The 56092-nt window shown below is 64.9% G+C and carries 58 protein-coding genes and 1 pseudogene (1 of these 59 cut by a window edge); 37 read left to right on the top strand and 22 right to left on the bottom strand.

Features of this window, described 5'->3' with window-relative positions; all coding sequences use genetic code 11:
• The 6 genes in view from B7G54_RS16005 to B7G54_RS15980 are tightly spaced (at most 52 nt apart) and all read left to right on the top strand, a layout consistent with a single transcriptional unit that may run on beyond the window.
• Nucleotides 1–217, top strand: partial view of an ABC transporter permease gene (locus B7G54_RS16005; RefSeq protein ID WP_106408980.1) — the 3' end only. Its footprint begins 1190 nt before the window's first position; the window shows 217 of its 1407 coding nt (coding positions 1191–1407); the start codon falls outside the window, past its left edge; the stop codon is at nt 215–217.
• 52 nt (nt 218–269) lie between these two features.
• Nucleotides 270–1049, top strand: a complete 780-nt coding sequence (locus B7G54_RS16000; RefSeq protein WP_085039928.1) for an outer membrane lipoprotein-sorting protein — start codon at nt 270–272, stop codon at nt 1047–1049.
• Between the two features lie 20 nt (nt 1050–1069).
• The gene (locus B7G54_RS15995; protein WP_425266492.1) at nt 1070–2365 is read left to right on the top strand and encodes a hypothetical protein; all 1296 of its coding nucleotides are present in this window, start codon (nt 1070–1072) and stop codon (nt 2363–2365) included.
• A gap of 16 nt (nt 2366–2381) precedes the next feature.
• On the top strand, nt 2382–2798 hold the full coding sequence (locus B7G54_RS15990; protein ID WP_085039926.1) for a DUF4345 domain-containing protein: 417 nt from the start codon (nt 2382–2384) through the stop codon (nt 2796–2798).
• Nucleotides 2791–3903, top strand: a complete 1113-nt coding sequence (locus B7G54_RS15985; protein ID WP_085039925.1) for an esterase/lipase family protein — start codon at nt 2791–2793, stop codon at nt 3901–3903. Before B7G54_RS15990 ends, B7G54_RS15985 begins: the two co-directional genes overlap by 8 nt.
• Before the next feature lie 3 nt (nt 3904–3906).
• On the top strand, nt 3907–4932 hold the full coding sequence (locus tag B7G54_RS15980) for a lipase secretion chaperone (protein WP_085039924.1): 1026 nt from the start codon (nt 3907–3909) through the stop codon (nt 4930–4932).
• Nucleotides 4933–5192: 260 nt separating this feature from the next.
• On the opposite strand, the gene B7G54_RS39045 is transcribed toward B7G54_RS15980, so the two are convergent.
• Entirely contained in the window at nt 5193–5468 is a 276-nt protein-coding gene (locus B7G54_RS39045) for a hypothetical protein (protein ID WP_165765578.1), read from the bottom strand.
• On the opposite strand from B7G54_RS39045, the gene B7G54_RS15975 reads away from it, so the two are divergent.
• The 4 genes from B7G54_RS15975 to B7G54_RS15960 all read left to right on the top strand — a co-directional run bounded on the left by B7G54_RS15975 (nt 5364) and on the right by B7G54_RS15960 (nt 10324).
• Nucleotides 5364–6140 carry a Crp/Fnr family transcriptional regulator gene (locus B7G54_RS15975; protein ID WP_085039923.1) on the top strand — a complete coding sequence of 259 codons (777 nt, stop codon included), beginning with the start codon at nt 5364–5366 and terminating at the stop codon, nt 6138–6140. The two genes, B7G54_RS39045 and B7G54_RS15975, sit on opposite strands and share 105 nt — an antisense overlap.
• Nucleotides 6141–6302: 162 nt before the next feature.
• Nucleotides 6303–8702 (top strand): putative bifunctional diguanylate cyclase/phosphodiesterase, encoded by a 2400-nt coding sequence (locus tag B7G54_RS15970; RefSeq protein WP_085039922.1) that lies wholly within the window; start codon nt 6303–6305, stop codon nt 8700–8702.
• Nucleotides 8703–8722: 20 nt separating this feature from the next.
• Nucleotides 8723–9460 carry an iron-containing redox enzyme family protein gene (locus B7G54_RS15965; RefSeq protein ID WP_085039921.1) on the top strand — a complete coding sequence of 246 codons (738 nt, stop codon included), beginning with the start codon at nt 8723–8725 and terminating at the stop codon, nt 9458–9460.
• Between the two features lie 117 nt (nt 9461–9577).
• Complete coding sequence (locus tag B7G54_RS15960; protein WP_085039920.1) at nt 9578–10324, top strand: winged helix-turn-helix domain-containing protein; 747 nt, start codon at nt 9578–9580, stop codon at nt 10322–10324.
• A gap of 673 nt (nt 10325–10997) precedes the next feature.
• Here B7G54_RS15960 and B7G54_RS15955 read toward each other — a convergent pair.
• Nucleotides 10998–12035 carry a LysR family transcriptional regulator gene (locus tag B7G54_RS15955; RefSeq protein WP_085040084.1) on the bottom strand — a complete coding sequence of 346 codons (1038 nt, stop codon included), beginning with the start codon at nt 12033–12035 and terminating at the stop codon, nt 10998–11000.
• A gap of 82 nt (nt 12036–12117) precedes the next feature.
• Nucleotides 12118–12861 (bottom strand): SDR family oxidoreductase, encoded by a 744-nt coding sequence (locus B7G54_RS15950; protein WP_085039919.1) that lies wholly within the window; start codon nt 12859–12861, stop codon nt 12118–12120.
• Between the two features lie 195 nt (nt 12862–13056).
• Here B7G54_RS15950 and pdxR point away from each other — a divergent pair, with 195 nt between their 5' ends.
• Both pdxR and B7G54_RS15940 read left to right on the top strand, forming a co-directional pair.
• Entirely contained in the window at nt 13057–14556 is a 1500-nt protein-coding gene (pdxR, locus tag B7G54_RS15945; protein WP_085039918.1) for a MocR-like pyridoxine biosynthesis transcription factor PdxR, read from the top strand.
• Between the two features lie 366 nt (nt 14557–14922).
• Nucleotides 14923–15423 carry an Ohr family peroxiredoxin gene (locus B7G54_RS15940; protein WP_085039917.1) on the top strand — a complete coding sequence of 167 codons (501 nt, stop codon included), beginning with the start codon at nt 14923–14925 and terminating at the stop codon, nt 15421–15423.
• Nucleotides 15424–15544: 121 nt separating this feature from the next.
• On the opposite strand, the gene B7G54_RS15935 is transcribed toward B7G54_RS15940, so the two are convergent.
• On the bottom strand, nt 15545–16753 hold the full coding sequence (locus B7G54_RS15935; protein ID WP_085039916.1) for an NAD(P)/FAD-dependent oxidoreductase: 1209 nt from the start codon (nt 16751–16753) through the stop codon (nt 15545–15547).
• A gap of 268 nt (nt 16754–17021) precedes the next feature.
• Here B7G54_RS15935 and B7G54_RS15930 point away from each other — a divergent pair, with 268 nt between their 5' ends.
• From B7G54_RS15930 to B7G54_RS39670, 7 genes are all read left to right on the top strand, one after another.
• Nucleotides 17022–18023 carry a bestrophin family protein gene (locus B7G54_RS15930; RefSeq protein ID WP_085039915.1) on the top strand — a complete coding sequence of 334 codons (1002 nt, stop codon included), beginning with the start codon at nt 17022–17024 and terminating at the stop codon, nt 18021–18023.
• Nucleotides 18024–18331: 308 nt separating this feature from the next.
• Nucleotides 18332–19111 (top strand): acetoacetate decarboxylase, encoded by a 780-nt coding sequence (locus tag B7G54_RS15925; RefSeq protein ID WP_085039914.1) that lies wholly within the window; start codon nt 18332–18334, stop codon nt 19109–19111.
• Nucleotides 19112–19126: 15 nt separating this feature from the next.
• Nucleotides 19127–19909 carry a 3-hydroxybutyrate dehydrogenase gene (locus B7G54_RS15920; RefSeq protein ID WP_085039913.1) on the top strand — a complete coding sequence of 261 codons (783 nt, stop codon included), beginning with the start codon at nt 19127–19129 and terminating at the stop codon, nt 19907–19909.
• A gap of 10 nt (nt 19910–19919) precedes the next feature.
• Nucleotides 19920–21191, top strand: a complete 1272-nt coding sequence (locus B7G54_RS15915; RefSeq protein WP_085039912.1) for a DUF3734 domain-containing protein — start codon at nt 19920–19922, stop codon at nt 21189–21191.
• Nucleotides 21192–21330: 139 nt separating this feature from the next.
• Nucleotides 21331–22017: a DedA family protein gene (locus B7G54_RS15910; RefSeq protein WP_085039911.1), complete on the top strand. Its 687-nt coding sequence runs from the start codon at nt 21331–21333 to the stop codon at nt 22015–22017.
• Entirely contained in the window at nt 22014–22307 is a 294-nt protein-coding gene (locus B7G54_RS39675) for a rhodanese-like domain-containing protein (RefSeq protein ID WP_085039910.1), read from the top strand. The genes B7G54_RS15910 and B7G54_RS39675 overlap by 4 nt, the downstream gene beginning before the upstream one ends.
• Nucleotides 22308–22632: 325 nt before the next feature.
• The gene (locus B7G54_RS39670; protein WP_244289344.1) at nt 22633–22956 is read left to right on the top strand and encodes an alpha/beta hydrolase; all 324 of its coding nucleotides are present in this window, start codon (nt 22633–22635) and stop codon (nt 22954–22956) included.
• A gap of 600 nt (nt 22957–23556) precedes the next feature.
• On the opposite strand, the gene B7G54_RS15895 is transcribed toward B7G54_RS39670, so the two are convergent.
• The 4 genes and pseudogenes from B7G54_RS15895 to B7G54_RS39665 all read right to left on the bottom strand — a co-directional run.
• Nucleotides 23557–25107 carry a DHA2 family efflux MFS transporter permease subunit gene (locus B7G54_RS15895; RefSeq protein WP_085039909.1) on the bottom strand — a complete coding sequence of 517 codons (1551 nt, stop codon included), beginning with the start codon at nt 25105–25107 and terminating at the stop codon, nt 23557–23559.
• Nucleotides 25108–25210: 103 nt separating this feature from the next.
• On the bottom strand, nt 25211–26509 hold the full coding sequence (locus B7G54_RS15890) for an HlyD/EmrA/EmrK family protein (RefSeq protein WP_085040083.1): 1299 nt from the start codon (nt 26507–26509) through the stop codon (nt 25211–25213).
• Nucleotides 26510–26543: 34 nt separating this feature from the next.
• A complete protein-coding gene (locus B7G54_RS15885) occupies nt 26544–28061 on the bottom strand; it encodes an efflux transporter outer membrane subunit (RefSeq protein ID WP_244289352.1) in 1518 nt (505 codons plus the stop codon).
• Nucleotides 28062–28346: 285 nt separating this feature from the next.
• Nucleotides 28347–28646, bottom strand: a pseudogene (locus tag B7G54_RS39665) (lecithin retinol acyltransferase family protein); the annotation flags it as partial.
• Between the two features lie 630 nt (nt 28647–29276).
• On the opposite strand from B7G54_RS39665, the gene B7G54_RS15880 reads away from it, so the two are divergent.
• From B7G54_RS15880 to B7G54_RS15855, 6 genes are all read left to right on the top strand, one after another.
• Entirely contained in the window at nt 29277–29777 is a 501-nt protein-coding gene (locus B7G54_RS15880) for an Ohr family peroxiredoxin (RefSeq protein ID WP_085039907.1), read from the top strand.
• A 193-nt stretch (nt 29778–29970) separates the two neighbouring features.
• Nucleotides 29971–30450, top strand: a complete 480-nt coding sequence (locus tag B7G54_RS15875) for a carboxymuconolactone decarboxylase family protein (RefSeq protein ID WP_085039906.1) — start codon at nt 29971–29973, stop codon at nt 30448–30450.
• A 4-nt stretch (nt 30451–30454) separates the two neighbouring features.
• Nucleotides 30455–30859: a cupin domain-containing protein gene (locus B7G54_RS15870; protein ID WP_085039905.1), complete on the top strand. Its 405-nt coding sequence runs from the start codon at nt 30455–30457 to the stop codon at nt 30857–30859.
• A gap of 214 nt (nt 30860–31073) precedes the next feature.
• Entirely contained in the window at nt 31074–32204 is a 1131-nt protein-coding gene (locus B7G54_RS15865; protein ID WP_085039904.1) for an effector protein Tle3 domain-containing protein, read from the top strand.
• Between the two features lie 5 nt (nt 32205–32209).
• Nucleotides 32210–33826, top strand: a complete 1617-nt coding sequence (locus tag B7G54_RS15860; protein ID WP_085039903.1) for a type VI lipase adapter Tla3 domain-containing protein — start codon at nt 32210–32212, stop codon at nt 33824–33826.
• Entirely contained in the window at nt 33826–34086 is a 261-nt protein-coding gene (locus tag B7G54_RS15855) for a PAAR domain-containing protein (protein WP_085039902.1), read from the top strand. The genes B7G54_RS15860 and B7G54_RS15855 overlap by 1 nt, the downstream gene beginning before the upstream one ends.
• A 230-nt stretch (nt 34087–34316) precedes the next feature.
• Here B7G54_RS15855 and B7G54_RS15850 read toward each other — a convergent pair whose 3' ends face one another.
• From B7G54_RS15850 to B7G54_RS15835, 4 genes are all read right to left on the bottom strand, one after another.
• Entirely contained in the window at nt 34317–34730 is a 414-nt protein-coding gene (locus B7G54_RS15850; RefSeq protein WP_085039901.1) for a hypothetical protein, read from the bottom strand.
• Nucleotides 34731–34904: 174 nt separating this feature from the next.
• Nucleotides 34905–35258 carry a hypothetical protein gene (locus B7G54_RS15845; RefSeq protein WP_085039900.1) on the bottom strand — a complete coding sequence of 118 codons (354 nt, stop codon included), beginning with the start codon at nt 35256–35258 and terminating at the stop codon, nt 34905–34907.
• Between the two features lie 23 nt (nt 35259–35281).
• A complete protein-coding gene (locus tag B7G54_RS15840; protein ID WP_133059170.1) occupies nt 35282–35695 on the bottom strand; it encodes a hypothetical protein in 414 nt (137 codons plus the stop codon).
• Nucleotides 35696–36170: 475 nt separating this feature from the next.
• Nucleotides 36171–37760: a tetratricopeptide repeat protein gene (locus tag B7G54_RS15835; RefSeq protein WP_244289343.1), complete on the bottom strand. Its 1590-nt coding sequence runs from the start codon at nt 37758–37760 to the stop codon at nt 36171–36173.
• Between the two features lie 393 nt (nt 37761–38153).
• On the opposite strand from B7G54_RS15835, the gene B7G54_RS15830 reads away from it, so the two are divergent.
• Nucleotides 38154–38537 carry a hypothetical protein gene (locus B7G54_RS15830; protein WP_244289342.1) on the top strand — a complete coding sequence of 128 codons (384 nt, stop codon included), beginning with the start codon at nt 38154–38156 and terminating at the stop codon, nt 38535–38537.
• Nucleotides 38538–38670: 133 nt separating this feature from the next.
• On the opposite strand, the gene B7G54_RS15825 is transcribed toward B7G54_RS15830, so the two are convergent.
• From B7G54_RS15825 to B7G54_RS15815, 3 genes are all read right to left on the bottom strand, one after another.
• Complete coding sequence (locus tag B7G54_RS15825; RefSeq protein WP_085039896.1) at nt 38671–39669, bottom strand: ABC transporter substrate-binding protein; 999 nt, start codon at nt 39667–39669, stop codon at nt 38671–38673.
• Nucleotides 39670–39715: 46 nt separating this feature from the next.
• Nucleotides 39716–40060: a DUF3088 domain-containing protein gene (locus tag B7G54_RS15820; protein ID WP_085039895.1), complete on the bottom strand. Its 345-nt coding sequence runs from the start codon at nt 40058–40060 to the stop codon at nt 39716–39718.
• 122 nt (nt 40061–40182) lie between these two features.
• Nucleotides 40183–40548: a hypothetical protein gene (locus B7G54_RS15815; protein WP_165765580.1), complete on the bottom strand. Its 366-nt coding sequence runs from the start codon at nt 40546–40548 to the stop codon at nt 40183–40185.
• On the opposite strand from B7G54_RS15815, the gene B7G54_RS15810 reads away from it, so the two are divergent.
• The 4 genes from B7G54_RS15810 to B7G54_RS15795 all read left to right on the top strand — a co-directional run bounded on the left by B7G54_RS15810 (nt 40547) and on the right by B7G54_RS15795 (nt 44968).
• Nucleotides 40547–41731: a porin gene (locus B7G54_RS15810; protein ID WP_085039893.1), complete on the top strand. Its 1185-nt coding sequence runs from the start codon at nt 40547–40549 to the stop codon at nt 41729–41731. The genes B7G54_RS15815 and B7G54_RS15810 overlap by 2 nt on opposite strands.
• Before the next feature lie 148 nt (nt 41732–41879).
• Entirely contained in the window at nt 41880–43154 is a 1275-nt protein-coding gene (soxC, locus tag B7G54_RS15805; protein ID WP_085039892.1) for a sulfite dehydrogenase, read from the top strand.
• Nucleotides 43147–43671, top strand: a complete 525-nt coding sequence (locus B7G54_RS15800) for a c-type cytochrome (RefSeq protein WP_085039891.1) — start codon at nt 43147–43149, stop codon at nt 43669–43671. Before soxC ends, B7G54_RS15800 begins: the two co-directional genes overlap by 8 nt.
• 109 nt (nt 43672–43780) lie before the next feature.
• Complete coding sequence (locus tag B7G54_RS15795; RefSeq protein ID WP_085039890.1) at nt 43781–44968, top strand: LLM class flavin-dependent oxidoreductase; 1188 nt, start codon at nt 43781–43783, stop codon at nt 44966–44968.
• Between the two features lie 2 nt (nt 44969–44970).
• Here B7G54_RS15795 and B7G54_RS15790 read toward each other — a convergent pair whose 3' ends face one another.
• Nucleotides 44971–46332 (bottom strand): LLM class flavin-dependent oxidoreductase, encoded by a 1362-nt coding sequence (locus B7G54_RS15790; RefSeq protein ID WP_085039889.1) that lies wholly within the window; start codon nt 46330–46332, stop codon nt 44971–44973.
• 40 nt (nt 46333–46372) lie between these two features.
• Nucleotides 46373–47590 carry an acyl-CoA dehydrogenase family protein gene (locus tag B7G54_RS15785; RefSeq protein WP_085039888.1) on the bottom strand — a complete coding sequence of 406 codons (1218 nt, stop codon included), beginning with the start codon at nt 47588–47590 and terminating at the stop codon, nt 46373–46375.
• 532 nt (nt 47591–48122) lie between these two features.
• On the opposite strand from B7G54_RS15785, the gene B7G54_RS15780 reads away from it, so the two are divergent.
• Nucleotides 48123–48407: a helix-turn-helix domain-containing protein gene (locus B7G54_RS15780; protein WP_085039887.1), complete on the top strand. Its 285-nt coding sequence runs from the start codon at nt 48123–48125 to the stop codon at nt 48405–48407.
• A complete protein-coding gene (locus B7G54_RS15775) occupies nt 48397–49701 on the top strand; it encodes a HipA domain-containing protein (protein ID WP_085039886.1) in 1305 nt (434 codons plus the stop codon). The genes B7G54_RS15780 and B7G54_RS15775 overlap by 11 nt, the downstream gene beginning before the upstream one ends.
• A gap of 81 nt (nt 49702–49782) precedes the next feature.
• On the opposite strand, the gene B7G54_RS15770 is transcribed toward B7G54_RS15775, so the two are convergent.
• Nucleotides 49783–50748 (bottom strand): SDR family NAD(P)-dependent oxidoreductase, encoded by a 966-nt coding sequence (locus B7G54_RS15770; protein ID WP_085039885.1) that lies wholly within the window; start codon nt 50746–50748, stop codon nt 49783–49785.
• Nucleotides 50749–50887: 139 nt separating this feature from the next.
• Between B7G54_RS15770 and B7G54_RS15765 the strand changes: the two genes are divergently transcribed.
• Nucleotides 50888–51808 carry an AraC family transcriptional regulator gene (locus B7G54_RS15765; protein ID WP_085039884.1) on the top strand — a complete coding sequence of 307 codons (921 nt, stop codon included), beginning with the start codon at nt 50888–50890 and terminating at the stop codon, nt 51806–51808.
• Nucleotides 51809–52002: 194 nt separating this feature from the next.
• Here B7G54_RS15765 and B7G54_RS15760 read toward each other — a convergent pair whose 3' ends face one another.
• Nucleotides 52003–52215, bottom strand: coding sequence for a twin transmembrane helix small protein (locus tag B7G54_RS15760; protein ID WP_006489184.1), 213 nt, complete (start codon nt 52213–52215; stop codon nt 52003–52005).
• Nucleotides 52212–52562, bottom strand: a complete 351-nt coding sequence (locus B7G54_RS15755; protein WP_085040082.1) for a hypothetical protein — start codon at nt 52560–52562, stop codon at nt 52212–52214. Before B7G54_RS15755 ends, B7G54_RS15760 begins: the two co-directional genes overlap by 4 nt.
• A 251-nt stretch (nt 52563–52813) precedes the next feature.
• Here B7G54_RS15755 and B7G54_RS15750 point away from each other — a divergent pair, with 251 nt between their 5' ends.
• Both B7G54_RS15750 and B7G54_RS15745 read left to right on the top strand, forming a co-directional pair.
• Nucleotides 52814–53572 (top strand): YoaK family protein, encoded by a 759-nt coding sequence (locus tag B7G54_RS15750; RefSeq protein WP_085039883.1) that lies wholly within the window; start codon nt 52814–52816, stop codon nt 53570–53572.
• Nucleotides 53573–53659: 87 nt separating this feature from the next.
• Nucleotides 53660–53845 carry a ribbon-helix-helix protein, CopG family gene (locus B7G54_RS15745; RefSeq protein WP_021158209.1) on the top strand — a complete coding sequence of 62 codons (186 nt, stop codon included), beginning with the start codon at nt 53660–53662 and terminating at the stop codon, nt 53843–53845.
• 66 nt (nt 53846–53911) lie between these two features.
• Here B7G54_RS15745 and B7G54_RS15740 read toward each other — a convergent pair whose 3' ends face one another.
• Together B7G54_RS15740 and B7G54_RS15735 are read right to left on the bottom strand one after the other, a co-directional pair.
• Complete coding sequence (locus tag B7G54_RS15740) at nt 53912–54748, bottom strand: class I SAM-dependent methyltransferase (protein WP_085039882.1); 837 nt, start codon at nt 54746–54748, stop codon at nt 53912–53914.
• Between the two features lie 43 nt (nt 54749–54791).
• Nucleotides 54792–55136, bottom strand: a complete 345-nt coding sequence (locus B7G54_RS15735) for a zinc ribbon domain-containing protein YjdM (RefSeq protein WP_031401187.1) — start codon at nt 55134–55136, stop codon at nt 54792–54794.
• 362 nt (nt 55137–55498) lie between these two features.
• Here B7G54_RS15735 and B7G54_RS15730 point away from each other — a divergent pair, with 362 nt between their 5' ends.
• Together B7G54_RS15730 and B7G54_RS15725 are read left to right on the top strand one after the other, a co-directional pair.
• A complete protein-coding gene (locus tag B7G54_RS15730) occupies nt 55499–55762 on the top strand; it encodes an HPr family phosphocarrier protein (RefSeq protein ID WP_175130467.1) in 264 nt (87 codons plus the stop codon).
• Nucleotides 55763–55825: 63 nt separating this feature from the next.
• Entirely contained in the window at nt 55826–56047 is a 222-nt protein-coding gene (locus tag B7G54_RS15725) for a hypothetical protein (protein ID WP_021158205.1), read from the top strand.
• The last annotated feature ends 45 nt before the right edge of the window (nt 56048–56092 follow it).

The raw sequence follows: 56092 nt of genomic DNA, 5'->3' as shown, positions 1-56092 counted from the left end.
CGCGCTGGCGATCGCCGCGGGCGTCAATCACAGCGGGCTGGCCTGGACGCCGCCCGCGCGCATCGACGCGGTCGCGCTCACGGTGCGCGTGTGGGGCGAGTGGCGAACCATCGCCGTCACGTTCGCGGGGCTTGCCTGCGTGGCCGGGCTGTCCGCGTGGCTGCCGTCGCGGCACGCGGCGCGGCTGTCGATCGTCGATGCGCTGCGGCATGTGTGACGCCGTACGGATGCGGCTTTTTTTCGTTCATTTCACTTCCGAGGGAGCACACGTGCGTCGCCTGTTCGTTTCATGTTGTCTGAGTCTTTCGTTCCTGGCCGGCGCTGCGCATGCGCAGCCGGCGCCCGATCCGCAGAAGGTGCTCGCGGCGAGCGACGCGATCCGCACGCCGGAGAAATCGTTCGTGCTGACCGCGACGCTGATCGAGTACCGGTCGGGCAAGCAGGTGGACGGCAATACGCTGTCGATCTATTCCAAGCCCGACGCGCCCGGCGGCGCGTTCCGCACGCTGGTGCGCTTCGCCGCGCCGGCGCGCGACACGGGCAAGCTGATGCTGAAGAACGGCAACGACCTGTGGTTCTACGATCCCGCGAACCAGGCGAGCGTGCGGATCTCGCCGGATCAGCGGCTGCTCGGGCAGGCCGCGAACGGCGACGTCGTGACGGTCAATCTCGCGCACGACTACACGGCCGAGCTGAAGGGCGTCGAGGACATCGCCGACGGCGACCGGCAGACGCGCCGCGCGTACCGGCTCGCGCTCACCGGCCACGGCGACGGGCTCACGTACCGCCGCATCGAGCTCTGGATCGACGCGGCCAGCAACCGGCCGCTGAAGGCGCGCTTCTATTCGGAAAGCGACCGGCTGCTGAAGACCGCGTTCTACCGGCGCTACACGATGCAGCTCGGCGTCGAGCGGCCGACCGAGACCGTCATCATCGACGGCCTCGACAGCAACTGGGTCACGGTCATGCGGTTCTCCGATTACGCCTGGCGCGACATTCCCGATGCATGGCTGCAGCGCGACTACCTGTCCCGCTTCCAGGCGCAATGACGGTGCGACGTCGATGCCGGATCGCCGCGCTCGCGTGCATGCTGCTGCCGGCGCTCGCGCGTGCGGCGGCGGCCGCCGGCGCGGAGGCGGCGAGCGGCGCGGGCGGGGTGGACGCGGCCGATGCCGCGGCGCTCGATCTCGCCGATCGGCCTGCCGCGGTGCCAGTCGATACCGCGAAGCCGTGGAAGCTCGACGTGCAGGACGCGGTGCGCGCGAGCCGCTATCGCGACGGCGCGGACGCCGGGCGCAACCAGCTGTCGGTCGAATTCGAGTACGGGCAGTGGCTGACGCCGACGTTCGCCGCGCACTTCTCGATGCGCTTCGACCGCTTCGATCCGCTCGGGACATCGCGCACGTCGTCGCGCGACGTGACGCTGGTGAAGGAGGCGTATGCAAGCTGGCGCGTGGCGCCGACCTTCGTCGTCGACGCGGGGCGCGTAAACGAGCGGCTCGGCGCGGCGATCGGCTACAACCCGACCGATTTCTTTCGCGCGGGCGCGGTGAGCCTCGACGTGCCGCCCGATCCGGACAGTCGCCACACGAACCGGCTTGGTACGGTCGCGCTGCGCGCGCAGCAGGTGTGGGACACGGGCTCGCTCGCGGCGCTGCTTTCGCCGCGGCTCGCGCGCCGCAGCCTGCCGGGCGATCCGGCCGCATCGTCCGACCTGCGGCGCACCAATGGCGTCGATCGCTGGATGCTCGTCGCGAGCCAGCGGCTGGGCGCGGCGATCCAGCCGCAATGGATCGTCTACGGCGAAAGCGGGCAGGCGCCGCAGTTCGGCCAGAATCTGAGCGTGCTGCTCGGCAACTCGGTGGTCGCCTATGTCGAATGGGCGGGCGGCTACCGGCGCTCGCTGATCGCGCGCGCGACCGGCGCGGCCGGCGACAGCGCATTCCGCACGAGTTCGTCGGTGGGCGCGACCTGGACGCTGCCGATCGACCTGTCGCTGAGCGCCGAATTCCAGAGCAACGGCGGCGGCGCGGACGCCGCGCAATGGCGTTCGCTGCAGCGCGCGACCCCGGCCGCATGGGGCCGCGCGGTGCAGACGTCGATCGCCGCGCAGGAATTGCAAACCCGCCACGGCGTGTTCCTGATGGCCGCATGGCGCAATATCGGCGTGCGCCGTCTCGACCTGTCGGGTTTCGTGCAGGCCGATCTTGGCGGCGGCCGGCAATACTGGCTCGAGCTGCGGCGGCGCTTCGACCGGTTCGACATCGCGCTGCAATGGCTGCATCAGGGCGGGCCGGCGTGGAGCCGCTTCGGTGCGATGCCGGAATCGGGCAGCGTGCAGGTGCTGGGCATTTTTTATCGATGATGCAAGGAGAGTTCGAATGAGCAAACGCGCGCTTCAGGCGGCGACCGCCGTGCTTGCGCTGGTCCCGTCGATCACCGGGGTGCTCGGCATGATGGGCATCCACGATCCGCTGTACGCGTCGCTCGGCATCGCGCTGCCGGCCGACGCGACGCTCGACGGCAACCTGCGCTTCTACGCGGGCGTCTGGTTCGGGCTCGGGCTCGCGGCGTTCTCGGTGATCCCGGCGATCGAGCGTCAGGGGCGGCTGTTCGCGACGCTGTGGACGATGATCTTCCTCGGCGGCATCGGGCGGCTGATTTCGCTCGCGGCGCTCGGGCTGCCGTGGCCGCCGTTCGTCGGCTTCACGGTGCTCGAAGTCGTCGGCGCGCCGTTGTTCATCGCGTGGCAGCGGCGCGTGGCCGCTCACGCAACGTTGGGGAACGCGCATGCATGACATCGACATCGATATCGCACGACGCGCCACGCCGGTGCGACGCCTTTTGCGCGCGTACGCGCGGTTCCTGGCCGGTGCCGCGCTGCTCGCCTGCGTCGGCCTGGCCGCGCCTGCGGCCCGTGCGCAGACGGCGGCCGGCGCCGCGCTCGACGACTACGCGGCAACCCGCTATCCGATCGTTCTCGTGCACGGCCTGACCGGCACCGACGACTATTTCGGCGTGGTGCCTTACTGGTACGGGATGCAGATGGACCTTCAGCGGCATGGCGCGACGGTCTACGTCGCCGACCTGTCGGGGTTTCAGAGCGACCTCGGCCCGAATGGACGCGGCGAGCAGCTGCTCGCCTATGTGAAGCAGGTGCTGGCGGTCACGGGCGCGGCCAAGGTGAACCTGATCGGGCACAGCCAGGGCGGGCTGACGTCGCGCTACGTGGCGTCGGTCGCGCCCGCGCTCGTCGCGTCGGTCACGACGATCGCGACACCGCACCGCGGCTCGCAGTTCGCCGACTTCGTGCTCGCCGCGCTGAAGCTCGACCCGACGGGCATCTCGACACCGGTGTTCGGAGCGCTGCTGAACCTGTTCGGCATCCTGACCAGCGACACGCACAACACGAACCAGGACGCGATCGCCGCGCTCGACGCGCTCGGCACGACCCGGACCGCGCAGTTCAACCAGCTGTTCCCGAGTCCGGGTCTCGGTGCGGGCGCGTGCCGCACCGGCGCGCCGGCCGAGACCATCGGCGGCAACGTGCATCTGCTGTATTCGTGGAGCGGTGCCGCATACCAGCCGGTGTCGCTGCTCGGCATCGTGACGGGCGCCGCCGATACCAGCGTGATTCCGGTGATCGACCCGGCGAACCTGCTGGATCCGTCGACGCTCGTGTTCCTGACGGCCGGCAACGTGATGGCGCTGGCCAGCGCGGGGCCGAACGACGGCTTCACGTCAACCTGCAGTTCGATGTTCGGCACGGTGATCTCGACGCGCTACCGCTGGAATCACTTCGACGCGATCAATCAGTTGCTCGGCATCCGCGGCGCGTATGCGGAAGATCCGGTCGCCGCGCTGCGCGTGCATGCGAACCGGCTGAAGCTGCAGGGCGTTTGAACGATGACGGTCCGGACGGTGCTGTCTCGCGCCGCGCTCCATGGCGCCGTCGGCATGCTCGCGGCCGCGGCGGTGTGGCATGCGCTCGACCGGCCGGCGGCGTCGACGCAAGCCGTTGCGCTGCCTGCCGTGCGCGTCGCGGTGCCCGACGCGGCGGTGCTGCGGCCCGTGCCTGCCGCGTCCGATGCCGCACCTCCCGCATCGCTGGCGGGTTCGCGCGCGCCGCGCCTGCCGCTCGGGCCGGACGGGCGTCTCGCGAAACTGCGTGCGGTGCGGGAATTCTTCGATTACTTCCTGCTCGCGCAGCACGACCTGACGCCGGCCGCGCTCGACGCGCTGGTCGCGCGGGAGGTTGCGGCGCAGCCGATCGGCGATCCGGCGCAGCGCGAAGCGCTCGACCTGTGGCCGCGCTATCGTGCGTGCGTTGCCGCGTTCGATGCGCAGCCGGGCGCCGTGCAACCCGGCACGCGTATCGATCCGGACGCGATCGCGGGCGAGCTCGAGCGCCGGGCGGCACTCGCGAGCCGCTGGCTCGGCGGCTGGAGCACACCGTTCTTCGCCGACGCGTTCCGGCAGCAGCATGACGATCTCGACCGGATCCGGATTGCGCGCGATCCGGCATTGAGCGACGCGCAGAAGCGCGCACGCCTGGCGGCGCTCGACCAATCGCTGCCGCCGGACATGCGCGACGCACACGAGCGGCTCGCGCGGCAACGCGAGGCCCTCGTGACGGTTGCACGGCTCGACGCGCAGCGCGCGACGCCCGATGCGCTGCATGCGCAGCTCGGCGCCGACATCGCCGCGCGCGTCGTGCGGCTGCGGCAGGACGACGATACATGGCAGGCGCGCTATCGCGACCATGCGGCCGAACGTGATCGGCTCGCCGCACAGCAGCTTGCGCCGGATGCGCGCGATGCACAGCTCGCGCAATTGCTGCGACGAGACTTTCCGGATCCGGCGGACGCATTGCGTGCTGCGTCGCTGGACGCGGACAGTGCGGCCATCACCGCTCGCCAGCACGCACGATAGCCGCCCGGCGCCGGCATCCCGGGCAGGCGTCGTCATGGATAGCTCACGTTCGCCATTGGAGAAGTGTGGGATATGTCACTCAGTCCGCATTATTTCGATGGAGGAATGATTTTTATTTTCAGGATTAACTACATTCCGTCGCGTTGGCCGCTATTCGGAATTTTCAATGATTCACTGGGAAGGTGTCTTTGCAAGGGCGGTATTTAAATCACCGATAATTGATTGACCAAGCAAATATCTTCGGGCGACGCCTGAAACTGTCAAATTACTTCATGTAACAAAGCCGGAGTGGCGCGGACGGCAGGGCTGCGTGATACCTTTTTACTTAAGTAGACCGTAAGGAAAACGGCAAAACCGGAAAACCGGTTCGTTTTATCGCTGCATGAAGATTCGGTGGCCGAGGGGCAGGAATACAACGTACGAGGTGCACCGTGATACATCAGGCCAACAATGTCATCGAGTTTCCGCATGCGCTTGGTGCCAATCAATTCCTGTCTGCGCTCGACGGAATCAGCCGTGCGGAATTGGCGCCTCATTTGATGCTTTCGAATCTCGAGACCGGCCAGGTGCTATGCGGTGCCGGCGAGAATCTGGGGGCCGTCTATTTTCCGGTAACGGCGGGTATTTCGCTGCAATACACGACAGGCGGCAAGACGGCGCTCGGCGTGACGGAAATCGGCCGCGAAGGCATCGTGTGCGACGACGTCATCGGCAGCACGATGCAGCGCCGCGTCGTCGTCTATCACGGCGGATTCGCGTATCGGCTGTATGCGAGCCGTTTCGTCGACGCGTGCGCCGCATCGGCGGCGCTCAGGCGGCAGGTCTTCGTGCGGATGCAACTGGTGCTCTCCCAGGCGTCGCAGGTCATGTTCTGCAGCCGCCATCACGTGATGCGACATCAAGCGAGCCGCTGGCTGCTGATAGCCTACGAGCGCTCGCGCAGCATCGAAATCCCGGTCACACACGGCGCACTGGGCCAGATGCTGGCCGTGCGCCGCGAGACCATCACCGATACCGTGCGACAGCTCCACGAGCTCGGCCTGATCCATCAGCATCGCGGTGCCATCGTGCTGACGGATCTTGCCCGTCTCGAAGAGCAGGGCTGCGACTGCCATCGGGTCATCCGCGACGAAACGCGCCGCATTCTCGCGATCGAGGCCGGTACCGAAGCCGGTGTCGGGTGGTCGCGACGCGCCCCGACGACCTAGTGGCCTGAGCATCCTGCCGTGCGGCCGGCACCGGCGTGCCGCCGCGACTGCATGAGCGCCGGCGCGTCGCGCGCATGGAAGGGGAGAGGTCCGAACGCAAGACGCGTCGCGACGCGGCTGGCCGGCGGCATCGAGAAGAATCAGAAAAGCAGTCAATCGGGTATGGAAAACATTTCGAAGCGCCAGAGTCAGCGCAGCTCGTTTCACGTGTGGCCATGGAGTCCGGCGCTCGGCATCCTGCCGATCGTCGTCGTGATCGTCGCGCTGGCCGGGTTCGTCGCCGTCAGCCTGATCGTGATCATGTCGCTGCGCGTGTACGTCGGCGGCGAAAGCAGCTGGTCGAAGGCGCAGAAGGACGAGATCATCCTGCTGACCCGCTACGGACAGACCGGTGACGAAAAGCTGTTCGACGATTACCTGACGGTTGACCGGACCCTCACGTTTCTCGGCGTCGCCCGCCGCGCGATGATCAGCGTGCCGCCGGACCACCGCGCGGCGCGCCAGGCGCTGATCGAGGCGGGCATCAATCCCGTCGATGCGGTGGCGGTGGTGTGGTTCTATCCGATCCTGAGCAGCTTCGCGCGCCTGAACGCCGCGTTGCAATACTGGGAGGACGCGGACCGGCAACTGGTCAACCTGCGCGCGATCGCCAACGCGTTGCGCGAGTCCGTGCATGCGGACGACGTCCGGCGCACGAGCCGCCTGAACCGCGCGATCTGGGACTTCAACTTGCACATCGAGCCGCTGCCGAAGCGCTTCTCCGACGAACTGAGCGCCGAATTCCGCTCGGCCGTCATCCTGCTGTTCCTGTCGTACGTCGCGGCCTCGCTGTTGATCGTTCTGCTGTCGGTGCGATGGGCGAGCCGCGCGCAGCGCCAGCAGGCGTCGATGCAGACCGAGCTGGACCGTAGCCAGGCGTTCGCGGAAGCGGCGCTGCGCTCGGTGGCCGACGCGATCGTCACGATCGGCCTCACGCGCAGCATCGAGACCGTCAATCCGGCGGCCGAGCAGTTGCTCGGCGCGCCGTCGCGGCTGTGTGTCGGCAAGCCGATCAACGACGTCCTCGATCTGATCGATACGTCGACCGGCATGTCGATCAAGCTGCTCGCGTCGCTCAGCAACAGCGGCGATCACACGTTCACCCGCGATCTCGACCTGATCCGCGTGTGCGGCTCGGCGGTGCCGGTGCGCGCGTCGCTGTCCAGGATGGACAATACCGCGGGCCGTTGCGTCGGTTACGTGCTGATCCTGCGCGACATGACGCGCGAATACCAGTTGATCGAGAAGCTGACCTGGCAGGCGTCGCACGATGCGCTGACCGGCCTTATCAATCGCACGGCGTTCGAGCAGCGCCTGGGCGACGCGCTGACGCACCGCGGCGGCGGGATGTTGATGGTTCTCGACCTGGACGGATTCAAGGAAGTCAACGACGTGTGCGGGCACGCGGCCGGCGATGCGCTGCTGCGCGACGCGACCGCGGTGTTCGCGCGCTGCCTCGAGGACGACGATGTGTTCGGCCGGCTGGGCGGCGACGAATTCGGCATCCTGTTGCCGGCCCGCCGCAACGGGCCGCCGGACGACGGCAAGGCGGAGCGCATCCGGGCGTATCTCGAGGATTTCACGTTCCTGTGGGAAGGCGAGCCGTTCAAGATCAGCGTGAGCATCGGCGTGCTGGATCTCGCCTGTCGGCCCGAGAGCGTCGAGAAGGCGATGCATATGGCCGACATCGCGTGTTACATCGCGAAGGACCGCGGCCGCAACCGCGTGCACGTCTCGGATTCGCGCGACATGAACTCGGGACGCCAGGCGTATCACATGCAGTGGAGCCGCCGCGTGAAGACGGCGCTCGAAACGAATTCGTTCCAGTTATATGCGCAACGCATCGTGCCGATCCAGCCGGCGCACGGCGCGCAGGAGCGCGTGGAGATCCTGCTGCGCATCCCGGACGCCGACGGCAAGCTGATCTCGCCGGTCTTTCTGCCGGCCGCCGAGCGCTACGGTCACATGACGATGATCGACCGCTGGGTCGTGAGTACCGTGATCCGGCGTCTCGCGCGGCTCGAACGGCGCCAGTACGTCGAATACAACGTGAACCTGTCGGCGATGTCGATCACCGACGAGCGCTTCGTGGAGTTCGCGATCGCCGAGCTGTTGGCGTCGGGGCTGGACCCGGCGCTGCTGTGCTTCGAAATCACGGAGACGAGCGCGGTCCGCAACCTGGAGGTCGCGTCGCGTTTCATGTACGAGCTGCGCGACCTCGGCTGCCGCTTCGCGCTCGACGACTTCGGCGCCGGCATGTCGTCGTTCTCGTATCTGCGCCAGTTGCCGATCGACTACCTGAAGATCGACGGCGGCCTCGTGGCGACCATGACGTCCGACAGCATCAAGCGCGGCATCGCGTCCGCCATCAACGACATTGCACACGTGATGCAGTACCGCACCGTTGCCGAGCACGTCGAGGACGCGGAGACGGCCGAGATGCTTCGCGCGCTGGGCGTCGACTATTGCCAGGGCTATTACTTCAGCCGCCCCGCACCCTGGCAGGAAGGGGGATTCCATTGAACCAAGCGAGGAACGAACGCATGAGTGCTCCATTTGAACTGACCGGCGACCTGATGGATCTGACGAGCTACCCGGCCTGGCTGCGCGACGTGGTCGGCGCGACCGACGAGCTGAAGGCTCGTGTCCGTGCGCATCCCGTGTTCGCGGCGATGAGCGGCGGGACGCTGCGCGCGTCGCAACTGCGCGCGTTCTTCGTGACCGGCTGGGCGGTGGTCAGCCAGTTTCCGGAATACATGGCGATGAACCTGGTGAAGACCGCTGCCTATCGATCGCGCGGCGACGAGAAGGCGCGGCGCTATCTGATCCGCAATATCCGCGTCGAACAGAACCACGTCGATCACTGGGCCAACTGGGCTGCGGAATCGGGCGTGACGATCGACATGCTGCTGCGCGGCGATGCGCCGCTGGCTGGATTCGCGCTGAGCCACTGGTGCTGGAAAAGCAGCAGCACCGACGCGCTCGCGCCGAGCATCGCAGCGACCAACTATGCGATCGAAGGCGTGACCGGCGAGTGGAGTGCGTTGCTGTGCGCATCGCCGTATGAACGGCAGTTCGACCCGGCCGTGCGGCATCGCGCGATGCGCTGGCTCAAACTGCATGCCGACTACGACGACCGGCATCCATGGGAAGCGCTCGACATCGTCGCGACGCTGCTCGGCCAGTCGCCCGAGGCCCGCGACGTGCGGGACGTCGAGGCGTCGATCCGCAAGAGCCTGAGCTACTTATTGACGAGTCTCGATTGCTGCATGCATGTGTAGTTGTCTGCGCCGCATGCCCGCGGGTACGTGCTGGCCGCGCCCGGCCGCTCCGGCCGGAAGGGGGGGCGTCGTGACGTCGCGATACGCCGCGCGGGCCGTCGTGCTGGACGATTTTCCATGGCCACCCACGTTCTCGTCGTAGAGCCCGATCCGCGCATGCGCGACCGGATCCGCGCGCCCCTGCGCGGCTGCCAAATCGCTACGTCGGCGCTCGACGACGTGTCGCTGCTGCTGGCGCACGTGACGGCCACGCCGCCCACCCTGATCGTGATGCGGGTCGAACGGCCGACCACGACGTTCTACATGGCGCTCGGTGCGCTGCGGCGCGCCGGTCACGACATGCCGGTGATCGTGATCAGCCGCGACGCGCAGGTGGTCGACAAGGTCGTTGCGCTCGAGATCGGCGCGGACGACTATCTGGTGGAGCCCTTCGACCCGATGGAACTGATCGCACGCGTGCGCAGCGCGATGCGCCGCTACGCGCCGCACCGTCCCGCGTCGGTGTGCGGGCCGGTGAGCCCCGAATCCTACGCATTCGGCGACATCGAGGTGAATTTCGTCACGCGGCGCGCCACCCGCGCGGGACACGACCTCGGGTTGCGTGCCAGCGAATTCGCGCTTCTCGCGCTGTTCATCTCGCAGCCGATGCGCGTCCTGTCGCGCGCGGAGATTCTCGCGCTCCTGGGGCTGAGCGCGGCCGGGCGCTCCGAGCGCGGGCTCGACGTGCTGATCTTCCGGCTGCGCAACCTGGTCGAGCAGGCGGTCGGCGATTATCGATACATCCGCACCGTGCGCGGGAAGGGCTACATTTTCGTGCCGCTCGGCACGCTGGCAGACGACGCGGCCCCGTCGCCGCACGCGTGAGCGGGGCGCAGCCCGTTCCGGCTCAGGATTCGGCGGAAACCGACACCCCGAGAACAGCGTTCTCGCGCTACGTCTTCATGCAGGCCCGCTCGGTCCGCTCCAACGTCCGATAAGGGCGGGGAGATTTTCGCGGACCAAGGTCCCAAAGCCCCGTGTATGTCCGACACGCGCTAGCGGCACCGTGTGCAAGCGCATCGTCAATTTCCACGTTTTCCTTATCCGCCAAAGGCTACGACCTTCGACACTGCGTAACGGTCAAAACGGGGAAACACAAGTAGCAAAACCAACCTTGAAACCGGACATTTTTAAATGGCTGGAAGGTGGACATCTGAATCCGGGTGTGACATTTGAAGGGGGCGGGTTCTGTTGTTTCTGGCGGATCGCAGTTGCTCCCGCGAACGAGCAGGCCGTGCCCAATCGGATCGGATCGAGCTTGCCTAGATATTTGACCCGACCCTAATTTATCGATAATTTAGCTTATGTCAAATTACTTGGAATTCCTAAACACTAGTGATCGTTTCATCGGGTACCCGCGCAAACTCATCGACTCGCCAACGAATCAGAAAGTCACCAAGATCAGGTGCCTGACACGGTCTCAACTTTCGCCTGCTCACCCGTACCCGATGCTCGACAGATTAATCGCGCGCCCTCAACGTCTTCCTTCCTGGATCCTTCAAGCAGCTAATCCCGGCGATGATGCATCCGTGACATCCGGGTTGAACCGGGTCATGCAGTTCAGGTCAAGTGCGCGTATCTGCTCAGTCATGAAGTCGACGAAGATACGAATGCGCGTCGGCAGATGTTGCCGACTGAGATAGCAGATATAGTGGCCGCGATCTTCCGGCACATGCTTTGCCAGCGCGACAACAAGCTCGTTCGATGCGAGGTGGTCGCGAACCTGATAGCCCGCCATCTGCGCGATACCCGATCCGTGTAGAACCGCCTGCAACACCAGATCAGCGTCATTGAACGTCAGGCGGGACGTCGGCAAGTATTTTTGTACTCGGCCATCGACGTTGAATTCCCATTCGAATACGCGGCCGCTGGCAAAACGGAAGTTGATGCACTCGTGCCGGTCGAGATCCTCCAGGTTCTGCGGGAGCCCATGCCTTGCCACGTACGACGGCGCCGCGCAAAGCGCCATCTGCATCGGAATCAGTTGTCGCGCAATGATGCTGGAGTCCTCGATGCGGCCATTGCGGAACGCCACGTCGATCCGTTCCGACACCAAGTCGATTGGCCGGTCGTCGAGCAATAGATCGAAGACGATGTCGGGGTACGCCTGCGCAAACGTTTCCAGCAACGGCGCGACGATTTTCCGGCCGAACCCCACCGCTGAACTGATACGGATCAGGCCTCGCGGCGGCCCCTGCCGCAGTTCCAGCATGTCGTTCATTGCCTCAACGATCTGCGCGACGCCCTGGTTGCAGTTCTCGAAGAACCGCTGACCCTCGCACGTGAGCTCGGTCATGCGCGTGGTGCGCTGAAACAGCCGCGTACTCAACTGCGCCTCGAGCTTCTGGACGTTCCGACTGACGGCGGGCCGGCCAACGCCGAGAAGCTCGGCGGCTTTTGTGAAACTGCCTTCGCTCGCCACCGCGACGAACGCAAGAATCCCCGCGTAGCTCGCACCGAAGCTCGCCGAGAGTGCATCGGCACGACTGGCCAAGTCGCGACGAGCACCGTGCTCCGCTGTATCCGATTGATTCATTTCCGCTTCCTCAGACATGTCGCTCACTCCGATTGCCCGTCTCCGGCATGCGCCAACGAACCGCTATACGTGCGAACGCGAATCAGCTCCGTGCGAGCCACTGGTCGAGACCGATGCGGCCGAGTCGCGCATCGCCGAGCGGCACCAGTGATTTCTCCTCGACGCGGCCGCCGTAGTAACGGGCGTCGCGATCGGTCACCACCGTACGCGTATCGCCGACCGACTTCAGATACCGCGCGACGATCTCCGCGAACGGTGCGCGATCCGGGCCCGCGATCTCGACCGTGCCGTTCTGCGGCCCGGCGAGCGCGGCCTGCGCGACGAGCGCCGACACGTCTTCCGCGGCGATCGGCTGAAACAGGCCGTCGCCGATGCGGACCGTGCCGTCTTGCGTGCCGAAATCCGCGATGCCGCCGATGAATTCCATGAACTGCGTCGCGCGCACGATCGTGTACGGCACGCCCGCCACTTCGATCGCCTGTTCCTGCGCGACCTTGGCCAGGAAATAGCCGTTCTCCGGCATCCGGTCGCAACCGACGATCGACAGCGCGACGTGATGGCGCACGCCCGCGGCCACTTCGACCTTGCCGAGATTGCGTGTCGACGTGCGGAAGAAGTCCAGTACCGCCTGCGGTTCCCACGACGGCGCATTCGCCACGTCCACGACGACGTCCGCGCCCGTCAATGCGTCGGTCAGGCCTTCGCCCGTGATGGTATTGACGCCGGTGCGTGGCGAGGCGGCCAGCGCCTGGTGGCCGGCTTCGGTGAGCAGCGTGACGACACGCGAGCCGATCAGGCCCGAACCGCCGATGACAACGATCTTCATCGCAAAATCTCCTGACGAATGGGTGTGATGGGAATGCGACGCGGCCGTGAAAAGTGCCGGATCCGATGCAGGCAGCGATGGCCGTCGCATCACGTGGCGCAATTGTGGAAGAATCATGTCCTATCCATAAGTGCCAAGAATCGTCGATCGGACTGATCCAAGCCCTGTCCGCTCTCCGTTACCCACGAGACCGTGATGCCTGAGCAAACGCCCCCACTAACCATCGAGATCGACCGGCAACAACAGTTGCCGATCTATCTGCAGATTTGCGAGCGGTTCAGAACCGCGATCGCCGCGGGTCATCTGCGTCCCGGCGACCGGGTGCCCGCACTACGCGGCCTCGCGACGCAACTGAACACCGCGCGCGGCACCGTCGAACAGGCTTACACGATCCTGGTCGACGAGGGATACCTGCAAATGCGCGGCGCGGCAGGCACGTTCGTGTCGCCGTCGCTGCCGAAATCGGTGACGCGGCCAACGCCCGAGCGTGCCGACGATGCCGACCTCTTCCACGCGTCGGGCATGTCGCGCGACAATCAGCCACCGCGGCGTCCGCAGCCGATCGCCGTCGCGATGAGCGGCGAGCCGCGTCCGCTGCAACCAGGCGTCCCTGCGCTCGATGCGTTTCCACGCAAGGTCTGGCACCGGCTCGTGTCGCTGCGCGCGAGCAGTGGCGAACGCGCACTATTGGGCTACCCGAATCCGGCCGGTTACCGGCCGCTGCGCGAACACATCGCGACCTATCTGGCGCTGTCGCGCGGCGTGACCTGCATGCCGGAACAGGTATTCATCACGAGCGGCTATCGCGCCACGCTGGAACTCGTGCTGCGCAGCCTCGCGCGTCCGAACGACCGTGTGTGGTTCGAGGATCCCGGCTATCTGCTCGCGCGCAGTTTCCTTTCCGAGACCGGCGTGCAACTCGTTCCGGTGCCGGTGGGCCCCGAAGGGATCGACGTCGAGCGCGGCATGCAACTGGACGCCCAGGCACGTTTCGCCCTGGTGACGCCGTCGCACCAGAGCCCGCTCGGGCACACGCTGTCGCTCGCCCGGCGTATTGCGCTGCTGGATTGGGCCGAGAAAACGTCGGGCTGGATCGTCGAGGACGACTACGACAGCGAGTTTCGCTATGTCGGCCGCCCGCTGCAGGCGCTGAAGAGCCTCGACCGGCGCGATCGCGTGATCTATTGCAGTACCTTCAGCAAGGCGATGTACCCCGGCTTGCGGCTCGCGTACACGGTCGTGCCGGAGCGCGCGGTGGAGCGCGTCGAACGCGTGGCATGCAGCATGAATGCCGGCTCGCCGACGCTCTTGCAGGCGGCTCTGGCGGATTTCATCGAACAGGGGCACTTTGCCCGGCATCTGAAGCGGATGCGTGCGCTGTACGGCGAGCGCCGCACGCTGATCGTGCACGCATTGCGGCAGGCGTTCGGCGAGCGGCTCATCGTCGAATTGCCGCCTGGCGGCATTCAGTTCGCGGTGCGGTTCGCGGAGGGGCCTGGCGGTCCAGTCGACGACGTCGCCGTTGCGGCGCGTGCCCGCGACGCGGGGCTCGCGGTCCTGCCGCTTTCGATCTGGTATACGAACAGCCTCACGCAGCAAACGCCGCGCGGCCTCATCATCGGGTTCGCGAACATCGCCGATGCCGATGAAGCGTGCCGCCTCGCACAAACACTGCGGACCTGCCTGGACCGCTGACGCGCATCACGCCGCAACGGCGTACGTCATTTCGAATCGGCAACCGGTGGCGCCGGGTGACGCGCGGGAATGCGTGGCGGCGAAGAGTGTGCCCGAGTCCGGATTGGTGTCCAACGGGAAACATACAATCACCCCGCACGGACATACCGCCGCCGTTCGCGCTCCTCTAGCATGGGGGCGTCTTTCTCCCGTCGACAAACCCCAATCGGGCTGCGCCGGAAGAACGCCGCATTCATCATACGATAGTTCGCCCCACCCGATTTCTTGAAGATGCCATCTGCCCGGGCGGTGCAGCCCCCGCCGCAAGACACTTCGACGAATGAATGACCGAGGGTCGGAGCGCGTCGTCGAACTCGAGCACGCACCATGGATGACAAGAAGCTGCAGGCCCCTCCGCTTTCCCTCCTCGACCGGTATCGGGGCCGGGATTTTCAGCCTCTGTATACAACGACTGTCACCGTAACTGGTGGCGAGACGGGGCACGGCCGCGCATCCGGGGTGGCCCGCTCCGACGATGGAAATCTCGCTGTCGATCTGCGCCTTCCCACCGAGTTCGGCGGGCCCGGTAACGGAACCAATCCCGAGCAGTTGTTCGCGGCGGGCTTCGCCGCGTGCTTCCACGGTGCGCTGAACCTGCTCGAGAAACGCGCCGACATGGAGATCACCGATACGGTCGTGGAGGTGCAGGTTTCGTTTGGCCGCGACCCCATGGACGGCGGCTATGCATTGCTCGTCGATGTCCGGGTCCGGATGCCCGGTATCGATCGCAGCATCGCGGAAGAGATGGTTCGAACCGCGGAGCGCTTGTGCCCGTATGCAAAGATGGCCAAACAAGGCACCGTCAATATCGTGACCGTCGTCGACTGAATCGCCGCCTGCCGGGCGGCAGAGGCGTCGCCCGTGGAAGACGCGCAGTGCCGCTGCCGCGCGCCAAACCGCCCCCGTCGCGCGTCGCGCGTCGCGCGACACGTGCGGGGGCACCGGCTGGTCAGCCGACGGAGACCGGCGGCTTACCTGCCGCCAGCGCCTCGGCACGATTCGGCGCCGGCGGATAGATCCACTGCGTGTTGATCATTTGCTTGCGCGCTTTTCCTTCCGCGTGCGTCAACTTGATCTCACGGTCCCAGCCTTCCGAGTAAACAGCGCCCCATTCGCCCAGGTCGACGCATGTCGCATAGAACGGCTGCGTGTACTTCAGCGTCGGCAAACCAATCAGATCCGCGGCGACGTTGTGCCCGCCGAATTGCCCCATCACGATCGCGTGCTGGCACGACATCAGTGCATAGTGCCCTTCCTCATCGCTGCGCGCTCGCGCCACGTCGCCCGCCACGAACACGTGCGGCGCTTCTGCGACACGAAGATCCGGCGCGACCTCGACACGTCCAAGCGGGTCGAGATGCGAGGAGACTTGCGCCGTCAGCGGACTGGCCTGCATGCCGCCTGCCCAGATCACGGTCATGGCTTCGATGTGCGTGCCCGATGCGGTGCGAACACCGTCCGCCCCTACCGACACGACGCGCGATCCGAGTACGGCCTCGATGCCCAGCGAGTCGAACGCTTCAGCGACGTAAGGCCGTGGATTGGGGCCGAGATCGGGGCCAATTTCGGCCTGCGCGCCGAGCACGACTACGCGAATCGTCGCGTCCGGGCCGAACCGCTCGCGCAATCGATGCGGCAACTCGGTGGCGACCTCGATACCCGTGAAACCGCAGCCCACGACCGCGACGGTATTGCGTGCCGGCGAATCCGGCAGTTTCGCCAGCGCAGCGAAGTGCTCATCGAGCGCGACCGCGTCCTCGATACGATCGACCGAGAACGCGTGCTCTGCCAGCCCCGGTACCGGCGGCCTGCCCAGCTTGCTGCCGCTGGTCAACAACAACCTGTCATACGCGAGCAAACGCTTTTGACCGTTGGAGCAAGCCACGCTCACCGTCTTCTCCTGAACGGCAATCTCTTCGACACTACCCTCGAGAAACTTCACGCCGACGGCGTCGAGCAGCGGCAGCAGCGGCGCGGCCATGCGTTGCGGCTCGCTTTCGTACAGCCGCGGCCGGATCTGCAATTCCGGTTTCGGCGAGATCAACGTGATTTCGACGTCACTGCCCGTCACACCGGCATCGTCCAGCACGCGAGCTGCGCCCAGTGCGCCCCACACGCCGGCGAAGCCAGCACCCACTATCAAGATCTTCTGCGACATGATGATTGCCCTCGGTTGGAAAATTGCGATGTCGACGGATGCCGGTTGCAAGCCAGGCAAACAAAACGCAAACGTCGTCGCGCGGAATCATCGTAGGTTGCCGCAGCATTGCGCAGTAGATCCGCAAGCGTGCTCACGGTGTTGCCTCTTAGGCACCAATCGATCACATCCCGGCCGAATCGATCGCAGGCATGATGCGTGACGAAAGATCGCGCGTAGCCAAGCGCTGCACTCGTCAACCACCTGAGCCATCGATGAGGCAAATAAAATGCATCTCGGGAAATCGTACAAACTATCGGAATTTCTGATCTGGACTCGCTGGAAAATCTACGAACTCCTCATTTTCGGTTCCGTCCCGGTCGTTCTGTATCAGTTCTTTTCAGTCACATGGCTGTCGATCCCCCTGACGATCGTAGCGCTCCTCGGAACCGCGACATCGTTCATCGTCGGCTTCAAGAACGTCCAGACGTACAACCGGGCAATGGATGCGCTGGAAATCTGGACCGATATCCTGAGCAAGAGCCGCCGCTGGGGGCAAATTACGCGCGACTTCGTGACGGACGAAGAGATTGCCCGAAAGCTGGTCTATCGACACCTCGCCTGGCTGACCGCACTGCGATATGACCTGCGTCGCCCTCGTATCTGGGAAAGCACGAACAAGCGCTACAACGCGGAGTACCGCCGCTTCTACCGCGTGCCGGAATGGGAAAACGACATCAAGGAATTGTTGCCGAAATACTTGTCCCCCTCCGAAGCGGAACAAGCGCTCTCTTCTGCCTCCATCACGACATTCGTGCTGAGCCTGCAAGGCACTTCGCTCAGGATGCTTCATCTTGCCGGCCATCTGAACACGAATTTCTACATGGAACTTCAGAAAACCATCGGGGACTTCATCGATCTCCAGTCCCGAGCGGAACGATTCAAGAATTTTCCCTATCCACGCCAATACGCGACCGTCAGCTCCCTGTTCGTCCGATTTTTCTGCCTGTCGCTTCCGTTCGGTCTTCTGAACGAATTCAACCGGCTCAACGACAGCGTGATCGGCTTCATGCACGGCAACATGATCTGGCTGGTCGTGCCATGCAGTGTCGCCGTGTCGTGGATGTACACGTCGCTCGACCAGGTTGGCGAAAGCACGGAGAACCCGTTCGAAGGTGGCGCGAACGACGTTCCCATCTCGACGTTGTGCGGCACGATCGAGCGAGACCTGAAAGCGATGCTCGGGGAGCATGCCGTCGCATCGTCGAGCCATACCGTCATCGCGTTATAGCGAATCCGGCGCCACCCCGGCGGGCATCGTGCCGCCCGCTCATCGCGCCTCCGATTGTTGTCGCCGAGACAACACGGTGAGGTCCACTGCGACGCTACTGCCGCAAGGTCACATCGCCTACGCTTGGTGCTGACGGTGACCAACCATGCTGCCGGACCCGCCCGGAAACAAACAGGACACCGCAAGCGCAACACGCGACCGTGCTCCGCAAATCTGCGCAGCGTCGCGCCTCCTCCCGTCGATGGCCGCGTCGTCCGAGGCCGTCGCGACGGATATGACCCAGCACTTCACCAACCGAGGAACGACCCATGACCGAAGAAGACATCCGCGACAACGCCTTTGCCATGCCCGTGCACAACCCGGCGTATCCGCGCCCGCCCTTCCGGTTCATCAATCGGGAGTACTTCATCATCTCGTATGAGACGGACATGGACGCGCTCCGCGCCGTCGTTCCGGAACCGCTGACGGTCGACCGTGCCATCGTCCACTACGAATTCATCCGCATGCCGGATTCGTCGGGGTTCGGCGACTACACGGAGAGCGGCCAGGTGATCTCCGTTCTCGACGAGGACGGCAATCGGGCCAATTTCACGCACGCGATGTACCTCGACGACGAAGGCCCGATCGCAGCCGGACGCGAGATCTGGGGATTTCCCAAGAAGCTGGCGTCGCCGACGCTCTGCGTCGATGGCAAGGACACGCTGCTCGGCACGCTCGACTACGGCACGCAACGCATCGCCACCGGAACGATGGGCTACAAGTATCGCGCGCTCGACACGGCGCTGGAACGCCTCAAGCTCGCCGACACGCCCAACTACCTGCTCAAGGTCATCCCGCACGTCGATGGATCGGCCCGCATTTGCGAACTGGTGCGCTTCTTTCTGCGCGATGTCGACGTGATCGGTGCATGGGAAGGGCCTGCCGCGCTCGAGCTGCACCCGCATGCACTCGCATCGGTTGCCGATCTGCCGGTTCGCAAGGTGATCGGCGCCCGCCACCTCATTGCAAATCTCACGCTCGACATCGGCGAAGTGGCTTACGACTATCTCGCCCCTGCCGAGTCGCTGAAACTCGCAGTCAACCAATAAGCTCCCGGAGGTCGCATGGCACTGAATGGCAAGATCGCGCTCGTGACGGGCGCGGCAAGCGGCATCGGCGAAGTGTGCGCGCGCAAGCTCGCGACGGACGGCGCGACGGTCGTGATCGCGGACCTGAATGTCGAGGCAGCGCGAAAGGTTGCCGACGACATCGTCGCCAACGGCGGCAACGCGTTGGCAATCGCCATGGACGTCACCAGCGAGGAAGCCGTCGACGCGGGGCTGGCCGAAACGGTGAGCCGGCTGGGTGGAATCGACGTGCTCGTGTCGAACGCCGGCATCCAGATCGTCAACCGGATCGAGGATTACGCCTTTTCCGACTGGAAGAAGATGCTGGCCATCCACCTCGATGGCGCATTCCTGACGACCCGGGCCGCCATCCGGCACATGTATGCATCGAACAAGGGCGGCACGGTGATCTACATGGGATCGGTGCATTCGCACGAGGCCTCGCCGCTCAAATCCGCCTACGTGACCGCGAAACACGGGTTGCTCGGTCTCGCGCGGGTGGTCGCGAAAGAAGGCGGACCACGCGGCGTGCGCGCCAATGTCGTGTGCCCGGGATTCGTCAGAACCCCGCTGGTCGACAAGCAGATCCCCGAGCAAGCGAAGGCCCTCGGGATCTCCGAGCAGCAGGTCGTCAGCGACGTGATGCTGAAGGAGACGGTCGACGGCGAATTCACGTCGCTGGCTGATGTCGCGAACACGGTTGCGTTCCTGGCCGGCTTCGAGTCGAGCGCGCTCACCGGGCAATCGATCGTCGTCAGCCATGGCTGGTTCATGCAGTAAGGAGAACATCATGCATTCGAGCCAGCGTAACAAGCTGAAGCAGCCCCATCGCATCAAGCTCCCCGCCTATGACGAAATCGGGCTCGTGCTGCAGGGCGGCGGCGCACTCGGCTCCTATCAGGCCGGTGTCTATGAAGGCATGGCCGAAGCCGGCGTGGAGCCGACGCGAATCGCTGGCGTTTCGATCGGGGCGCTCAACACCGCGATCATCGCCGGCAATGCGCCCGCGGATCGAGCGGAAGCGCTGCGCGGCTTCTGGAACACCATCAGCCAGCCGACCGATCCGTTCTCACACCTCGGCGTGTGCATGTCGGCGTGGCCCGGTCTTGAAGACATCGGGCGCAGGTGGTCGAGCGCATGGTCCGCAACGCGTACGTTGATGGAAGGTCAGGACGGCTTCTTCGCCCCGCGCACGCATGTGCCTTTCGCAGGGGGCGGCAGGAAGCGCCCCGATCAGGTCAGCTATTACGACACGTCGGCATTGCGTGAAACGCTGTTGCGGTACGCGAACTTCGATCGCATCAACGACGGGAACATTCGAGTATCCGTCGGGGCCGTCAATGTTCGAACGGGCAATCTCGTCTATTTCGACAATTCGAAAATGCGCCTCGCGCCGGAACATTTCATCGCCTCCGGCGCGCTGCCGCCGGGTTTTCCGGCCGTCGAGATCGATGGCGAGTTCTACTGGGACGGCGGACTGGTTTCCAACACGCCGCTGACCGAGATCATCCGGGAAAGCCAGCACAAGGACACGCTCGTTTTCCAGATCGATCTGTGGAGCTCGCGCGGCAAGCTGCCGGGCGATTTCCTCGATGTCAGCGAGCGCACCAAGGACATTCAGTATTCGAGCCGCACGCGCGCCATCACAGCGTTCATGTCGCAGAACCAGAAGCATGCGCAGATGATCAAGGCGCTGCTCGAGCACATTCCCGAACACGTGCGGCTTGCGCACCCGTTGTTGCGGGAGGCGCAGAAGACGGCCGATGGAAGCGCAGTGAACGTCGTGCACCTGATCTACAAGAACAAGGTGTTCGAAGGGCACTACAAGGACTATGAGTTCAGCAGGGACACGATGCGCGAGCATTGGGCGAGCGGCCTCGAGGACATTCGGCGTTCGTTTGGGCATCCCGACTGGTTCGATATCCCGAACCGCGAAATCGGCTTCGTCACGCGGGACGTGCACCGCTACCGGCAGGACGTCGACGAAACGGGCGGCCAGCGCACCGACGCTGTTCCGGCAGTGAATCACCCGCATGACAAAGAGCCGTCGGTTGCCAGGTAATACGTAGCGACGCGCTGCCGCGCCGCACGTTTGCGGTGGGGGTGAAGGCCACCGTGGATCCGGCATCGGGCAGGCAGGTTCGGGTGGAGCAAGGAACGATCTTCGAGATCGGGTATGTGCGAGTCTCAAGGAGAGCACCATGATGTCGCATGAATTGATTGCACGGTACGGCACGTTGGTCGTGTTCCTGAACGTGCTCGGGTCTTCGCTTGGCCTGCCTCTTCCCTCGATACCGACGTTGATCACGGTCGGGGCAGGCATTGCGCTCGTCACGCATGCGGCGTCGTCGACGTTGCTGCATTTCTCGACGATACTGGGCGCCGCCGTGATTGGCGGCTTTCTCGGCGACCTGGTCTGGTTTCAGGGTGGCAAACGGTACGGCAAGCGTACGCTTCATACCGTCTGCAAGCTGTCGCCGTCGCGCGATGCGTGCGTCACGACGACGGAGCGCTTTTTCGGGCGCTGGGGTGTTCGCGTACTCATCGTTGCGAGGTTCGTGCCCGGCCTGTCGCTCGTTGCCGTTCCGCTATGCGGTGCGATGGCCGTCAGGATGCGCTCCTTCGTCCTGCACGATTGCGCGGGCATTGCACTGTGGGCGTCGATCGGGCTGGCGATCGGCACGCTGTTCGCTTCACAGATCGACGTGCTTTTCGCGCTTGTCGCCCGTCTTGGCTGGCATGCGCTCATCGTCGCCGGCATCGTTCCGGTGCTTTATCTCCTGTACCGCTACTGCCGCAGGCTCATGCTGGCAAGTGCGCTCGGCAAGGCACGGATCAGCGCGGGCGAATTGCATGCATTGCTCGCGAACCTCCGCGACCGATCGTGATCGATATCCGCTCCGCGGAGCGAAGGACGCTCGATCCATTCGTGATTCCGGGCGCGGTAATCGGCGATGAACGAAAGACCCGGCAGATCATGGAGCGCCATGGAACGAACCGGACACTCGTCATCTATTGCGCGTGCCCCGACGAAGGGTCCGCAGTGTCGGTGGCCAGGCAGTTGCGGCTGTCCGGCATCAAGCTGGCGTTGCCGCTCGCAGGCGGCATCGATGCATGGCGCGCCGCGGGTTTCGACGTCGAGCCGATGATCGGAATGCACGACGCGGCGATCGGCTGACAAGCGGCGGCAAGATGCTATCGACTCGACGGTCTTTCCTGGTGGGCCCAGTTCGAGTCCGATGTCAGACGACACCTCGGGCAACCGCGCATCGCGCTACCTGCGATAGCGCGAACCTGCCGATATCCCGCGCATCTTGTTCCGTCCGACCAGGACCTGCAACGCGCGCTGGATAGTGAGCCTCCTGGCGGCAATCGTATTCACGTGTTCCGCGTAGGCTGAACCGGCCGCGTTCAATGCCGGCGTGAATCGCATCACGATAGCGCACGAGGCAACTCCTTTCGAAGCGGCGTTCTTTTTATCCTGCACATGAGCGTGAGAGGCCATGGCAAGCGAGACCATTCAGGTCGATGCCACACGCGACGCGTCGCCAGCCCCGGATCACCGCTTCCCCGTCGTGTCGATTTCACTCGGGCGAGGCGGTGGCCCGCTCGGCCACCACGCGTTGGCTGCCGCATTGACTCGCGCCGGCTTTATCGCCGTCGTGCCGACGTACGTCGGAAATCCTTCAGGTTATCCGCGGGTGCTGTCCCGGGTCCGGATCCTGATCGATCGCCCGCGACAAGCAGAGGCCGCGCTCAGTGCAGCGCTCGCGAATCCACGGCTTTCAGCGAGCGAAGATGCGAACCGCATCGGCACTGCTGGGTAGTCGGCCGGCAGCGATACCGTGCTGACCCTTGCGAGTGCTGATCCAGACTTCGTGTACGCCGGTGAATACTGTGCTGGCCACGACGATCCAGGATTGTGTCCGCGTTCCGCAACCGGCAATGGCACTCGCGGCGGCCAAGGTAACGCCACCGTATCCGCTACGTTGATCAACGTCTCACGGCGCGGGTCCTGATGGCCCCGTTGGATATGATGTCCGAGGCATCCGGCCTGCCCCCGCCGTGCGCATGGCGACGATGCGCTATCGACCGCAGGACGACAGCTATCCGAGTTCCGCGAAATACGTGCTTGAGGTGGTGTCACGCTTGCCCATCCCGCCGGTAGTGCAGATCGTGACGGGTACGCATTTCGTTCTCATCGATCCTTGCCCGCCCTCGGTCGCGGCCAGTGTGGCCCTGATTTACCAGGACGCATCCGGGATCGATCGCGTGGAGATGGATCGCCGGATCAGCCACGATGTGGCGGACTTCCTGCGTGAAAATCGACGACCGGCCCGGGACCGCCGAGGTAGGTGGCGGGTCAGGATCGACCCGGCTCGACGTTGCACGCGTGATCGTCGCCGCGCGCTTCGAAGCGGCCTCGCTCAGTGCGCCCCTGCCGCTGCCCCTGCGCTACCCTTGCCCGGTTTGGTGAGCCAGACCAGCGGGATGATGACGATGAAGATGATCGACGACAGCCAGAAGATATCGTTCAGCGCGAGCATCGCTGCCTGCGCATTCAGCGTGCGTTCGAAGAACGCCGCCGCCTGATCCATGCCGCCGAGCGTCGCGTGGAGCTGCGCGAGGGCGCTCGCGTAGTCGGGATTGTTCACGCTCGACTGCTCGGCGAGCCGGGCATGATGCAGGATCGTCCGGTCGTTCCACCCCGTCGCGATCAACGACGTGCCGACGCCGCCCGCGAACACGCGCACGAAATTGGACAGGCCGGCCGCCGCCGGAATCCTGTCGGGCGCCAGCCCCGACAGGATGATCGCGGTCAGCGGCGTAAAGAAGAGCGCCATCGGAATGCCTTGCAGCAAGGTCGGCAGCACCAGGGTATACGGGTCGACACCGGTCGTGTAATGCGAGCGCATGAAGAACACGCCCGCAAAACCGAGGAAGGCCAGCGTTGCAAGCACCCGCGCATCGGATTTCGGCATGATCTTCGCCATCAATGGGGCAAGCAGCACGGCGAAGATCCCGAGCGGCGCCGTCACGAGCCCGGCGTCCACCGATCGATAGCCCAGATAGCCCTGAATCCATTGAGGAAGGATGACGAGGTTCGAGAAGAACACCGCGTACGCGACCGAAATCGCAATCGTGCCGCCGCGGAAATTGCGCACCGCAAAGAGGCGGATATCGACGATCGGGTTCTTCTCCGTGAACTCCCAGATCAGGAAGAACAGGAAGCTGATCGCGGCGATGACGGCCAGCACGCAGATCACCGGCGAATTGAACCAGTCGAGATCCTTGCCCTTGTCGAGCATGATCTGCAGCGTCGCGACCCACACCACGAGCGACATCAGCCCGACCTTGTCGATCGGTAGCTTGCGCACCGGCGTCTCGCGGTCGCGATAGATCATCCACGTCACGCCGGCCGCGAACAGGCCGACAGGAATGTTGATGTAAAAGATCCACGACCAGCTGTAACTGTCGGTGATCCAGCCGCCCAGCGCGGGCCCGGCGATCGGGCCGACCGTCGCGGTCATCGACCACAGCGCCAGCGCGGTCGAGCTTTTCTCCTTCGAATACGAACCCAGCAGGATCGCCTGGGACAGTGGAATCAGCGGCCCCGCGACGACCCCCTGCAAGACGCGCGCGGCGAGCAGCACGAGCAGGTTCGGCGCGACGCCGCACAACCACGACGAGAACACGAACAACACGATGGCGGCCACGAACAGCCGGATCTGTCCGACGCGCTGCGTGAGCCAGCCCGTCAACGGAATCGCGACGGCATTGGCCGCCGAGAACAGCGTGATCACCCACGTGCCTTCGTCGACCGAGACGCCGAGGTTGCCCGAGATCGTCGGAATCGCGACGTTCGCAATGGATGAATCGAGCACGTTCATGAACGTCGCGAGCGCGACGGCGATGGTCGCAAGGACCAGCTTGCCGCCCGTCAGCGGCGGTGGTGCGGGTGGCGTTGAGGCATTCATCTCGCTTTCACTCTGGAGTATCGACCGTGCCGGCGTATCGAGCCGGCCAGTCGGACGATTGGATCGACCGAAGCGCGACGACGACGCGCACCGGGTGGAGCGCTCAGCTTGCGCGCCGCGCCGTGTCGCGCATGGCGCTTGCCTCGCGCTTGACGGAAGCCGTCGGCGATCCGGCATGCTCGACGACGACGTTTCGCGCGATGATCTTCTCGATCTCGGCATCCGCCTTCGCGCCGTATTCGGAAAACACGTTGGTGCGATACGACGTGTTCATTGCCGCGCCGAGCTGCGGGCCCGTGTCGTCGCGCGTATCCACATCGACCTCCATCGACAAACCGATACGCAGCGGATGCGCTTCGAGTTCCTTCTGGTCGAGCTGGATGCGCGCGGGCAGACGTTGAACGACCTTGATCCAGTTGCCCGTCGCGTTCTGTGCCGGCAAGCTCGCGAAGGCGCTGCCCGTGCCCGCCGAGAAGCCGACGACGCGGCCGTGATACTTGACCTTGCCGCCATACACATCGGCCGTCAGCGTGACGGGCTGACCGATGCGCATGCCGTGCAACTGGCTTTCCTTGTAGTTCGCGTCGACCCAGACACCGTCGAGCGGAACGATCGCCATCAACGGGGTGCCCGGCGACACGCGCTGGCCGACCTGCACCGCACGCTTCGCGACATAGCCCGTGACGGGCGCAGGCAGGACATTGCGCGCGTAGGCCAGATACGCATCGCGCACTTTCGACGCAGCCGCTTGCACGTTCGGGTGCTGGTCGATCGTCGTGCGGTCGGTCAACGCGCGGTTGGCTTCCGCCTGCTGACGCGCGGCGTCGAGCGCCGCCCGCGCGGCCGCCACGGTGTCCCGCGCGTGCGCGATGTCTTCGGCCGATACCGCGCCCGTATCGGCGACGGCCTGGCGACGGCGCAGGTCGTCCTGGGCACGAACCAGATCGGACTGCTTCTGGGCGACGTTCGCGGCATACAGGTCGTTGTTGACGTAAAGACTGCTCACCTGCCGCACGGTCTGCCCCAGCGCCGCCTCGGCGTTGCCGAGCGCGACTTTCGCGTCGGCGTTGTCGAGCGTGACCACCGGATCGCCCGCCTTCACGATCTGCGTATCGTCGGCATTCACGGCGACGACGGTACCCGCCACCTGGGGCGTCAGTTGCACGAGGTTGCCGCTGACGTATGCGTCGTCGGTGGACTCGTGGTAGCGCGCATACGTCAGGTAGTACACGCCATACGCGATCGACGACACGACGATCGCCATGCCGAGCAGCGCCAGCAGCAGCGGACGCCACCGCATAGCGGGTTCGCTTGCGACCTCTCCGCCTCCCGACGGCGACGGATCGTGATTCACGCGGGCGGTATCGACCGGCTTGCGAACCGGCGGGTTGATTTCACTCATTTTCATTCTCCAGGCAGATTCGATGGATAACCGCTCAGCGCGCGGCGACGGCAGGCGTGCCGGATACGGGCCCATTGGCGCGAGCCGCGACGCCGGCGTCCGCGAACGACGTGTCGACGAAGCCGCCGCCCAGCGCCGACGCCAGCGCGATCTGCCGATCGCGGCGCGTCATGCGCAGCGTCGCGACGCGCTGATCGGCGGAAAACGCGTTGACGTCCGCATTCAACACGGTCAGTTGATTGGTGAGGCCGGCCTTGTACTGCGTGAGCGCCAGCCCGGCGGCTTTCGACGCGGCTTGCTGCGCGGTCTGCGCATCGACCAGTTGCGCATCCGTCGAGCGCACACCGGCGATTTGCGTGGCAACGTCGCTCAACGCGGTCACCAGCGCCTGGTTATAGGTTGCGACCGCGCTATCGAAATCGGCATAGCGCCCCTTCAGTTGCGCGCGAAGCGCACCGGCGTCGAAGATCGGCAGGTGGATCGCCGGGCCGACCGAAGCCGTCCGGCTCGCCGCCGTCAGGAAGCGCCCGAAGCCGAACGCGTCGAGCCCGATCGCGGCGCTCAGATTGATGTCGGGATAGAACTCGGCCTTCGCTTCCTTCACGTCGTGCGCGATCGCGTCGACGGTCCAGCGGGCGGCCACGATGTCGGGACGCCGGCCGACGAGATCGGCGGGCAGATCGTCGGGCAGGCGGACGTCGTCGCCCGTGCCGAGCACCGGCCGCTCGATGCGCAGGCCGCGATCGGGCCCGGCGCCGAGCAGCGCGGCGATCTCGTAGCGTGTCGCGAGAATCTGGCCGTCGAGCGCTTTCATCGTCGCGCGGCTCGTCGCGAGATTCGCGCGTGCGGTCTCCCGCTCGACTTGCGTGTCGAGCCCGGTCGCGATACGACCGGCGGTGATTCGATCGATCTGCTCGCGCCGGACGATCTCCTGTTGCGCGATGTCCCGCAACTGGTCGAGCCATGCGAGCTGGTTATAGGTGCGCGCGATCGAAGTCGTGAGCGTCAGCCTGACCGCTTCCGCGTCGGCGCGGCTCGCCTGAAGCCTGGACACCGACGCCTTCAGCGCCTCGCGCTTCTTGCCCCAGAGGTCGAGCTCGTACGAAGCGCCGAGGATGCCCCGGTTCTCCGTCTGCCACGATCCCCCATAGGGCGGCGGAACGAGCGCCGTGCCTGAAAATTGCTGGCGTGTGAGCGCGTAGCTGGCGTCGACGCGCGGCATCGTTCCCGCCTGCGCGGCTTCGCTGTAAGCCTGTGCGGCCGCCACGCGCGCACGTGCCTGATCGAGCGTCGGGCTGCTTCTCAGCGCCTCCCCGACCAGTACCTTGAGCTGGCCGTCGCCGAACTGATCGGCCCAATCGACGGTGGGCCAATGTCCCTGCTCGGACGGGAGACTCTGTTGCGCCGGGTACTGCCGCGGATCGGCCATCGTCGCGTCGCCGTGAATGCCGGCGTAATTCACGCACGCCGACAACCCTGCCGCGACGATCGCCGGCACCCCCGCCTTAAACACGCGCGGCGCTTGTCGCCCGGCGATTGAAAAAATACGCATTGCTCGTCTCGTCAAGTAGTAGGCCAACCAAGCCGTTTGCAGAAAAATCGCCATTCGCGTTCGGTCCGGCATCCGCGCACGCGCCGCAGGGCCCGGGCGCATGCCATCGCGACGAAGCAACGTCGTGTGTGCGCGAGCAGCCAGCACCTCGGTCGCGAACGCGAACAGTGTCGCGATGCCGGTCCACGGATTCCTCAAGCCGCGCTGGACCTGCTCACTGCGCCCGACACCCCGCACGCACCACGTACAGAAGTGTTCGCAGTTGTTCGTCAGAAGCTGGTATCGGTCTTCACCGAGGCGCGACCTGGCCCGCTCGACGACGGTCATTCCGGTATAAACTGCATCCGGCTCAGGCTGAACACGGATGCCCTTGTTCGCCGCGAAGCGACACAACGGAACGCATTCCACCGGGCACCGCCTCGCGGCACCATGAAAGCCGCCATAGTGGATAACCAGGCCGTTTCCGACGTAGATCCCGTGGTGCGCATAGCCGTCGCGGTCACTGACGAGATGAGCGCCCGCTTCGATGCGCGGATCAGTCCGGACCGGCGCCTGCGGAATCGTCAACCGATCGATATTCAACATGTCCATCGCAAGCCTCCGATTTCGCATGTGCGTTGCATTGCGCGTCGCCGATGGGCCTCTCGCACGCGCAGGTCGAAGTGTGGGTCGCGGTCTTCCGGATCGCAGGCAAAGCCGGTCCCGCCCGAAGTCCGTCTTTCGGGAGCGATTGCCGTTGCATTCGCGGCACGTCATCAGCGGCGGAAAATCACGAATCAGGGCGCAAGCGTCGAGCGTTATCGAAAGCGATGACTCGTTTGCATCCCTGATCAGGCGTATTGCCGTACCTTGATACTAAGAGCCGGCCGCACGCGCAGGTAGACCTGTATCGGAACACTTTCCCGTTCCTCATCGGCACCAATCCGCTGCGTCACCGCATTCGCCGAGCGCGCGATGCAACCGATCACTCCCCGGTCTCACCTGCATTGGTGCAGAGTGGGCAACACCATGCATCCCGATGTCGATCTGGCATGGAGACGCGTCTTTGCCTAGCATGCAGAAGCGTTTGGTCCATCTTTCGGATGGAGGTCATGGAGATCGACTTGCAGGCACGCGCTGCACCATTGCGTTGATTCGCTTCGCAAAACGACGCCCCGGCCCGATACGCAAGGTTCGAGACGCTCGGGTTGACCAATACAAGTAACCGGGAGGCATATGGAGAACGAGAGGTCGCAACCTCCGTCGCTGACACTGCTCGACAAATATCGTGGGGAGGCATTCGCCGCTCTCTACACGACCACCGTTACCGTCTCCGGAGGCGAAGCCGGGCACGGCCGCGCATCGGGCGTCGCCCGATCCGACGACGGTTGTCTCATCCTTGACCTGCGGTTACCCACCGAACTTGGCGGCCCGGGCGGCGGCACCAATCCCGAACAGCTTCTTGCCGCCGGCTATGCCGCGTGTTTTCACGGTGCACTGAGCCTGCTGGCGCAACGCGAGAAGATCGACAACCGAGAAACAACCGTGGCGGTCGAAGTCTCGTTCGGTCGCGATCCTATCGATGGCGGATATGCGCTGATTGCCAACGTCACCGTCCGCATGCCGGGTGTGGACCGGCAAGTCGCGGAACGCCTTGTCCGCGACACGGAGCGCCTGTGCCCTTATACGAAGATGGCCCGGCAGGGAATCTGCGGTGTCGTTGCCGTGTCGGCCTGACCGAACGTCAACGGTGTGCGGTTGACCAACGCATCTGCCGGGCGATTGGTGCCGAAGGGGCAACAGAATGCGCACGTTCCCGGCACTACCGACCCTCGAGGCCCGCGACTACGATGGTTGCCAGGCAAGTCTCGCACCGAATCGGCATGTGCCGGACATGCGACACCGCTTCCACAGATCAGGAGAACGGATCATGACGCAACGGATCAACTACTTTCAGCAATCGCCGGAACTGACCAAGAAACTCGTCGAGCTCGACGGGTTGTTTCACAAGACCACGATCGAGGCGCCGGTTCGCGAGCTCGTCGAAATCCGCGCATCGCAACTCAACGGCTGCGCGTTCTGCGTCGACATGCACATCAAGATGGCAAAAATCCACGGCGAGCGCGAACTGCGCCTGCATCACGTCGCGATCTGGCGCGAGTCGACGCTGTTCTCGCCGCGCGAGCGCGCCGCGCTCGAATGGACCGAAGCACTGACGCATCTCCCGTCGCATGGCGTGCCCGACGATCTCTACGAACGCGTGCGGGCCCACTATGCCGAGAAGGATCTGTCGGATCTCACCTTCCTCGTGGGCGCCATCAACTGCTGGAACCGGCTGAACGTCGCATTCCGCATCGTGCCCGGCTCGTTCGACAAGATGTTCGGGCTCGACAAGGCCAACCTGGAGTAACGACATGAAACGCATCATGCTGGCGCTTGCCCCGCTCGCGCTGTCGCTCCTGATTCCCGCTCAGCCGGCGGCCGCCGCACCGCAAGCGACGGTGACGCAGCTGACCACGGAGCCGTTGCCCGAGTATCCGGGCAAGGAAGTCGAGATGATCGTCGTGAATTACCCGCCCGGCAGCGTCGATCCCGTGCATCGTCACGATGCGCACGCATTCGTCTACGTGCTCGACGGCAGCATCGTCATGGGCCTGAACGGCGGCAAGGAGGTCACGCTCCACGCCGGCGACACCTTCCACGAAGGCCCCGAGGACGTCCATACAGTCGGACGAAACGCTAGCAGCACGAAGCCGGCGAGGTTCGTCGTGTTCCTGATCAAGAACAAGGGCGCGCCGGTGCTCACGCCCGTGAAGTAGTGCAATCGTCATCGAGGCCCGGTGACGCCGGGCCGCTTCCCCGGTTTCAGCCGAGCCAGTGCATCGAACACGTGCTCTATTTGTATTAGTCAGGACTCGACCCACCATCCACGCTTCGATTGATTGGTAGACAGCAACGCGTTGATTTAAAACGATAACTATGTGGGGGCACAAGGGAAAGCTTTACCAGGCCTAAAGTCTCCTAACCGGAAAATTGCAGGAAAATCAAGACCACCCCATTTTTACGCGCCGTCTGCGCAACGGGCAGCCGGTTCTTGTCGGCAACGCACCCGGCCCGTTCACATTGCGGCTAAAGGGCGAGAGCGCCCATGGCACCACCGGGTATGTGGAAACACACTGGAAGCGTGCTGAAATCCCGGTCGGAACCGTCCGAACCATTAACGGCGAAGCACTTCCGCCGCCATTTCCGCCGGAACTACAAGGCAACGTGATTCCTGGCACTGAGAAAACGCGGCTTGATGGCAGCGCAAGCGAAACTGAACCGGGTAAGCAGGCGCTCGATCAACTCGAGGCAGAGGTCGCCGTGAGCACGAATAGCGGCGCCGGCGCGCTACAGCAAGTAGCGCAAACCGTCGCTTGGCCGTCCTTCGCGATCGGCGGCCGGGTATCGGACAGCCGCGAGGTCGAAAGCATGCTGAATGCAAACCAGGCTCTCGACAATCAGTGTCGGGTCTTGCGCGTGCAACCCGTCTTCCCACCGCATGCGGGCAAGCTACAGGTGTTGCGTACCGAGACACCCAATGAGGCGAAAGTACGCCTGATGAATCAGCTGCAGCCCGACAGCTCTTATCACTCCGGCGTGATGAGTGGTCGACGCAATCATCGCTGCGCAACCGCGTTCGATGTGTCTGTCGGTCAGGGCCGCGTTCTCGACGATCCAATTTTGGCCAAGCTGCTCCGTTCAATTGCTGACTGGCGCATACCCTTCGCGAGCCTCACAAAAGGCGCGGCACTCGAGCGATACAATCAGCTTGACCATACAACACGCGAGATCGTCGAGGCGACTTGTCGGTACTACGGGGACGGGACGTTTCCCTCAGATCGGCTAGTACCCAAAAAGCCGCCACAGCAGGTTGTCAGCGAAGTCTATAAGCAGCAACAGGACTTCAAAAAGCAGGAAGAACAACGCCTGGAAAAGGAACGCATCGACCAGCGCAACCAGCAGCTGAAGGCGCAAGCCGACAAGGTCAAGTCGACAATTCAACAGGACATGGACCAACTTCAGCAACGCCTTGGACAAGGAGCCGACGCCGCTCGACAGGGGGTCAATCAGGCCGTCGAACAGGGTAAGCAGGCCGTCAAGAATCTGATCGATAAATTCTGAATGCGATGAATTCCACTGCTTCCAAGCGCCTGTCGGGCGGACACCTGGTGGTCGCGTTGGTAATGTGCCTAGCGCTGGTCTGGAGTATTGCGCTCAAATTGGCCACAATGAACGGCTATATCTCTTGGGAAACGATATCGATGAACCAACGGGCGCTGTTGTGGCTGTTACCGATCCTGCTGCTCGCCGGCATGATTGCGACCGGATACACCATTTGGACGCGCCGGCATGCACCAGGCCAGTCCGACCCAGCCGCAGTACAGGCGGCGACTGTTTCCGACGGCGCAACGACAGCCGCGGCGGCACACGATCCGCGATTCACGCTGGAGGTGCGGCGCCTCGGCGTCACCGTCGACCGGTTCCGTCAACGAGCCCTGTTGATGCGCCTCGATGAAGTCGGCCAGAAAGGCAAACTCCTGCTGCAGGACCCAAAGGAGTATCCGTGGTCGAGCGAAACGCGCGATTCGCAAGGACGTCAGCGCGAAAACAACGTATTCGGATATGCGCTGCGTGGCTGGCTCGGCTTTTGGCCAATCCCGGTTATTGTCGCCGGGCCGCCGAGAGACGACAGCAATCCAGGTGCCGATCGCATGGCAACCCATATAGGAACTGCCGACAACGGCGCTGGAATCGGGAATCCGATTTATATTCGTCTCGATGAGGTCCAGACCGAGCACGGCGACGACGTTGTGGCCCGCGTGTTTGATGTCTTTGAACGTCATCCGGACCTGCCAGCAGTCGTCCTGTTAGTCGAGGATGGGCTCAACACTCGCGCGTACATGCGAACGCCAGGCGAGGATCTCGCGCAGTCGGATACTGACGGCAATTTCGTCCCGAAACGACCCGACAGTTTCGTGGCGCTGCTTGTGACACGCAAGGATCGGGTGGATCGACTAATCCGGCCATACGTGACCGATGCGCCGGACGCGATCGACAGTTCGAAGACGCAGTACGACGTGATCAAGCTGTGGAACTACTTCTGGGACCAACAGGATCTGTATCGAAAGGACCATCGCAACGAAATGCCGTGGGACTACTGGCAATCAAAGCTGCCGGAGTTCTGGAAGACCACACAGTTGAAAGTGCCCGAAGGGTTCAAGCCGAATCCATGGGTGCCCGTGCCGTGGACAAACTGGCAGCTGAAAGAGTACGACGATTGGCCGGTACTGGCGTATCTGCATCGCCCGGTGCGCGTCGACCTGAGCGACGGTCACGGCGAACCGCTGAAAAAGGGTGAGCGCATCGAGAAGATCAAAACGGGCTGGCAGGACGCATTGCAAACCGTTACACCCGAAAGTCAGCCGAGTCGGATGTTTTACGACACGGGTGCGTCATCCAGCCAACTCCCGCTACTGGTGCAGGCGCTGCACGACAACCCGCAGCATATCGATTTGGACGACCCGAAAGACGCGTTCGATATGCAACGTCGCATCGGCGGCGACACTGGTACCAGTTCCACGTGGGTCCAGCTCGCGTTGGCGTTGATGATGAATTACCAGGACGGCAAAACCAGCGCGCTTGTGAACCTACGCGATCCGCTACACGCCACGATCGTGATGCTGAGCCCCCCGGACGCGGCAGCCCGGCAGGCCCATCCTCAGGACTTCAGTTGGGCTTTCTGATGAGCGAGAAACCTTACGTCCTAGAAGGCGATGGGCATAGCCATGGCGGACGAGTTCTGTCGGGCGCGCTGCATTCGCGAATCAAGGGCCGAGCGATCGCTCGTCTGCACGATCCCGCGATCTGCGAGATTCACGGGCCGACGACGATCGTGAAGGTATCCGGTCGCGGCCGTTTCGATGGTCAGCCGGCCGCATGCGACGGTGACGAACTGGCATGCGGGGCGCGATTGATTGCGAGTCAATCGAACACCGGCGGCTAACGCTGCGATGATGTGTGATGCGCTCGGGTCAGCAATCGCCAGCCGCCGACGTAACCGATGCCCAAGCGACTGACGCGGATCGGTGGTGCCCATGTCACTCCTTCAATGGCGCTGGGCCGCCTTGTTTCAGCGCGCTCGATCGATGAGCGCAAAACGGGGGGACCATGCCGCATAGGCGGAACGATCATGAACACGACCCGTTAGGAGTCCGCGTTGTCGTCCTGACCGCGTCAAAGTTTCTGTAACTCCACCGGCACGAAGAGCACGATCGCGAAGTACCCAGTCTTCGACGTGAGCGAACCGTCAGTCCACCCTTTCGGCACGTGAATCAACGCAAAGGCACTGTTGTAGATGCCATCGACAGGAACGTCCACCTTTTTTTGGGTGAACGACTCGAGATCCGCTTTCGTGAACGGTCTCAGATCACCTTTGACCGGCACCCAAGCTCCAGAGTGAAACTCGGACAACGAGTACTTTCCGTTCGTGGACTCGACCTTCAGAAACGGCTCCACCTTACCGTGGTCCTCAACACCGTATGTTCCAACGATACTGTCGGCGCTATCGGCCCTGTCGGTGCTTTCGGTGCTGTTGTGGCATGCGGCCACACACAGGCTCAGAATAGCCGCGCAAAAAAGCTTCTTCATTTCGATTTATTCAGTGTTATAGGACGAACCCACCTGCAGCACATGCACGACACTCTGCCGACCGCGAGCGGCTCGCTGGTGCCGGTACCGACGGAGAGGCGTGCTATCGGTATGCGTATCGCGCGTGCACACCTCACTGTGAATTCGGTGCTGCTACGGTTAGTTCGCCATCGATCACTCGGCGGCCGCGCGTGCACGCGACTTCGTCGGACGTTTGGCCGGAAAGAACGCGGTCCACTGCTCAGGCGTGGCGCGGTCGATTTTCTCAATCGCAACGACGCGAGCGGCATCGATCGATCCTTCCATGATCCTGCCCAAGCCCCGGCCGGTTTCCACGTCGGACACATCGAACATCGCCGGCATGCTCGGATCGGAAATTGTGCTGCGATGCACGGCCCAGGTGCGGCCGCGATGCTCGAACGGCACGCCGATCACCTCGACCCATCGATCTTCGGCGAGCGCGAGGAAAAATACAATGCCTTCGACACGCTGCGGCGAAGGAATTTTCTGAGAACGGTTTGCGGCCACGGGGTGGGTTCCGATGAAGTGGTTTAGTGCGGGGGCGCCGGTGCCGAATCCGTCGATGTCCGGTTGGCGGGTGCCGGATGGCAGACTTGATCGACGGTTGTCGTTTCGAACCGAACGACGCCGTCTCGGGGTAAAAATTGGGCGACCTGGCGGATTGGGTCAAACACCGCACAGCCTGTACTGGCACAAGTGATCGAGAAGCCGGAGTAGTGCGCGCTTGTGCTACCCGCCGCGCACTCGATCTGCACCGGCTTGTACTTCGGAACCAGCAACTGCGCCGGATCACATGACGTCATCGCCTCGCGCTGCTTTCGCGCGGCGTCGGCTCCATTCGACTCCGCGTATTGCTGTAACGAGAGGAACGCGATAACACTGAGCGCCGACGCCAGGCCAAACATCAACGCTCGCGTGACGCTGCGTTCAAGCCATTCAGGCAAGGTCGCCGTTGACCACCTCGAAGTAACCTCCCTTAAAATTCAACAATTTAGCCTTCGTCGGAGGCGACTAAGATTGCTTCCGTCGCGCAGAGCCTCGCTCGATTTTGCTGTCCGAATCGAGACTGGAGATCGCTCGCCTCGCCCCCAATGGCCGCTCCACCCGCAGATGCGGCCATACACATATCGTCAGTGCGCGCGCAGTCCGCGGTAAGCGTTGATCCGCAACGCATGTGTTCTGGTCGTGACGATCGAGGGCGCGTCGCTGAAGTCGACGGAGCCGGCAGGTTCATTCCCGGCACGTCGCGAATCTCGACCGGCGCCGATGTTGGCGCCGCCGCATACGCCCGTCGGTACGACTGCCCGACGGCGTCGTGATTGAACTGGAATGCCAGGACAGGACACGCTGCCCGTCACAGTGATGCTCGCTGCGCCGGGAACGCGTCGATGTTCCGCTTCGACGACGATTTGTTGTCCGTCACGCCACTCGGCGCAAGACCGCGCGCTCCGATTCCAGTGCGTCACGCACCGCCTCGGTGACGCTACGCCAGTTGCCGGGTGCCGCCTGACGAAAGATACGAGTACGCGGATACCAAGGCCCCGTGTCGCCTTGCGCGCCCCAGCGCCACTCCGGCGCACCGAGCATGACCCACGCGGGCAGGCCCAGCGCGCCGGCCAGGTGCACGGGCGCCGAGCAGATCGAGATGGTCAGATCCAGGGAGGCAGCAAATACAGCCGTGTCGTAAAGATCGCTCCATTCGTCGGATCGATTCAGGATCGACAGCCCGCTACGTGCCGCGAAATCGGGCTCAAGCGGATGTTTCTGAAGCACGAACCAGTCGACGTTTTCAATCTCGGCCAACGGCTGAAGATCTTCGGGGGCGAGACTGCGAGAGCGCCCTGCAAAATAATTGGGCGACGTGTCCCAGCACAACCCGATTCGCAGCCGATCGGATATGCGACAGCGGTCGGCCAGTGCCTTGGCGACATCCTGATCCTTCAGCTTGATGTAGCCGTCCCGGTAGGTAGGCACCTTGCCTTCGCTCGCCCCCAATCTCGCGGGCAGCAAGTTTTCGAAGATCCAGTAATCGTAGTCGCCCCAGGTCTCGACTGGCCAGGCGCTCAACAACTCGTCGACGCCTTCCAGTTCGCTTAGAAACTGCATCAACGCCGGGTTGACGCAGAGCGTGACATGGGCGCCCGCTGCCTTCAGGTCTCGAGCGTAACGTGCGTACATCAGGCAATCACCGAGACCGAGATGGCTGATCACCAGAAGGCGCTTGCCTTCAAGAGGCTGCCCGCGCCACAGGCGGTCGTGATAGGTGGTCAGTACACGTGGGCCGTTGCCGAGCGACGCAAGATCCGCGAGCATTTCGTATTGGCGCCAGCCCGCTTTCGTGTCGCCCAGCAGCAAGAGCAGATTCGCCAACGGAAAAATGACTTCGCCCCGATACGGATCGTGTTCAGCGGCCCGGTAAAGATAGCCCACGCTTTCGTCAAAGCGCCCCAGCAAGTAGAGCGAAATACCGCCCTGCACAAGCGCGCCGATCTCCGTCGGGTATCTTTCCAGGATGGCGCGCGCAATGTGTACGGCGCCTTCATGATCTTCGAGGAATCGATGGCGTGCCCGCAACGCAATGGTCAGATCGCCGAGTTCGGCTGCCTTCAAGCCATGCCGGCGTGACGTATCGAAGTCGAGCATCTGAAAACTCGCGTCGGCCAGCATCAGATGCAACTCGGCGTTGGAAGGAAATGCCGCCAGTCCATCTTTCAGACTGGCGATTGCAGTGGCGCGATCGTTCAGTTGATTGAAGCAGAGAATCGCTTTTTCGCGCCACGGAACGGTCGACTCGGGCGTCGCGGCGATCGCGCGATCGCAAGCCTCGAGCGCTTTTTCTGCCCTACCCTGACGCAACAAGGCATCGAGATAGGGTTTTAGCGCGATGTCGCTGCGAGGATATTTTTCAAACAGGATCCGGAGAAGATCAGCCGCCCGGTCGAACTGCCCGGCAGCCTCTGCATCACGCGCCTGTGCCGCGACGTTATTGGAATCCTCGTCAAACGACATCCCATTCCCCGATAGTAAGTTATGCAATGAGACAGCATCGATCTGTCCATCATTCTTCTGCCGCTACGCATCGCCATTGCCATCGGTTCAATCCGCCCGGCGCCTCGCTCCGGAGCAAGCCCGGCAGATTCGGAAAACGACTCGGGTCATATTTCGTGCCGGAACGGCAAGGCTGCGGCCATGCTGTACGCGCACCCTCCGCGCACGCCGCCGACGACAAGGTACCCGATTTTTATCACGACGCGATATCCCGATGCAGCATAAAAATGCGCTTCTATCCGGGGCATTTGTTAAATAGCTTGAATGACCGTCAACAGGCCAATGATTTGCCGTACTATCCGGCCGTCATCCTGGCTAATGTCGAGCGCGGTCGATCGATCTTCGGCAACGGCCGTGGTTTTTTATTTTCGGGAGCTCGACCCGGGCGCCGATTTCATCCGAACGCTAGGACCGATCATGTTTCAGTCCCCCGGAGATTCCTTCGTCAACGGTTCGTTGCTGGGCCTGTGCGTCGAGGTTCCGCTTGCTGCGGTCGTTTCGCTGGCGATGCACGGCGTCGACTGGAACGGGCAGCGCATCGCGATGCTCATCGCAACGCCGGTGCTGATCGCATCCATCGCCCTGCTGACCCGCCCGGTGGCATTCAGCACGGTATGGAAGCACAAGCGCTCGCCGTTCGTGCTCGACGACAATGTGCGCGCGTCGATCTACGGCCGGCTCTGCGGGATCGCGATCGGCGTCGTGTTCGGCATCATGGTCGCGACGACGTTCGCCTGACCCGGTCGAGCAGGATCTCCCGACGAGGCCCGCGCCGGGCGTGGAACCTCACTCACGCAGGGAAAACAGCGCTTTCAACAAGCGCGCGCCCCCCCGAGTCCCCCTCTCATATGGGGATCTCTCATTGCGCCGATCACGTCGCCGCTATCAGCGCGTTGAACGACGTATCCCAAAGCGGCGCGACATTGGCCGGCCCATCCAGTACACCGATCCGCGCGAACACATCCGCGACCTGCTGATGCTGTGCCACCACGTCGGGCGTTACCGGCAGCAGCGCGTAGTCTTCGCTGCGCTGGTCGAACATCGCGACGAGATCGGCAACCGGCACGCGCGTCTCGCGGTTCTGCACGAGCGCATAGTCGCGGAAATGCCCGTTCGCCCACGCATACGCGCGCCGAAACCGCAGCAGCAGATCGCCCGTGGCCGCACGTCGGCGCGTATCGTCGAGCGTACGCGGGTTCGCATAGACCGGAAAATTGCCCGACAGGTAGCCCTTCCCCGTCTTCAGCACGCGCGCACCGTAGCGATTGCGCGCGAGCTGGCCGTTGTAGCCGTAGATCGCCCACGCGTCGATGTCGCCGCGGTCGTATGCGGATAGCCCGTCGGTCGGCGACAGGTTGATCGGCTGGATGTCGTCGAAGCTCAGGCCGGCCTCCGTGAGCTGGCGATACAGGAAGTAATGCGACGTCGTCGCACGCACGTACCCGACGCGCTTGCCCTTGAGATCCGCAATGCCGCGGATCGGCGTGTCCTTGCGTGCGAGCGTGACCTGGTTGTTCAGGTCTTCGCGCACGCGGGTGATGAGCCGGACGTTGGCCTTCTGGCGCGCGGCGAACACGGCCGGAATTTCGCTGCCCGAGCCGATGTCGAGCGCATCCGCATTGAGCGCCTCGATATGCAGCACGCCGTTGTTCAGCTCGCGCCAGTCGATCCGGTACGGCGTGTCGGCAAGCCCGGCCGCCTGCAGCAGCGCGCGCCAGCCGCCCTTGTAGGTCGCGACACGCAACGTGGTGCCGGCGAGATCGGCGCTGACGGCGGGCGCAGCGAACGCAGCCTTCGCGGCCCATGGGGACGCCGCGATCGCGGCGCCGGCAAGCAGCAAACGGCGGCGTGCCACCGAAATTGACGACATCGGATGCTCCTGTCAGTCGATCAAATGGGAAGTCAAAACCGTCGCGTCAATGCAGCACCGGAAAGCCGTGGCGTTCGGCCAGCAGTTCGAGGATACGGCGCGCGTCGGTGACGAAGCGCACGTCGCCGAGCGTCTGTGCGTCGTCCGGCGCCGGCAGGTCGCGGCCGAGCACAAGGACCGGCAGCCCCTGGTGCGCATCGTCGAGCGCGTCGATCACCGCGTGCCGCGGCCGCGCGAAGCCGACGCGTTTCACGTCGATTCGCCCCGCGCGATCGGGCGCGCTCGCCAGCAGCCCCTCGATCGACAGTCCATGCGGACAGACGAAGCGCTGGCCCGGATGCTTCGGATCGGCAAAGCCCGGTTCCAGCAGAAACAGTACATCGCGACTCATGTCAAACGGCTCCCGAGTTCGTGGTTCAGCCGGGACGAACGCGCGCTTGCGCGCCCTTCCGTTCCCGGCGCAGGCCGGCCCGAGGCCGGATGCCCGACTCTACCGTCACCCGTCGCACGGCCCTACCAACGTTTTGCGGAATCGATATGCGGGCGCATGTAGCGCATCGACCGTCCGCTGCACAGCGGACGTTGCGTAAAAACATCGCGTGCCGGGCCGCATGTCATGCGCACATCGAACGATTTCATCGATCGATATGACGTCACCCGCGCGTTTCCGGTCCTCGCCGTTCGCCGTTCGCGCGATGCGTTCGCCGCAGCATGGGTGCCGGACGCGATCGCGACACACATGCCGGGCTTGCGGCAACGCACATTGCAAATCGGCCGCGCAGCGATTTGCAAACCACGGATCGGCCGTTCGCCGGCGCGTCCGTCGTCAATAGCATCGTGATCCTCGCAGAGGTCCCCATAAAAACAGAGGATAGTCATGATCAAAAAATCGGTAGTCCTGGGTTTGGTTTCGATCGGTTCGGTCAGCGCGCACGCGCAGAGTTCGGTCACGTTGTACGGCGTCGTCGATGCCGGTTTCGCTTATACGAACAACCAGGGTGGCGCGAGCAACATCCAGCAGACGAGCGGCAAGCTGAGCGGCAGCCGCTGGGGCCTGAAAGGCGTCGAGGATCTCGGCGGCGGCCTGCAGGCGGTCTTCACGCTCGAAAGCGGGTTCCGGCCGAGCGATGGCGGGCTCGGCCAGGGCGGCCGCCTGTTCGGCCGCTCCGCGTACGTGGGCCTCGCCAGCAAGGGGCTCGGCACGCTGACCTTCGGCCGCCAGTACGAGCCGATCACCGACCTCGTCGCGCAGTACTCGGGATCCGGCTTCTGGTCGCCGGCCACGCACGTGGGCGACAACGACAACATGAACCAGAGCTTCCGGCTGAACAACGCGGTGAAGTTCCGCAGCGACACGATCGCCGGCTTCACGGCCGACCTGCTCTATGCGTTCAGCAACCAGGCCAACGGCGGTGCGGGCACGGGTTTCTCGAACAACAACGCATGGGGCGCGTCGGCAAACTACGTGAATGGCCCGTTGTCGGTGGGCGCCGGCTATGTGCGCTTCAATCATCCGAATGCGACGTCGAATACGAGCGGCGCGGTGGGCGGCGCAACGTCGACCACCGGCAACGACTACAGCGGCGCATTCTTCTACGGGTTGAACGGCGGCGTGCTCAAGCAGCAGATCGGCGCGGCAGGCGCGAACTACGCACTTGGCCGTGCGACGCTCGGCTTCGCGTGGAGCCACACGCAGCTCGACTATCTCGACGGCTCGTCGCGCAAGTTCAACAACTACGACGTGAACGCGCGTTACCAGATCACGCCGGCGGCCACGCTGATCGGTGTCTACACGTTCACCGACGGGCGCGCGAGCGGCCTGCCGGGCACCAGCGGCCAGACACTGAAGCCGCGCTGGCACCAGTTCACGCTCGGGTTCGACTACGCGCTGTCGAAGCGCACCGACCTCTACCTGTCCGGCATCTACCAGCTCGCGGCCGGCGACGCGAGCACGGCAACGTCGGGCGGCTATCGCAAGATCGCGGCGATTTCGAACATCGGCAGCGCGTCGTCGACGAATCGCCAGGTCGCGCTCGTCAGCGGGCTGCGCGTGAAGTTCTGACGGCACGCGCATCGGGCGCGACGCGGTGCGGTGCGGTGCGGTGCGGTGCAATAAGCAAAGCGGGAATCGTTGTTTGCCGCACCGTGCCCGGTTGCCGAGAATGGGCATTTCCCCGCGCGCTGCCTCCGCGCGCGATACGCGTTCGACCATGACCGACTTCCGTTTCCCTCCCCGTCCACCGCGCAGCAGCCGGCGCGCGGCACTGCGCCAGCTCGCTGGCGGATGGGCGGCCGCGATGCTGCCTGCCGGCAGCGCGCTCGCGAGCCAGTCGCTCACGCCACGCTCTCCGCTCGACGTCCCGCCGTGGACACGTGCGCCGGGCGCACCGCTACTGTCGCCACCCTACGGCGTACCCGGGCCGCACGAACGCGACGTGATCCGCCGCAGCGCCCGCACGCCGGCATTGCCCGGCTCCGGCTCATCGATGACGCCGCTCGCCGACCTGTTCGGCGACATCACGCCGAACGGCCTCGTCTACGAGCGTCATCACGCAGGCGTGCCCGAGATCGATGCGCAGCGCCATCGCGTCGTCGTGCACGGCCTCGTGCGCGAGCCGCGCGTGTTCACGATCGACGACCTGCTGCGCTTTCCGTCCGAATCGCGGATCCACTTCCTCGAATGCTCGGGCAACACCGGCAGCGAATGGAGCGGCCCGAGCGGGCTGCCCGTTCAGTTCACGCACGGGCTGCTGTCGTGCTGCGAATGGACGGGCGTGCGGCTGTCGACGCTGCTCGACGAAACCGGCATCGATCCGGACGCACGCTGGCTGCTCGCCGAAGGCGCCGACGGCGCGGCGATGACACGCAGCCTGCCGCTCGACCGGATCCTCGAGCGCGCGCTCGTCGTCTATGCGCAGAACGGCGAACGACTGCGCCCCGAGAACGGTTATCCGGTGCGGCTGATCGTGCCGGGTTTCGAAGGCAACACGAACATCAAGTGGCTGCGGCGGCTGAAGCTGGTGCGCGCACCGGAGATGACGCGCGAGGAAACGTCGAAATACACGAACCTGCTGCCAGGCGGCTGCGCGCGCCAGTTCGTGTTCGAGATGGATGCGAAGTCGGTCATCACGCGGCCGTCGGCCGGCCATCGGCTCGCTGCGCACGGCTATCACCCGATCAGCGGCTACGCATGGTCGGGGCGCGGCCGGATTCGCGCGGTCGACGTGTCGACCGACGGCGGCCGCACGTGGCGGCCCGCGCGACTCGCCGGCGACGTGCGCGATCGCGCGCTGACACGCTTCGAAGCCGACTGGATCTGGAACGGCGAGCCGGCCGACCTGCAAAGCCGCGCCACCGACGACACCGGCTATGTGCAGCCAACCCGCGAGGCGCTCGTCGCCACGCGCGGCGTCAACGCGCAGTACCACTACAACGGCATCCAGAACTGGCGCGTCGGCGCGGACGGCGAGGTGCGCAATGCGTAAGCCGCTTGCCTGCCTGCTCGCCGCATCCCTGATCGTCCCGAGCGCGTTCGGCGCAGGCTACGGTCTCGGCCAGCCGGTCGACCGTGCCGCGCTCGCCACGTGGGACATCGACGTCGCGCCCGACGGCAGCGGGCTGCCGCCCGGCGCGGGCACGGTTGCAGGCGGCGCTCACGTGTTCGCGGACCAATGTGCCATGTGCCACGGCGCCGGCGGTGAAGGCGGCGTCGGCGATCCGCTCGTCGGCGGCATCGGTTCGCTCGCGAGCGCCAAGCCGAAAAAGACGGTCGGCAGCTACTGGCCGTATGCAACGACGCTGTTCGACTACATCCGCCGCGCGATGCCGTACAACGCACCGCAATCGCTGAGCGCGGACGAAGTCTATGCGGTCACCGCGTATGTCCTCCATCTGAACGGCATCGTGCCCGACGACGCACGGCTCGACGCGCGCACGCTGCCACGCGTGCGGATGCCGAACCGCGAAGGTTTCGTGCCCGATCCGAGGCCCGGCAGCCTATGACGCTGCCTGACCCGAGCGCCGGCGCACCGGACATCGCACCCGGGCGATTCGCCGCCGCACGTGCCTGCCGTTGCCGTCCGGTACGTGCCCAACCCGCAAGGAAGCCATCATGAGCGCCACCTCCCTCGCCGCTCCGGTCGCGCCGTCGCCGTTCGTCGACGTCCGCTCGCCGGCGGATTTCCCCGACAGCCCGGTGTCGCGCGTCCTCGCGCAGCCGCTGATGCTCGGGCTGTTCCTGCCGATCCAGGCCGGCGGCTGGAGCGCGTCGACGCTGCCGCGCACAACCGACTGGACGTTCGACTACAACGCCGACCTGGTCGCGCGCGCCGAAGCGCTCGGCTTCGATCTCGTGTTCGCGCTGTCGCAGTGGCTGCCGAAAGGTGGTTACGGCGGCGTGTTCGACGGCCATGCGCTCGACTCGTTCATGACGCTGGCGGCACTGACCGCGCGTACCGAACGGATCATCCTCGTCGCGACGAGCCACGTGCTCTACGGGCCGTGGCATCCGCTGCATTTCGCGAAATTCACCGCGACGCTCGATCACATCTCGCGCGGGCGCTGGGGCATCAACGTCGTGACCGGCCACCGCGCAATCGAACACGAGATGTTCGGCTGGAACCGGATCGAGCACGACCGGCGTTACGACATGGCCGCCGAGTTTCTCGATGCGGTCCAGCAGTTGTGGGCGCAACCGGACAATTTCAGCTACACGCCCGCGCTGTCGAGCTGGCGGCTGGGCGGCGCATTCGTGACGCCGAAGCCGCGCTATGGCCGCCCGTTGCTGATCAACGCGACTGGCTCCGATGCGGGCATCGACTTCGCGGCACGCTATTCGGACATCGTGTTCGTCACGAGCCCGGCCGGCCCCGACGCCGAACGCGCGCTCGATGCGCTGCCCGCGCATGCCGCGCGTGTGAAGGCGGCTGCCGCAGCGCGCGGCCGGGCGATCCGCACGCTGCTCAACCCGCTCGTGATCTGCCGCGAGACGGCGGCCGAGGCGCGCGCGTACCGCGACGCGATCGTCGCGCATGCGGACGAAGGCAGTTTTCACCGTTTCGACAGCGACGCGCACGCGTGGCGCGGCGGTTTCGAACAGCGCTCGCAGGCGGCTGCGCGCGCGATCGGCGGCAATATCTCGATCACGGGTTCGCCGGACGAAGTCGCCGATACGATCGTGCGACTGCACCGTGCGGGCATCGACGGCATCCAGTTGAGCTTCTACGACTTCAAGCCCGATCTCGACTTCTTCGGCGAGCGCGTGCTGCCGCTGCTGCGCGACGCCGGTTTGCGGCGCTGACGTCAGGCGGCAGATGCGGCGTGTGCCGCGGCGTCGCGGCGCACGGGCCGCCGCAGCCCGAGGTGCTCGCGCAGCGTACGTCCCGCATAGTCGTTGCGAAACAGCCCGCGGCGGCGCAACTCGGGCAGCACCAGCGCGATGAAATCGTCGAGGCCGCCGGGCAACGTCGGCGCCATCACGTTGTAGCCGTCCGCGCCGTAGTGCACGAAGCGCTCCTCGAGCTGGTCGACGATCTGCTCCGGCGTGCCGACGAGCTGCCAGTGGCCGCGCGCGCCCGCGATACGCAAGTAGAGTTCGCGGATCGTCAGGTTCTCGCGGCGCGCGAGCTCGATCGTCAGCGCCTGCCGGCTCTTGCTGGCGTTGGTCTCCGGCAGCGGCGGAATCGGGCCGTCGAGCGGATAGGCGGACAGGTCGAAGCCGCCGGTGAGGCCCGATACCAGCGCAAGCCCGACCGTCGGATCGATCAGCGACTGCAGCGCGTCGAATTTCTCCTTCGCCTCGCTTTCGGTGCGGCCCACCACCGGAAACACGCCCGGCATGATCTTCAGCGTATCGGGATCGCGGCCGAACGCCGCGAGCTGGCCCTTCACGTCCGCATAAAACGCGACCGCATCGTCGAGCGTCTGCTGCGCAGTGAAGATCACCTCGGCCGTGCGCGCGGCCAGCCGCGTACCGGCCGGCGACGAACCGGCCTGCACGACGACCGGATGCCCCTGCGGCGGCCGCGCGACGTTCAACGGCCCGCGCACCTGGAAGAAGCGGCCGCGATGGTCGAGCACGTGGCGCTTCCGCGGATCGAAGAAACGGCCCGATGCGCGATCGCGCACGAACGCATCGTCGTCCCAGCTATCCCACAGGCCGCGCACGACATCCGCGAATTCCTCCGCACGCGCATAGCGTTCGGCGTGATCGAAATGCGCGTCGCGATTGAAGTTGCGCGCCTCGTGCGCACTCGACGACGTGACGAGGTTCCAGCCCGCGCGGCCACCACTGATATGGTCGAGCGACGCGAACTTGCGCGCGATGTGGAACGGCTCGTTGAAACTCGTCGACGCGGTGCCGACGAGGCCGATCCGCTCGGTGACGGCCGCCAGCGCCGACAGCAGCGTCAGCGGCTCGAACTGCGCGACGTAGCTGTGCGCGGTACGGCTCAGGAACTCGACGTCGTCGCCGCGCGTGCCCACGCCGTCGGCAAGGAACACGAGATCGAACTTCGCGGCCTCGGCCGCCTGCGCGAGCCGTACGTAGTGGCGAAAATCGACGCCCGCGTCGGCCTGCGAACCGGGATGGCGCCACGCAGCGATGTGATGGCCGGTCGGGTACAGGAATGCGCCGAGATGCAGGTGTCCGGTGCGGGTCGTCATCGGGATGGGTTTCCGGAAAAGAGGGCCGCGCGCGGCCGGATCAGAACACGCGGCCTTCAGTCAGATGCGTGGTCACACCGTTCAGCTCGTAGTCGCCGATCACGCGCGCCTTGTGCAGCAGCGGGTTGTGGCTGAAGATCGTGCGCAGGTTGCGCCAGTGCCGGTCGAAGTTGTGTTCGCGCGCCGTCGCGGAGGCCCCGCCGACTTCGAACAGCCGCTCCGCCGCATGCAGCGCAAGCTTGCTGACGATGAGCTGCGTGCGTGCCGTTGCAAGTGCGCTGTCGAGCACAAGGGCATGCGCGTCGGCATCGCCGGCTTCGATCGCGTCGGCGGAACGGTCGAGCGCCCGCGCGTTTTCACGGACGAGCGCATCGATTGCATGGCTGTGCGCGGACAGCTCGCCGACGACCTGCTGGATGAAATGATCGTCGTGCGCGGTCGGCGCCGGGCTGTGCAGTACCGGGCGGCCGTGCGTGAGCACGTAGCGGCGCGCATCGGCAACCACGTTGCGCACGATGCCCGCGCCCGTCGCGACGAGATGCAGCTGCCGCAGCGCGCCGCAATGGCGGCCGACGAGCGTCGAGCCGTCGCGCGCGGCCACTTCATCCGCGAATACCTGCACGTTGTCCAGCAGCAGGCTGCCGCTCGCGGTCATGCGCTGGCCCATGCCGTCCCAGTCGTCGAGCACCTGCACGCCGTCGCGCGCGACGGGAATGATCACGGCGACTGCGTCGCCCGCCTCGTTCTCCACATTGATGCGCGCGAAATCGGCGAACGCGGTGCCGGTCGAATAGTATTTGCGGCCCGTCACGCGGTAGTGATCGCCGTCGCGGCGCAGCACGGTGGTGTTCTCGCCGGGCCGCGACGTGCCGCGCTCGGTCGACGCGCCGCCGAAAATCGCGCCGGCCCGCGCGCGTTCGAGCTGCACGTCGTTGAACGGCGTGCGCGGCGACAGCCGCAGCGTCTCGGTCTGGTCGTAGTGGATCCGCAGCGCATGCGCGAGATTCGAATCGGCGGCGGCCAGCGTTGCGATCGTGTCGAACAGATCGACCAGCGTGCCGCCGAGGCCGCCGCGCGCTACCGGAATTCGCAGCACGCCCAGCGCCGAGCGACGGAAGATCGCGAAACCCTCGAACGGCAGTTCGCGACGCGCCTCGCGTTGCGCGGCATCCTGCCCGATCGCATTCGCGAGATCGGGCAGCGCGGCAAGTGCGTCGCGCAACGCGTCGCGCGGATCGACGGCATCACGGGCAGTCATTCGGCAGGTCCTTGTTCGAGCTGAGCGGAGGCTGCGTCGCGCGATCGCGGCATTTGCGAACCGCCCCATGCGCAGCATCGCAAAGTATAGGGACGCACCCGGCGCGCGTGAAAAACCGATTTCAGCTTTCGTTATGCCCGCGCCGGGATTGATCGCGTGCGGTTACGTCAGTGCTGGATACCCCAGCGCCGCACGGTCACGCGTTCGAGCGTGTCGAACACCTGAGCCCCTCGGTGCATCCGGATTCCGGTCGAACCGGATCGCACGGCCTGCGGGCCGAACGCTGCCGCTCCGGCATGGGCCGGCGACGCGCGGGAACCGATGCGATCGGGCGCGTCGACCCATCGCGTATCCGTCCGGATACGAACATGCCGTTGATCGTCGTTTCGCCACACCCGGTTCCCGATCGGGAACGAAACGGGTATTCCGTTGCCGATTCGAGCGATTCGTTTCCGTACGGAAACGAATCAATGCCTGCGCCGGCGAGTTGTGCAATACTGTTCCCGATCAGATACGAAGCACGGAGGACGTCATGCAGGAGATCCTGCCTGTCAGCACGATCGGCGCACTCGCCAACCTCATTCGCGCGGCACGGCTCCAGCAGGGGTTCACGCGGGACGAACTCGCGAATGCCACGGGGCTGTCGCCGAAATTCATCAGCCAGGTGGAAGCCGGGAAACCCACCGCGCAAGTCGGCAAGATCCTGCTGCTGCTCGGCGAACTGGGCATCAGCCTGCTCGCGCAATCGTCCATCGAAATTTCGGCGGAAAACGTGCTGAAGGCGGCGCAACGCCGCAGGAGCCGCCATGGCGAATAGAACGCTGATCGCGTCCGCGAACGGGCTGCGCATGGGCGCGCTGGCCGACGACAAAGGCGTCTGGTCATTCACGTACGACGCACAGTGGCTGGCATCGCCACGCGCGTACCCGCTCTCGCCGGCTTTCCCGCTGCGCGCCGACACCTTCACCGACACCTCGACCGATCGCCCGGTGCAGTGGTTCTTCGACAACCTGCTGCCCGAAGAAGGGATGCGGACGTCGCTCGCGCGCGAGGCCAGGGTCGACGCCGCCGACGCCTGGGGCCTGCTGGCCTACTTCGGGCGCGAATCGGCCGGCGCGCTCACGCTCCTGGCAGAAGGCGAACGGGAAGCGGCAGGCAGCATGCAACCGCTCCCGCTCGACGAACTCGAACGCCGCATCCAGGCGATGCCCGAGCGCGCGCTGACGGCGACCGCGCCCAAGCGCATGTCGGCGGCCGGCGCGCAGCAGAAACTGCTGCTGATCCTGCGCGGCGACGCGCCGGACTACACGCTGTTCGAACCGGTCGGCAGCGAACCGTCGATGCATCTGCTGAAGCCGGACATGCGCGCCGCCGGCTACCCGCATTCGGCGATCAACGAGTTCTTCTGCATGAAGCTCGCGAAGCGGATGGGCCTCGATGTTCCCGACGTGCACTTCCTGCGCGCGCCGTCCGCGTGCTACGTGATCGACCGTTTCGACCGCGATACCGCGGCAGAGCCGGCCGAGCGACTGCATACGATCGATGCGATGCAGCTGCTGAACTACGATCGCGGCTTCAAGTACCAGCGCGCGAACGCGGAAGAACTCGGCCGCGCGATCGGGCAGACCAGCACGCGCGCGCTGGCGCGCCTGTCGGTGTTCCGCTGGACGATCTTCAACGTGGTGGTGGGCAATGGCGACGCGCACCTGAAAAACCTGTCGTTCTTCGTCGACGCGCGCGGCTACCGGCTCGCGCCGTTCTACGACATCGTCAGCACGGTCGTCTATCACACGCCCACGCACCGGCCCGATCATCGCGGCGATCATTGGCCGCACTGCGAACTGACGATGCCGCTCGGTGCGGCGACGCGCTTCGCCGACATCGACACGGGTGCGCTGGTCACGTTCGGCACCGCGCTCGGGCTCCGGGAGAAGGCAGCCGAAAACGAGCTTTTGCGCTTTCTCGAACCGCTCGATCGCAGCGTCGCGCAGACGCTCGATGAAGTGCGCGAGCTCGCGCGCCCTGACGCCGGCGAAATCCGCCTGCTGAACTCGATTGCCGCGATGCCGATCGCGGAGATGAGCCGGGCGCTTCGCCCGCCCCGCGGATAAGCGGCCGCACGCGAATCTCGCGCCGGCCGCATGGCCCGCTCTCCGCCGGCGCCCGTACCTTCCGCCGTGCGCGCTCGGGCGTCAGCGGCGCGCCGCAAAGGCATCGATTCCGGTCAGCTCCGCGGACCACGCCCACAAACGCGCCGCCTCTTCCGGATCGATCGCATGCGGCCGCACGCCCGATTCCTCGTTTCCCTGCGTGAGAACCGCGACGTCGCAATCCTCGCAATAGACACCGCCGATCCCGGCAACGCGCGGCGACGTTGCCGCCCATACCTGGGTGGCCGCGCCCTGGGCAGGCGTCTTGAAGGTCGGATCGACCGGCACGCCGTGCGCGTCCACCCAGCCCTGCGCCATCATCTCTTCGCGTGTCAGATGACGCTGCAGCGGCGTCGCGATCTTGCCCGGATGCAGCGAATAGGCGCGCACGCCGAACGGCGCGCCAAGCGCGTCGAGCTGCACCGCGAACAACGCGTTGGCGGTCTTCGACTGCCCGTACGCCAGCCATTTGTCGTAGCCGTGTGTGAACTGGACGTCATCCCAGCGAATCGGCGACAGCCGGTGCCCGAGCGACGACACCGAGACCACGCGGGCGCCGCCGCCCTGCGCGAGCACGGGCCACAGCCCGTTGACGAGCGCGTAATGGCCGAGATGATTGACTGCCATCTGCGCTTCCCGTCCCTCGCCGACGCGCGTCTCGGGGCACGCCATGATGCCCGCGCTGTTGATGACGATATCCACGTCGCGCCGCGCATCGACGAACCGCGCCGCGAATGCGGCCACGCTCGCGAGATCGGCGAGGTCGAGCTCAGCAATCTCCACACCGCGGATGCCGCGCGTTGCGTCGCGCGCGGCATCGGCGCTCCGTGCGCCGACGACGACGGTCGCACCGGCCTGCGCCAGCGCGCGCGTCGTTTCCAGCCCGAGACCCGAATGGCCGCCCGTGACGATGGCGGTCTTGCCGCGAAGGTCAAGATCGGCCAGTACGTCGCTTGCCGTCGATGCGGCGCCGAATCCGGAATGAAGGGGGTGTTGCCTGCTCGTCATTGAAGGCTCCTGGAACGTTGCGTGAAGCACGCGCCCGCCCGCCGGCCGCGTCACTGCACGAGGTCATTCTCCGGCGACGCCCCCGGACCGTGAATGCAATAGAATCCGACTTTTCGTCGAGATCGTCCGGAGCTTGAGCGTGGATCCCCTATCGGAAGTGCTGTCGCTGCTGGAAACGCGCGACTCGTATTTCACCGGCCTGAGAGCAGGCGGCCAGTGGGCGGTTGCCATTCCCCCGCCCGACGGAATCAAGTTCAATGCGGTTGTCGAAGGAAGTTGCTGGCTGACTGTCGACGGCGCGGGACCGCCGATCCGGCTGCGCACGGGAGACTGCTTCCTGCTCGCATCGCCGCGGGCATTTTCGCTGGCGAGCGATCCGTCGGTCACGCCGGTGCCGGCCGCCGACGTGTACCGGAACGTGGAGCGCGGTATCGCGCACTATGGCGAACCGGCGAACTGCTTTCTGATCGGTGGCCGCTTCTCGTACGAGGAAGGCATGCCGCTGCTGCTCGGCAGCCTGCCGCCCGTGGTGGTCGTGAGCGGCGACTCCGAGCAGGCGGCGGTGTTGCGCTGGGCGCTGCAGCGGCTCGCGCATGAATTCGGCAAGCCATCGCCGGGGGCGTCGTTGATGGTTCGACATCTCGGGCACATGATGCTGGTCGAGATCCTGCGGCGCTATGTGGACGCCGGCGCGAACAGCGATGTCGGATGGCTCGCCGGGTTCGCGGATTCCCGGGTGAGCACGGCACTCGTGGCCATTCATGCGGAGCCCGCACGACGCTGGACAGTCGACGAACTCGCGACCTGCTGCCACGTATCGCGTTCGACGTTCGCACTGCATTTCAAGCGACGGCTGGGATTCGGGCCGCTCGAGTACGTACTGCGCTGGCGCGTGCAGCTCGCGATGCGGGAATTGCGACGCTCGAACGCATCGATATCGGCGATCGCACAGATGCTCGGCTACGACTCGGATAGCGCGTTCGGGCATGCATTCAAGCGCATCGTGGGTTGCTCTCCCCGTGCCTATCGCCACGACGTCGCGAGCGAGTCGGGCGGCTAGCGTCATCACCCGAAGCGCCACCGCTTCTGCCGGCGCTCCAAACCCGTTTCAGTCACGCAAGCGATGCGGCCATCCCCCGATGATATTCACTCGAATCAGCACCATCAGGATAAGTTTTCTTATCACAATAGCTCGATTTTAGATCCAAACCCGCATTTGCGCGAACGCCCCGCATGTAACGGGGCGTCCGTCGTTCAGCGCCCGATCGGCAGCCCCGTCGGCTCGATCCAGCCCAGCTTGTAAGCGATCAGCAGCGACAGGAACAGCGTGACCGACAGCCCGACGCGTGCCGCGAGCGACCATGCCATCCGCTTGGACTTGCCGCGATCGTGATTCATGAAATACAGCGCGAAGATCAGGCTCGCGATGATCATCGCGAATGCCACGGAAACCAGCAGAGTTTTCATTGGTGATGCCCTTGAAGATCGGAATCGGCCTGAATCAGTTCGGCCAGTTTTTGCCGCTCGTCGGCGAGCTCGCCGACGCCTGACGCCGGCCAGTCCAGCGTGACGCCATTGCCCAGCGAATCGCGCACGAGCGCCTGGTAGCGCCGGTCGTTGATCCGGCCGTGGTCCATCGTTTCGGAGATCTCGCGCCGGAACGGCAGCGGGAAACTCGCGTACGCGCGCGACAGCGCCGCATATTGTCTCGCATCGATCTCTTTCGACGATGGTATGACAGTCCAGATCACCACGGCCACGATGGCCGTGAACGGGATCGCCGTGTAGCGAAGAATGAACTTGATCGGGGTCATGAAGCGGTGGGCAGAAGTGATCGCGAATGCGGGCGGCGCGGCCATGCGGCAGCGAAGCAGCAGTCGGGCCGCGCCGCATGACATTGTACTGAAAGCCCCATGCCGCCAACAGAGTATGATAATGATATTATCATGTTAATCACATGATTCGAGAGACCCGGTGCCTGCGCGCAGGGGGCGTGCCCGCCCTGCCGTCCGGCGCCGGTCTTCACGTCCGTGCCCGCGATCCGCGGCGATTGAGCGAAGCCCCTATGCCAGCGAAGTACTTTCGAAACCTGACGGGAAAACACCGCAGCGAGACCGCAAACCGTCATCTCGGGTTCTCGCTGGCGTTCGTCGCCGGCGCGGCCAATGCAGGCGGCTTCCTCGCGGTCAAGCAATACACGTCGCACATGAGCGGTATCGTATCGGCGATCGCCGACCAGACGGCGCTCGGCGACGTACGGCTCGCGCTGGCCGGCATCAGCTCGCTGGGGTCGTTCCTGATCGGCGCCAGCTGCTCGGCAATCCTCGTCAACTGGGGCCGCCGCCGCGGCCTGCACAGCCAGTTCGTGCTGCCGCTGCTGGTCGAGGCCGCGCTGCTGCTCCTGTTCGGGCTGCTCGGCAGCCACCTCGCGCTGTGGGAAACCTTCTTCGTGCCGGTGACCGTGACGCTGCTGTGCTTCATCATGGGGCTGCAGAACGCGACGATCACGAAGCTGTCGGGCGCGGAGATCCGCACGACGCACATGACCGGCATCGTGACCGACCTCGGCATCGAGCTCGGCAAGCTGTTCTACTGGAACCGGTCGGCGGCCGACGTCGACGCGCATGCAGTCGTCGCCAACCGCTCGAAACTGCGGATTCACGCGACGATGCTCACGTCGTTCTTCATCGGCGGCCTGGCCGGTGCGATCGGCTTCAAGCATGTCGGGTACGTATCGACCGTGCCGCTTGCCGCGGTGCTCGTCACGCTCGCGATCGTGCCGGTGATCGACGACCTCCTCGCACTGCTCCGCAGCAGGCGCTGAGCGCGTACCAGGGCAGCGTTTTCGGCCGTGGGGCCGAAGGCGGATCGATTATAATTTGATTAACATACTGACCACCCTCGCCGCACAATGGAAACGAAAACAGCCCGCCTGACCGTCCTGATCGACCCCGCGAAGAAGGAAGCCTTCGAGATGCTCTGCGCCGAGCAGGATCTCACGCCTTCGCAAGTCGTGCGGCAACTGATCCGCGAGTATCTCGACCGCCACGGCGTGACGTACAAGACCAAGAGCGCGCTCGGCAAGCGCGTGAAGTAGGCGCGGCCGGACAGGCCGCACCGGCGGCGCCGCTTGCGTGCCGTCTACGTGCCGCCCGCATGCGGGTTACACGCCGATTTCCCATCGCCCGTGCGGCTGCGCCCGCAGCACCAGCCGCTGCGGGTCGACATTCTCCCCTGCCTTCATGCGCCTCGCCGTGGCCGCCAGCTTGAGCTCGCCGGCCCGTGCGCACGCAAGTGCGCGCTCGAGCAGGATACGCAGCGACGGCAGCCGGTTGCCGCCCTTCCACGCGAACGCGATGAAGTTGTTGTCGTCGCCGCACGGTACCAGCGTATACGACGCGCCGAACACCGATCGCAACTGCTCGAGATGCCGCGGCAGCGCCGGATCGTCGTCCATGAAGTTGATCGCCAGTACGCCGGTATCGCTCAGGCGCGCGCGGCATGCAGCGAGGAATCCGGCGCCCGTACACCGGCCCCGCATGCCGTCGGCGACGAACGCGTCGTGCAGGATCACGTCCGTCCTGACATCCGCCCGTTCCAGGTGATCCGCGCCGTCGGCGCACACCACCGTGAACCGGCCGTCATCGGCAGGAATCCTGAATACGTCTCGCAGCGCGATCACGTCCGGGTTGATCTCGACCGCGTCGATCGCCGTGCCGGGCAGGTGCCGGTAGCAGTACTTCGCCAGCGAACCGCCGCCGAGCCCGAGCATGCAGATGTGTGCAGGCTCGGGCTGCAGCAGCAGAAAGGCCATCATCACGCGCGTATAGCCGAGCTCGAGCCGGCCGGGATCCCGGAGCGACATGAAGCTCTGCGTGCCGAGATGGTCGAAGTGCAGCGAAAGCGCGTGCTTCGTCTCCAGCACGAAAGGCCGGCCGTCGTTCAGCGGCGTCGCCAGGAATCTGACGAACGCGTCGTAGGAAATTCGATCCTCGGCCATGAGCGGGCAGTCGATTGCGATCGGTCGATTGGCGCGCGTATGCTCAGACTTTCTTCAGGTAGCAGGCCTTCAGCATGAAGCCACCCATGTCGGTCTTGCAATCGACCTCGTGATCGCCGCCGACGAGCCGGATGCTCTTGACCTTGGTGCCCATCTTCAGCGTGATCGATGAGCCCTTCACGCGCAAGTCCTTGATCAGCACGACCGAGTCGCCATCCGACAGCACGTTGCCGTTCGCGTCCTTGACGACGTCGCCCGCCGGTTCGTCGCCCGCTTCGGCGCCGGCGCCGGCCGACCATTCATGGCCGCAGTCCGCGCATACGGTCAGCGTGCCGTCCGGGTAAGTGTTTTCCATCGCGCATTGCGGGCAGGCGGGGGCGGCGTTCATTGCAGCTTCCATTCAGGAGAAGTGGGATCGTCGATAAAAATGCCGGGCGCGCTGGCAGCATCGCCCGGCCGGCCTGGCGGCACGCGCCGACGGATCGGCAGGCCGCCATCGGCGCACACGACATTATAATGCAATACACATATCTTGACCGCTGTATTATAATCGTCGCTTTCACGCCGTTCGCCGGACTTGCAGCCTGTTTCGCCGAGAATGCCGGCACATCCAAGCAGGATCGCATCCCCCGGCTGCGCTGCCGGCTTCCCTGAGTCGTGCGGGAAAGCGCGCTCACGCGTGCCTGGCGCACTGCCGGCCCGGCGCCGCACACCGATTCCGACGTTCCCGTCCAGAGGCTTTCCGACATCGTGGCAACCGTTGTGTACGTTGAAATCGGCCCCGCGTGGAACCGCAACCGCGGCGGCGCCGCACGAGAAGCCGCCGTCGACGCGGCGTGCGGCTTCGAAAGCGACATCCTGCTGATCGCGAACGGGATCAGCAGCAACGCGAAGGACAGCGCCGCCGTCGCGGCGTTGCAGGTACAAGGCGGCACGTCTGCGCAGGTACTGGCCACCGGCCCTGACGAGGCGGCGGCACTGCAGGCGCTGCTGCCCGTGCTGCAGGCGCGCTGACCCGAGCGCCACCCGAGGTCACGGCATCCCGCCCACCCCGAATCCCCTTTTCGCGAGGAAGCGATGAGCGACAACTTCACGTCCAACACCCCGAACCTGTCGGCCTCCGCCATCTGGGCGCTCGAACGCCTCGCCGACGTCCGCTACGGGCGCGATGCGCCCGCGCTCGGCTGGTCGATCGCGCGGGAGCTCGTCAGCGCGGGCTTCGTCAGCCATTCCGCACACGGCCGCTCGGGCGCGTCGATCACGGCCGAAGGGCGGACCTTCCTGAAAAGCCGGAAGTAGGCCGCCAGCGGCAGCGATACGGCTTGATCCTTTTGAGCATCAGAT

It is taken from the genome of Burkholderia puraquae, assembly GCF_002099195.1.
GTDB lineage: Bacteria > Pseudomonadota > Gammaproteobacteria > Burkholderiales > Burkholderiaceae > Burkholderia > Burkholderia puraquae.
This window is presented reverse-complemented; position numbering and strand designations above follow the sequence as displayed.

Coding starts and splice junctions, on each gene's coding strand:
- B7G54_RS15930 (WP_085039915.1), top strand. CDS start 17,022: ATGCATCTCGGGAAATCGTACAAACTATCGGAATTTCTGATCTGGACT.
- B7G54_RS15915 (WP_085039912.1), top strand. CDS start 19,920: ATGCATTCGAGCCAGCGTAACAAGCTGAAGCAGCCCCATCGCATCAAG.
- B7G54_RS15825 (WP_085039896.1), bottom strand. CDS start 39,669: ATGTCGTCAATTTCGGTGGCACGCCGCCGTTTGCTGCTTGCCGGCGCC.
- B7G54_RS15740 (WP_085039882.1), bottom strand. CDS start 54,748: ATGGCCGAGGATCGAATTTCCTACGACGCGTTCGTCAGATTCCTGGCG.
- B7G54_RS15920 (WP_085039913.1), top strand. CDS start 19,127: ATGGCACTGAATGGCAAGATCGCGCTCGTGACGGGCGCGGCAAGCGGC.
- soxC (WP_085039892.1), top strand. CDS start 41,880: ATGACCGACTTCCGTTTCCCTCCCCGTCCACCGCGCAGCAGCCGGCGC.
- B7G54_RS15935 (WP_085039916.1), bottom strand. CDS start 16,753: ATGTCGCAGAAGATCTTGATAGTGGGTGCTGGCTTCGCCGGCGTGTGG.
- B7G54_RS15770 (WP_085039885.1), bottom strand. CDS start 50,748: ATGACGAGCAGGCAACACCCCCTTCATTCCGGATTCGGCGCCGCATCG.
- B7G54_RS15960 (WP_085039920.1), top strand. CDS start 9,578: ATGGCCACCCACGTTCTCGTCGTAGAGCCCGATCCGCGCATGCGCGAC.
- B7G54_RS15970 (WP_085039922.1), top strand. CDS start 6,303: ATGGAAAACATTTCGAAGCGCCAGAGTCAGCGCAGCTCGTTTCACGTG.
- B7G54_RS15835 (WP_244289343.1), bottom strand. CDS start 37,760: ATGTCGTTTGACGAGGATTCCAATAACGTCGCGGCACAGGCGCGTGAT.
- B7G54_RS15750 (WP_085039883.1), top strand. CDS start 52,814: ATGCCAGCGAAGTACTTTCGAAACCTGACGGGAAAACACCGCAGCGAG.
- B7G54_RS39670 (WP_244289344.1), top strand. CDS start 22,633: ATGGCAAGCGAGACCATTCAGGTCGATGCCACACGCGACGCGTCGCCA.
- B7G54_RS15820 (WP_085039895.1), bottom strand. CDS start 40,060: ATGAGTCGCGATGTACTGTTTCTGCTGGAACCGGGCTTTGCCGATCCG.
- B7G54_RS15800 (WP_085039891.1), top strand. CDS start 43,147: ATGCGTAAGCCGCTTGCCTGCCTGCTCGCCGCATCCCTGATCGTCCCG.
- B7G54_RS15895 (WP_085039909.1), bottom strand. CDS start 25,107: ATGAATGCCTCAACGCCACCCGCACCACCGCCGCTGACGGGCGGCAAG.
- B7G54_RS15790 (WP_085039889.1), bottom strand. CDS start 46,332: ATGACGACCCGCACCGGACACCTGCATCTCGGCGCATTCCTGTACCCG.
- B7G54_RS15725 (WP_021158205.1), top strand. CDS start 55,826: ATGAGCGACAACTTCACGTCCAACACCCCGAACCTGTCGGCCTCCGCC.
- B7G54_RS15775 (WP_085039886.1), top strand. CDS start 48,397: ATGGCGAATAGAACGCTGATCGCGTCCGCGAACGGGCTGCGCATGGGC.
- B7G54_RS15990 (WP_085039926.1), top strand. CDS start 2,382: ATGAGCAAACGCGCGCTTCAGGCGGCGACCGCCGTGCTTGCGCTGGTC.
- B7G54_RS15780 (WP_085039887.1), top strand. CDS start 48,123: ATGCAGGAGATCCTGCCTGTCAGCACGATCGGCGCACTCGCCAACCTC.
- B7G54_RS15955 (WP_085040084.1), bottom strand. CDS start 12,035: ATGAATCAATCGGATACAGCGGAGCACGGTGCTCGTCGCGACTTGGCC.
- B7G54_RS15950 (WP_085039919.1), bottom strand. CDS start 12,861: ATGAAGATCGTTGTCATCGGCGGTTCGGGCCTGATCGGCTCGCGTGTC.
- B7G54_RS15880 (WP_085039907.1), top strand. CDS start 29,277: ATGGAGAACGAGAGGTCGCAACCTCCGTCGCTGACACTGCTCGACAAA.
- B7G54_RS15815 (WP_165765580.1), bottom strand. CDS start 40,548: ATGACTATCCTCTGTTTTTATGGGGACCTCTGCGAGGATCACGATGCT.
- B7G54_RS15985 (WP_085039925.1), top strand. CDS start 2,791: ATGCATGACATCGACATCGATATCGCACGACGCGCCACGCCGGTGCGA.
- pdxR (WP_085039918.1), top strand. CDS start 13,057: ATGCCTGAGCAAACGCCCCCACTAACCATCGAGATCGACCGGCAACAA.
- B7G54_RS15885 (WP_244289352.1), bottom strand. CDS start 28,061: ATGCGTATTTTTTCAATCGCCGGGCGACAAGCGCCGCGCGTGTTTAAG.
- B7G54_RS15855 (WP_085039902.1), top strand. CDS start 33,826: ATGAGCGAGAAACCTTACGTCCTAGAAGGCGATGGGCATAGCCATGGC.
- B7G54_RS15925 (WP_085039914.1), top strand. CDS start 18,332: ATGACCGAAGAAGACATCCGCGACAACGCCTTTGCCATGCCCGTGCAC.
- B7G54_RS15760 (WP_006489184.1), bottom strand. CDS start 52,215: ATGAAAACTCTGCTGGTTTCCGTGGCATTCGCGATGATCATCGCGAGC.
- B7G54_RS15910 (WP_085039911.1), top strand. CDS start 21,331: ATGATGTCGCATGAATTGATTGCACGGTACGGCACGTTGGTCGTGTTC.
- B7G54_RS15860 (WP_085039903.1), top strand. CDS start 32,210: ATGAATTCCACTGCTTCCAAGCGCCTGTCGGGCGGACACCTGGTGGTC.
- B7G54_RS15785 (WP_085039888.1), bottom strand. CDS start 47,590: ATGACTGCCCGTGATGCCGTCGATCCGCGCGACGCGTTGCGCGACGCA.
- B7G54_RS15965 (WP_085039921.1), top strand. CDS start 8,723: ATGAGTGCTCCATTTGAACTGACCGGCGACCTGATGGATCTGACGAGC.
- B7G54_RS15890 (WP_085040083.1), bottom strand. CDS start 26,509: ATGAGTGAAATCAACCCGCCGGTTCGCAAGCCGGTCGATACCGCCCGC.
- B7G54_RS15980 (WP_085039924.1), top strand. CDS start 3,907: ATGACGGTCCGGACGGTGCTGTCTCGCGCCGCGCTCCATGGCGCCGTC.
- B7G54_RS15810 (WP_085039893.1), top strand. CDS start 40,547: ATGATCAAAAAATCGGTAGTCCTGGGTTTGGTTTCGATCGGTTCGGTC.
- B7G54_RS15795 (WP_085039890.1), top strand. CDS start 43,781: ATGAGCGCCACCTCCCTCGCCGCTCCGGTCGCGCCGTCGCCGTTCGTC.
- B7G54_RS15735 (WP_031401187.1), bottom strand. CDS start 55,136: ATGAACGCCGCCCCCGCCTGCCCGCAATGCGCGATGGAAAACACTTAC.
- B7G54_RS15755 (WP_085040082.1), bottom strand. CDS start 52,562: ATGACCCCGATCAAGTTCATTCTTCGCTACACGGCGATCCCGTTCACG.
- B7G54_RS15940 (WP_085039917.1), top strand. CDS start 14,923: ATGGATGACAAGAAGCTGCAGGCCCCTCCGCTTTCCCTCCTCGACCGG.
- B7G54_RS15850 (WP_085039901.1), bottom strand. CDS start 34,730: ATGAAGAAGCTTTTTTGCGCGGCTATTCTGAGCCTGTGTGTGGCCGCA.
- B7G54_RS15870 (WP_085039905.1), top strand. CDS start 30,455: ATGAAACGCATCATGCTGGCGCTTGCCCCGCTCGCGCTGTCGCTCCTG.
- B7G54_RS15745 (WP_021158209.1), top strand. CDS start 53,660: ATGGAAACGAAAACAGCCCGCCTGACCGTCCTGATCGACCCCGCGAAG.
- B7G54_RS39045 (WP_165765578.1), bottom strand. CDS start 5,468: ATGAGGCGCCAATTCCGCACGGCTGATTCCGTCGAGCGCAGACAGGAA.
- B7G54_RS15875 (WP_085039906.1), top strand. CDS start 29,971: ATGACGCAACGGATCAACTACTTTCAGCAATCGCCGGAACTGACCAAG.